General features: G+C 70.6%; 53 protein-coding genes (2 of these 53 cut by a window edge). 28 read left to right on the top strand and 25 right to left on the bottom strand.

Annotation, left to right across the window (positions count from 1 at the left end; genetic code table 11):
- Positions 1-195, bottom strand: partial view of an acyl-CoA carboxylase subunit beta gene (locus tag ACFY0U_RS25285; protein ID WP_388639387.1) — the 5' portion only. It extends 1,410 nt beyond the left edge of the window; 195 of the gene's 1,605 nt are visible here — the first part of the coding sequence; it begins with the start codon at positions 193-195; its stop codon lies off the left edge, out of view.
- 110 nt (positions 196-305) lie between these two features.
- On the opposite strand from ACFY0U_RS25285, the gene ACFY0U_RS25290 reads away from it, so the two are divergent.
- Both ACFY0U_RS25290 and ACFY0U_RS25295 read left to right on the top strand, forming a co-directional pair.
- Complete coding sequence (locus ACFY0U_RS25290) at positions 306-1,175, top strand: biotin--[acetyl-CoA-carboxylase] ligase (RefSeq protein WP_388639389.1); 870 nt, start codon at positions 306-308, stop codon at positions 1,173-1,175.
- 174 nt (positions 1,176-1,349) lie between these two features.
- Positions 1,350-2,465: an adenylate/guanylate cyclase domain-containing protein gene (locus ACFY0U_RS25295; protein ID WP_388639390.1), complete on the top strand. Its 1,116-nt coding sequence runs from the start codon at positions 1,350-1,352 to the stop codon at positions 2,463-2,465.
- A gap of 7 nt (positions 2,466-2,472) precedes the next feature.
- On the opposite strand, the gene ACFY0U_RS25300 is transcribed toward ACFY0U_RS25295, so the two are convergent.
- Complete coding sequence (locus ACFY0U_RS25300) at positions 2,473-3,105, bottom strand: hypothetical protein (protein ID WP_388639392.1); 633 nt, start codon at positions 3,103-3,105, stop codon at positions 2,473-2,475.
- Between the two features lie 218 nt (positions 3,106-3,323).
- Between ACFY0U_RS25300 and ACFY0U_RS25305 the strand changes: the two genes are divergently transcribed.
- From ACFY0U_RS25305 to hutH, 3 genes are all read left to right on the top strand, one after another.
- Positions 3,324-4,118 carry an enoyl-CoA hydratase/isomerase family protein gene (locus tag ACFY0U_RS25305; protein ID WP_388639394.1) on the top strand — a complete coding sequence of 265 codons (795 nt, stop codon included), beginning with the start codon at positions 3,324-3,326 and terminating at the stop codon, positions 4,116-4,118.
- Positions 4,119-4,323: 205 nt separating this feature from the next.
- The gene (locus ACFY0U_RS25310; protein ID WP_388639396.1) at positions 4,324-5,472 is read left to right on the top strand and encodes a diguanylate cyclase domain-containing protein; all 1,149 of its coding nucleotides are present in this window, start codon (positions 4,324-4,326) and stop codon (positions 5,470-5,472) included.
- 79 nt (positions 5,473-5,551) lie between these two features.
- A complete protein-coding gene (gene hutH, locus ACFY0U_RS25315; protein ID WP_388639632.1) occupies positions 5,552-7,090 on the top strand; it encodes a histidine ammonia-lyase in 1,539 nt (512 codons plus the stop codon).
- 49 nt (positions 7,091-7,139) lie between these two features.
- Here hutH and ACFY0U_RS25320 read toward each other — a convergent pair whose 3' ends face one another.
- The 3 genes from ACFY0U_RS25320 to ACFY0U_RS25330 all read right to left on the bottom strand — a co-directional run bounded on the left by ACFY0U_RS25320 (position 7,140) and on the right by ACFY0U_RS25330 (position 9,614).
- The gene (locus tag ACFY0U_RS25320) at positions 7,140-7,937 is read right to left on the bottom strand and encodes a hypothetical protein (RefSeq protein WP_388639398.1); all 798 of its coding nucleotides are present in this window, start codon (positions 7,935-7,937) and stop codon (positions 7,140-7,142) included.
- Positions 7,938-7,979: 42 nt separating this feature from the next.
- On the bottom strand, positions 7,980-8,279 hold the full coding sequence (locus ACFY0U_RS25325) for an LPXTG cell wall anchor domain-containing protein (RefSeq protein ID WP_388639400.1): 300 nt from the start codon (positions 8,277-8,279) through the stop codon (positions 7,980-7,982).
- 93 nt (positions 8,280-8,372) lie between these two features.
- Entirely contained in the window at positions 8,373-9,614 is a 1,242-nt protein-coding gene (locus ACFY0U_RS25330) for an RNA-guided endonuclease InsQ/TnpB family protein (protein WP_388639402.1), read from the bottom strand.
- 125 nt (positions 9,615-9,739) lie between these two features.
- On the opposite strand from ACFY0U_RS25330, the gene ACFY0U_RS25335 reads away from it, so the two are divergent.
- The 6 genes from ACFY0U_RS25335 (at position 9,740) to ACFY0U_RS25360 (ending at position 18,330) form a co-directional block, all read left to right on the top strand.
- A complete protein-coding gene (locus tag ACFY0U_RS25335) occupies positions 9,740-10,093 on the top strand; it encodes a hypothetical protein (RefSeq protein WP_388639404.1) in 354 nt (117 codons plus the stop codon).
- Positions 10,094-10,299: 206 nt separating this feature from the next.
- Positions 10,300-11,565, top strand: a complete 1,266-nt coding sequence (locus tag ACFY0U_RS25340; RefSeq protein WP_388639406.1) for an Ig-like domain-containing protein — start codon at positions 10,300-10,302, stop codon at positions 11,563-11,565.
- Positions 11,566-11,701: 136 nt separating this feature from the next.
- Positions 11,702-13,180: an ABC transporter permease gene (locus ACFY0U_RS25345; RefSeq protein ID WP_388639407.1), complete on the top strand. Its 1,479-nt coding sequence runs from the start codon at positions 11,702-11,704 to the stop codon at positions 13,178-13,180.
- Positions 13,181-13,311: 131 nt separating this feature from the next.
- Positions 13,312-13,995, top strand: coding sequence for an ABC transporter ATP-binding protein (locus tag ACFY0U_RS25350; RefSeq protein WP_388639408.1), 684 nt, complete (start codon positions 13,312-13,314; stop codon positions 13,993-13,995).
- A gap of 238 nt (positions 13,996-14,233) precedes the next feature.
- Positions 14,234-17,482: a S8 family serine peptidase gene (locus ACFY0U_RS25355; RefSeq protein WP_388639634.1), complete on the top strand. Its 3,249-nt coding sequence runs from the start codon at positions 14,234-14,236 to the stop codon at positions 17,480-17,482.
- 77 nt (positions 17,483-17,559) lie between these two features.
- Entirely contained in the window at positions 17,560-18,330 is a 771-nt protein-coding gene (locus ACFY0U_RS25360; protein WP_388639409.1) for a group II truncated hemoglobin, read from the top strand.
- Positions 18,331-18,373: 43 nt separating this feature from the next.
- Here the strand turns inward: ACFY0U_RS25360 and ACFY0U_RS25365 are convergent, their stop codons facing one another.
- Positions 18,374-19,291 (bottom strand): helix-turn-helix domain-containing protein, encoded by a 918-nt coding sequence (locus ACFY0U_RS25365; RefSeq protein WP_388639410.1) that lies wholly within the window; start codon positions 19,289-19,291, stop codon positions 18,374-18,376.
- Positions 19,292-19,459: 168 nt separating this feature from the next.
- Between ACFY0U_RS25365 and ACFY0U_RS25370 the strand changes: the two genes are divergently transcribed.
- Positions 19,460-20,500 carry an NAD(P)-dependent alcohol dehydrogenase gene (locus ACFY0U_RS25370; RefSeq protein ID WP_388639412.1) on the top strand — a complete coding sequence of 347 codons (1,041 nt, stop codon included), beginning with the start codon at positions 19,460-19,462 and terminating at the stop codon, positions 20,498-20,500.
- A gap of 48 nt (positions 20,501-20,548) precedes the next feature.
- Here the strand turns inward: ACFY0U_RS25370 and ACFY0U_RS25375 are convergent, their stop codons facing one another.
- The 5 genes from ACFY0U_RS25375 to ACFY0U_RS25395 form a co-directional block, all read right to left on the bottom strand.
- Positions 20,549-21,568, bottom strand: a complete 1,020-nt coding sequence (locus tag ACFY0U_RS25375) for a FecCD family ABC transporter permease (RefSeq protein WP_388639414.1) — start codon at positions 21,566-21,568, stop codon at positions 20,549-20,551.
- Positions 21,565-22,551: a FecCD family ABC transporter permease gene (locus ACFY0U_RS25380; RefSeq protein WP_388639416.1), complete on the bottom strand. Its 987-nt coding sequence runs from the start codon at positions 22,549-22,551 to the stop codon at positions 21,565-21,567. Before ACFY0U_RS25380 ends, ACFY0U_RS25375 begins: the two co-directional genes overlap by 4 nt.
- Complete coding sequence (locus ACFY0U_RS25385) at positions 22,548-23,600, bottom strand: ABC transporter substrate-binding protein (protein ID WP_388639418.1); 1,053 nt, start codon at positions 23,598-23,600, stop codon at positions 22,548-22,550. Before ACFY0U_RS25385 ends, ACFY0U_RS25380 begins: the two co-directional genes overlap by 4 nt.
- A gap of 175 nt (positions 23,601-23,775) precedes the next feature.
- Positions 23,776-24,327: a hypothetical protein gene (locus ACFY0U_RS25390; protein WP_388639635.1), complete on the bottom strand. Its 552-nt coding sequence runs from the start codon at positions 24,325-24,327 to the stop codon at positions 23,776-23,778.
- 94 nt (positions 24,328-24,421) lie between these two features.
- Complete coding sequence (locus ACFY0U_RS25395; protein ID WP_388639420.1) at positions 24,422-24,889, bottom strand: GNAT family N-acetyltransferase; 468 nt, start codon at positions 24,887-24,889, stop codon at positions 24,422-24,424.
- A 131-nt stretch (positions 24,890-25,020) separates the two neighbouring features.
- Between ACFY0U_RS25395 and ACFY0U_RS25400 the strand changes: the two genes are divergently transcribed.
- A complete protein-coding gene (locus ACFY0U_RS25400) occupies positions 25,021-25,749 on the top strand; it encodes a hypothetical protein (RefSeq protein WP_388639421.1) in 729 nt (242 codons plus the stop codon).
- Positions 25,750-25,758: 9 nt separating this feature from the next.
- Here ACFY0U_RS25400 and ACFY0U_RS25405 read toward each other — a convergent pair whose 3' ends face one another.
- Complete coding sequence (locus ACFY0U_RS25405) at positions 25,759-26,631, bottom strand: DUF3152 domain-containing protein (protein WP_388639423.1); 873 nt, start codon at positions 26,629-26,631, stop codon at positions 25,759-25,761.
- Positions 26,632-26,770: 139 nt separating this feature from the next.
- Between ACFY0U_RS25405 and ACFY0U_RS25410 the strand changes: the two genes are divergently transcribed.
- The 5 genes from ACFY0U_RS25410 to msrA (ACFY0U_RS25430) all read left to right on the top strand — a co-directional run bounded on the left by ACFY0U_RS25410 (position 26,771) and on the right by msrA (ACFY0U_RS25430) (position 31,603).
- Entirely contained in the window at positions 26,771-27,466 is a 696-nt protein-coding gene (locus ACFY0U_RS25410; RefSeq protein WP_388639425.1) for a response regulator, read from the top strand.
- Between the two features lie 161 nt (positions 27,467-27,627).
- Positions 27,628-29,070 (top strand): sensor histidine kinase, encoded by a 1,443-nt coding sequence (locus ACFY0U_RS25415; RefSeq protein WP_388639637.1) that lies wholly within the window; start codon positions 27,628-27,630, stop codon positions 29,068-29,070.
- Positions 29,067-29,606 carry a hypothetical protein gene (locus ACFY0U_RS25420; protein ID WP_388639427.1) on the top strand — a complete coding sequence of 180 codons (540 nt, stop codon included), beginning with the start codon at positions 29,067-29,069 and terminating at the stop codon, positions 29,604-29,606. The genes ACFY0U_RS25415 and ACFY0U_RS25420 overlap by 4 nt, the downstream gene beginning before the upstream one ends.
- 107 nt (positions 29,607-29,713) lie before the next feature.
- Positions 29,714-30,955, top strand: a complete 1,242-nt coding sequence (locus tag ACFY0U_RS25425; RefSeq protein WP_388639429.1) for a hypothetical protein — start codon at positions 29,714-29,716, stop codon at positions 30,953-30,955.
- Positions 30,956-31,090: 135 nt separating this feature from the next.
- The gene (msrA, locus tag ACFY0U_RS25430) at positions 31,091-31,603 is read left to right on the top strand and encodes a peptide-methionine (S)-S-oxide reductase MsrA (RefSeq protein WP_356588556.1); all 513 of its coding nucleotides are present in this window, start codon (positions 31,091-31,093) and stop codon (positions 31,601-31,603) included.
- Positions 31,604-31,639: 36 nt separating this feature from the next.
- Here the strand turns inward: msrA (ACFY0U_RS25430) and ACFY0U_RS25435 are convergent, their stop codons facing one another.
- The 7 genes from ACFY0U_RS25435 to ACFY0U_RS25465 form a co-directional block, all read right to left on the bottom strand.
- A complete protein-coding gene (locus ACFY0U_RS25435; protein WP_388639431.1) occupies positions 31,640-32,638 on the bottom strand; it encodes a MerR family transcriptional regulator in 999 nt (332 codons plus the stop codon).
- Positions 32,639-32,641: 3 nt separating this feature from the next.
- Positions 32,642-33,301, bottom strand: a complete 660-nt coding sequence (locus ACFY0U_RS25440; protein WP_388639433.1) for a HEAT repeat domain-containing protein — start codon at positions 33,299-33,301, stop codon at positions 32,642-32,644.
- Positions 33,302-33,413: 112 nt separating this feature from the next.
- On the bottom strand, positions 33,414-34,007 hold the full coding sequence (locus tag ACFY0U_RS25445; RefSeq protein ID WP_388639435.1) for a DUF4291 domain-containing protein: 594 nt from the start codon (positions 34,005-34,007) through the stop codon (positions 33,414-33,416).
- A gap of 99 nt (positions 34,008-34,106) precedes the next feature.
- Positions 34,107-35,222: an AI-2E family transporter gene (locus ACFY0U_RS25450; protein WP_388639437.1), complete on the bottom strand. Its 1,116-nt coding sequence runs from the start codon at positions 35,220-35,222 to the stop codon at positions 34,107-34,109.
- A 109-nt stretch (positions 35,223-35,331) separates the two neighbouring features.
- Positions 35,332-36,078, bottom strand: a complete 747-nt coding sequence (locus ACFY0U_RS25455) for a hypothetical protein (RefSeq protein ID WP_388639439.1) — start codon at positions 36,076-36,078, stop codon at positions 35,332-35,334.
- Positions 36,079-36,085: 7 nt separating this feature from the next.
- On the bottom strand, positions 36,086-36,751 hold the full coding sequence (gene msrA, locus ACFY0U_RS25460) for a peptide-methionine (S)-S-oxide reductase MsrA (protein ID WP_388639440.1): 666 nt from the start codon (positions 36,749-36,751) through the stop codon (positions 36,086-36,088).
- A 122-nt stretch (positions 36,752-36,873) separates the two neighbouring features.
- Positions 36,874-37,992, bottom strand: coding sequence for a hypothetical protein (locus ACFY0U_RS25465; RefSeq protein WP_388639442.1), 1,119 nt, complete (start codon positions 37,990-37,992; stop codon positions 36,874-36,876).
- A gap of 150 nt (positions 37,993-38,142) precedes the next feature.
- Between ACFY0U_RS25465 and ACFY0U_RS25470 the strand changes: the two genes are divergently transcribed.
- Positions 38,143-39,297: a cystathionine gamma-synthase gene (locus tag ACFY0U_RS25470; RefSeq protein ID WP_388639443.1), complete on the top strand. Its 1,155-nt coding sequence runs from the start codon at positions 38,143-38,145 to the stop codon at positions 39,295-39,297.
- A gap of 11 nt (positions 39,298-39,308) precedes the next feature.
- Here the strand turns inward: ACFY0U_RS25470 and ACFY0U_RS25475 are convergent, their stop codons facing one another.
- From ACFY0U_RS25475 to ACFY0U_RS25485, 3 genes are all read right to left on the bottom strand, one after another.
- A complete protein-coding gene (locus tag ACFY0U_RS25475) occupies positions 39,309-39,557 on the bottom strand; it encodes a hypothetical protein (protein ID WP_388639445.1) in 249 nt (82 codons plus the stop codon).
- Positions 39,554-40,057, bottom strand: coding sequence for a sigma factor-like helix-turn-helix DNA-binding protein (locus tag ACFY0U_RS25480; protein WP_388639446.1), 504 nt, complete (start codon positions 40,055-40,057; stop codon positions 39,554-39,556). Before ACFY0U_RS25480 ends, ACFY0U_RS25475 begins: the two co-directional genes overlap by 4 nt.
- A gap of 232 nt (positions 40,058-40,289) precedes the next feature.
- Complete coding sequence (locus ACFY0U_RS25485) at positions 40,290-40,796, bottom strand: MarR family transcriptional regulator (protein ID WP_365392021.1); 507 nt, start codon at positions 40,794-40,796, stop codon at positions 40,290-40,292.
- Between the two features lie 163 nt (positions 40,797-40,959).
- Here ACFY0U_RS25485 and ilvA point away from each other — a divergent pair, with 163 nt between their 5' ends.
- The 3 genes from ilvA (at position 40,960) to ACFY0U_RS25500 (ending at position 44,263) form a co-directional block, all read left to right on the top strand.
- Positions 40,960-42,198: a threonine ammonia-lyase gene (gene ilvA, locus ACFY0U_RS25490; protein WP_388639448.1), complete on the top strand. Its 1,239-nt coding sequence runs from the start codon at positions 40,960-40,962 to the stop codon at positions 42,196-42,198.
- 194 nt (positions 42,199-42,392) lie between these two features.
- Positions 42,393-43,421 carry an ATP-binding cassette domain-containing protein gene (locus ACFY0U_RS25495; protein WP_388639450.1) on the top strand — a complete coding sequence of 343 codons (1,029 nt, stop codon included), beginning with the start codon at positions 42,393-42,395 and terminating at the stop codon, positions 43,419-43,421.
- Positions 43,418-44,263: an ABC transporter permease gene (locus ACFY0U_RS25500; RefSeq protein ID WP_388639452.1), complete on the top strand. Its 846-nt coding sequence runs from the start codon at positions 43,418-43,420 to the stop codon at positions 44,261-44,263. The genes ACFY0U_RS25495 and ACFY0U_RS25500 overlap by 4 nt, the downstream gene beginning before the upstream one ends.
- Positions 44,264-44,345: 82 nt before the next feature.
- Here the strand turns inward: ACFY0U_RS25500 and greA are convergent, their stop codons facing one another.
- Positions 44,346-44,846: a transcription elongation factor GreA gene (gene greA, locus ACFY0U_RS25505; RefSeq protein WP_388639453.1), complete on the bottom strand. Its 501-nt coding sequence runs from the start codon at positions 44,844-44,846 to the stop codon at positions 44,346-44,348.
- A gap of 168 nt (positions 44,847-45,014) precedes the next feature.
- Positions 45,015-45,413: a DUF4307 domain-containing protein gene (locus ACFY0U_RS25510; RefSeq protein WP_388639455.1), complete on the bottom strand. Its 399-nt coding sequence runs from the start codon at positions 45,411-45,413 to the stop codon at positions 45,015-45,017.
- Between the two features lie 127 nt (positions 45,414-45,540).
- Between ACFY0U_RS25510 and mca the strand changes: the two genes are divergently transcribed.
- A complete protein-coding gene (gene mca, locus ACFY0U_RS25515; protein ID WP_388639638.1) occupies positions 45,541-46,401 on the top strand; it encodes a mycothiol conjugate amidase Mca in 861 nt (286 codons plus the stop codon).
- Complete coding sequence (locus ACFY0U_RS25520) at positions 46,394-46,648, top strand: hypothetical protein (protein ID WP_388639456.1); 255 nt, start codon at positions 46,394-46,396, stop codon at positions 46,646-46,648. The genes mca and ACFY0U_RS25520 overlap by 8 nt, the downstream gene beginning before the upstream one ends.
- A 33-nt stretch (positions 46,649-46,681) precedes the next feature.
- Here ACFY0U_RS25520 and ACFY0U_RS25525 read toward each other — a convergent pair whose 3' ends face one another.
- Positions 46,682-49,885: a tetratricopeptide repeat protein gene (locus tag ACFY0U_RS25525; protein ID WP_388639458.1), complete on the bottom strand. Its 3,204-nt coding sequence runs from the start codon at positions 49,883-49,885 to the stop codon at positions 46,682-46,684.
- 188 nt (positions 49,886-50,073) lie between these two features.
- On the opposite strand from ACFY0U_RS25525, the gene ACFY0U_RS25530 reads away from it, so the two are divergent.
- The 4 genes from ACFY0U_RS25530 to ACFY0U_RS25545 all read left to right on the top strand — a co-directional run.
- Entirely contained in the window at positions 50,074-52,107 is a 2,034-nt protein-coding gene (locus tag ACFY0U_RS25530) for a thioredoxin domain-containing protein (protein WP_388639460.1), read from the top strand.
- Between the two features lie 183 nt (positions 52,108-52,290).
- On the top strand, positions 52,291-53,559 hold the full coding sequence (locus tag ACFY0U_RS25535; protein WP_388639461.1) for a glycosyltransferase: 1,269 nt from the start codon (positions 52,291-52,293) through the stop codon (positions 53,557-53,559).
- A complete protein-coding gene (locus tag ACFY0U_RS25540) occupies positions 53,556-55,172 on the top strand; it encodes an ArnT family glycosyltransferase (protein ID WP_388639463.1) in 1,617 nt (538 codons plus the stop codon). The genes ACFY0U_RS25535 and ACFY0U_RS25540 overlap by 4 nt, the downstream gene beginning before the upstream one ends.
- A protein-coding gene (locus ACFY0U_RS25545; RefSeq protein WP_388639465.1) for a glycosyltransferase crosses the window boundary here: on the top strand, positions 55,169-56,140 show its 5' portion. It continues 192 nt past the right edge of the window; only the first 972 of its 1,164 coding nucleotides appear in the window; its start codon is at positions 55,169-55,171; its stop codon lies off the right edge, out of view. Before ACFY0U_RS25540 ends, ACFY0U_RS25545 begins: the two co-directional genes overlap by 4 nt.

Consider the following 56,140-nt stretch of genomic DNA (forward strand, 5'->3'; position numbering starts at 1 on the left):
GAACTCGTCCAACTCCACGAAGGAGTCCTCGTCGAGCAGCAGCTCGATCCGCTCACGTGCCGTCAACTTGCCCTTGGCATGCTGTTTCTCGACGGCGCGTGCGGAGCCGGCGTGCGTCGCTTCCTCGAAACGGCGCTGGAGATCCGCGAGCTTGCCCGCGGTGGTGTGGATGTCGATCTCTTCCGGCTCGGACATCGGGGGTCGGCTCCCTGCCTGCTCAAAAGGGGGGACGGTTACTCATCCGTAGAGTAGTGGTGGCACTACCAATCAGCAGTGCGGCGTTTCACACACCTAGGGTGGCTTGCATGACGCCGCGAGATGCTTCAGACGACAGTCGTTGGTCCGACCTCGATCGACCGCCCCTCAACGGTGCCGCGCTGCGGCGCGGGCTGGTGCGGGACGGGGGGCACAGGGGCCTGTACTGCGATGTGGACGTCGTGCAGCGCACCGGGTCCACCAACAACGACCTGGTGGGCCTGGCGGTCAAGGGGGACGCCGAGGAGGGGGCGGTTCTCGTCGCCGAGGAGCAGACGGCCGGGCGGGGGCGGCTGGACCGGCAGTGGACGGCGCCGGCGCGCTCCGGGCTGTTCTTCTCCGTTCTGCTGAAGCCGGCCGAGGTGCCGGTGGCGCGCTGGGGCTGGCTGCCGCTGCTCACGGGGGTGGCGGTCGCGACGGGGCTGTCCCGGGCCGCGGGCATCGACACGGCACTCAAGTGGCCCAACGACCTGCTGGTTTCCATCGGCGGCGAGGAACGCAAGGCCGGCGGGATCCTCGCCGAGCGGGCCGGCGAGGACGGGGTCGTCGTCGGGGTCGGCATCAATGTCACGTTGCGTGAGAAGGAGCTCCCCGTCCCCCAGGCGGGCTCGCTGCTGCTGGCCGGGGCGATCACCACGGACCGCGACCCCCTGCTGCGGGCCGTGCTGCGCTCCCTGGAGGAGTGGTACGGGCGCTGGCGCGAGGCGGGCGGCGACCCGGCGGTGAGCGGCCTTCAGGAGACGTACGCGGCGGGCTGCGCGACGCTGGGGCGGACGGTACGGGCGGAGCTGCCGGGCGATCGTTCGATCACCGGGGAGGCGGTGGCGGTGGACGGCGACGGCCGTCTGGTGATCGCGACGGAGGAAGGCGTACAGGAGCCGGTGGGAGCAGGAGACATCGTTCACCTGCGACCTGCGTGACCGCATGTCCTTGAGGGGCGCGGGGAACTGCGCGACCAGCCCCCACGGACCCGCAGCCGGACACGCATCCTCGACACCCCTTCTCTCGGCTCCACGGGAGTGAGCTACGGCACACCTGACGTAAAGTAAAGGCCGGTCGATACCTGACCGCGGCAGATCGGAAGGGCAGCAGGCGTGACCGTCGACGACACGGGTTCCGGCGCGGACACGAACGGCGCCACCCCCGGAGGGGACCCGCACCCGCTCGCCGTGCGTCTGGAGGCACTGATTCTCGGCGCCGAGCGGCGCTACACACCCTTTCAGGCGGCCCGTACCGCCGGAGTCTCGATGGAGCTGGCCACCCGTTTCTGGCGGGCGATGGGCTTCGCGGACGTAGGACAGGCCAAGGCGTTCACGGAAGCCGACGTCCTCGCCCTGCGCCGCCTCGCCGGTCTCGTCGAGGCGGGGCTGCTGAGCGAGGCGATGGCCGTGCAGGTGGCCAGGTCCACCGGGCAGACCACGGCCCGGCTCGCGGAGTGGCAGATCGACTCCTTCCTGGAGGGCCTGACCGAGCCCCCGGAGCCCGGCATGAGCCGCACCGAGGTGACGTACCCGATCATCGAGCTGCTCCTGCCCGAGCTGGAGGAGTTCCTCGTCTACGTCTGGCGCCGCCAGCTCTCCGCCTCGGCCGGCAGGGTCGTGCAGGCCGCCGACGACGAGGAGATGGTCGACCGACGCCTCGCCGTCGGCTTCGCCGACCTCGTCGGCTTCACGCGGCTGACCCGGCGGATGGAGGAGGAGGAACTCGGCGAGCTCGTCGAGGCCTTCGAGACCACCGCCGCCGACCTGGTCGCCGCGAACGGCGGCCGGCTCATCAAGACCCTCGGCGACGAGGTGCTGTACGCCGCCGACGACGCGGGCGTGGCCGCCGAGATCGCGCTGCGGCTCATCGAGACCATGGCGAACGACGAGACCATGCCGGAGCTGCGGGTCGGCATCGCCTTCGGCACGGTGACCACTCGTATGGGCGATGTCTTCGGTACGACGGTGAACCTCGCCTCCCGGTTGACCTCGATAGCTCCCCGGGACGCCGTCCTCGTCGACAGCGCGTTCGCCGAGGAGCTGATCCGCACCACCGAGGCCCCTGCCTCCGAGGCGGAGGCCGCCGAGGCCGCGGCGACCGCCGAGAAGGAGGGCGAGGAGCCTCCGACGTACCGCTTCGCGCTCCAGCCGATGTGGCAGCGGCCGGTGCGAGGTCTCGGCGTGGTCGAGCCCTGGCTGTTGACGCGGCGCTCCGGCGGGCCGGCGTAACCGCTGCTCAGCGGCCCAGCGGGCCCACGCACAGCCCGATGACGGGCACACACACCCCGCCGGGCTGTTCCGGCGCGGGTGCCGGCGTGGTCTGACTCGGTGTCGGAGCGGGCGCCGGCTGCGGGGCCGCGCTGCTCGGTGCGGGTGCCGGGGGTGTGGTCGCGGGTGCCGGGGTGTTCGGGGCGTCGGGGATGGTCGTGGCGACGGCCGCGGGGACCGCGGGGCCCGCCGGTGCGGTGGTCGTCACGGACGGCAGCGGTACGAAGGTGGCGGGCGCCGTCGGTGTCGCGCTCGCCCCGCCCATCGTGGCGGTCGCCGACGGGCTCACCAGCGGCACCGAGCCGACGGTCGCGGCGGCGTTGGTCGCCCGGTCCGTGCCGGTGCCCGGGTCGTCGAAGCGGGGCTCGGCCTCCGTGGTGCCGGTGCCCGGGCCGCCGCCCAGGCCCGGCTCGGACGCCAGTCGTACGAGGCTCAGCGCACCGGCGGCCAGGGCGAGGCCGCCGGCGGCGAGGAGGACCTTGCGAGGGCGGGGGCGGCGGTGCCGGCCGCGGGGGGCCGCGAAGAGGCGGGGCGGCGCGGTCTGCGGAGCCTGGGCGAAGGCCGCGTCCGGCCGTGGTGCGGTGTCCGTCATCGTCGTCATCGCGATACCTCCCCATGCGGTCGCGCCCCCGGTGCGCCGTGGCGGACGCACGCTATGCGCTCCTGTGGGCGGTGGGACCCGAGTTGGGCGGGATGTCACTCGAACGGGGAGTCGGGCGGGGATGCGGGAACCGCCGGTGCGGGCTGCCCTTTCGTCCTGGGGGCGGGGCTGCGATGATCGGGGCGGATGTTGTTAACCCGCGTTAACCGGAGGGTGTCATGAGCGAGGAACGGTACGGGGAGTTCGTGCTGGTGCGGCGGCACGGGCACGTCGCGGAACTCGCCCTCGACCGGCCGAAGGCCATGAACGCCGTGTCGACGGAGATGGCCCGGTCGCTGGGGGCCGCGTGTGCGGCGCTGGGGGACGACAAGGACGTACGCGTGGTCGTGCTGACGTCGACGCACGAGCGGGCGTTCTGTGTCGGGGCGGATCTGAAGGAACGGAACTCCTTCAGCGACGCCGACCTGGTCCGCCAGCGGCCGGTGGCTCGCGGTGCGTACACCGGGGTGCTGGAGCTTCCGGTGCCGACCATCGCCGCGGTGCACGGGTTCGCGCTGGGCGGCGGCTTCGAGTTGGCCCTGTCCTGCGACGTGATCGTGGCGGACCCTACGGCCGTGGTCGGGCTGCCGGAGGTATCGGTCGGGGTGATCCCGGGCGGCGGCGGCACCCAGCTGCTGCCGCGGCGGGTCGGGGCGGCGAGGGCCGCGGAACTGATCTTCACGGCGCGACGGGTGGAGGCCGGGGAGGCCCGGGAGCTGGGGCTCGTGGATCTGCTGGTGGAGGAGGGGCGGGACCGGGAGGAGGCACTGGGGCTGGGGGCACGGATGGCCGCGAACTCCCTGGTGGGCCTGAGAGCCGCGAAGAAGGCGCTGCGGCTCGGGCATGGGCTGGATCTACGGGCGGGCCTCGAGGTCGAGGACGCGGCGTGGCGGTCGGTGGCCTTCTCGGGGGACCGGGCGGAGGGAGTGCGGGCGTTCAACGAGAAGAGGGCGCCGGAGTGGCCGGGGGAGTGAGCGGTGGGTTCACGAGGATCCGAGGGTCGCGCCGAGCAACCCAAGGGGCGCGGGGAACTGCGCGACCAGCCCCCACGCACCCGCACCCCGCCGAACCGCTCAGCCACCCCCACCTCTCCGGCACCCCCCACCTCTCCGGCACCCCCCAACACCTGTTCGGCGCATCAATGTCCCTGTTCGCCCCAAACCTCCCTAGCCTGGAGTGATGGGTGAGGACAAGCGGCTCGCGGCCGTCGTTGCGTTGGCTCAGGGCATGGCCGCAGCCCATGGGTCACGCGAGGCGTGGCGTGCCGCGGCGACCGGTGCGTGCCGTGCCCTCGGTGGGAGTTTCGCCGCGCTGTCCGTGTGGGAGCGCGAGCTCGGCCGACTCAGGGTCCTCGTCAACGTCGGGGAGCGGGCCCCCGACGAACAGGAGTTCCCCGACGGCGAGGCGTACCCCGTCCACCAGTTCCCCGAGATCACCGAGTTCCTGCACGAGCGGTGGGCCGGCGGCGGGGAGCCCAACGCATGGGTGGAGACGGCCGAGGGACCCGCCGCCGGGCGCCGGCCCGGATATGTGCACCAACGCGTCGCCGCCCTCCGCAGGAGAGGCCGCGGCTGCTGCGTCGTCGCACCCATCGTGCTCAACGGCCGCGCCTGGGGCGAGCTCTACGTCGCCCGCCCCGCCGGAGAGCCCGTCTTCGACCGCGCCGACGCCGACTTCGCCACCGTCCTCGCCTCCGTCGTCGCCGCCGGGATCGCCCAGACCGAGCGGCTGGAGGAGGCGAGACGGCTGGCGTTCACCGACGCGCTCACCGGACTCGCCAACCGCCGCGCCGTCGACGTACGCCTCGACGAAGCGGTGGAGCGGCACAAGCGGGAGGGCGTCGTGGTCAGCCTCGTCGTCTGCGACCTGAACGGGCTCAAGCGCGTCAACGACACCCAGGGGCACGCCGTCGGCGACCGGCTCCTGGAGCGCTTCGGGTCCGTCCTCTCCCTCTGCGGCGCCATGCTGCCCGGCGCGCTCGCCGCGCGGCTCGGCGGGGACGAGTTCTGTCTGCTCGTGGTCGGGCCGGGTGCCGACGAGGTGGTGAAGGCCGCCGACGAACTGTGCCGCCGGGCAGCGGAGTTGGAGCTGGGGGACGGGGTGGCCTGCGGGGTCGCGTCGACCGAGGATCCCATCGGGCCCGTCCGCTCCGCCCGCCGGCTGTTCCGGCTCGCCGACGCCGCCCAGTACCGGGCCAAGGCCGAGCACGCCGCCAAGCCGGTCGTGGCGGGTCGGGAGGGGCCCGACGACCCCGTCGTACGACTGGCCGACGCCCCCTCCCGGGAGGGGCACGCGGAGCGCCGCCGGTTCCGTGGGCGCCGGTTGTGACGTACGCGCGGGTAAGGGGCAAACCCCGAACCCACTCGTGACATCCTCGTCTTCAGTGCGTACGCTCCTGAATATGGATATGCACACTGTGGTGGTGGGGACGTCCGGGGTGACCGCGTCCGACGTTCTCGCCGTGGCGCGCGACGGCGCCTGGATCGAGCTCTCCGCCGAGGCGGTCACGGCGCTCGCCGCCGCCCGCGAGATCGTGGACGCGCTGGCCGCCAAGCCCGAACCCGTCTACGGCGTGAGCACCGGCTTCGGGGCCCTCGCGACCCGGCACATCAGCCCCGAGCTCCGCGCCCAGCTACAGCGCAACATCGTTCGCTCGCACGCCGCCGGCATGGGACCGCGCGTGGAGCGGGAGGTCGTACGGGCGCTGATGTTCCTGCGGCTGAAGACCGTCTGCTCGGGGCACACCGGTGTCCGCCCCGAGGTCGCGCAGACCATGGCCGACGTCCTGAACGCCGGGATCACCCCCGTCGTGCACGAGTACGGCTCCCTCGGCTGCTCCGGCGACCTCGCCCCGCTCTCCCACTGCGCGCTGACGCTCATGGGCGAGGGCGACGCCGAGGGGCCCGACGGTGTCGTACGGCCCGCCGGTGAACTGCTCGCCGAGCACGGCATCGCCCCCGTCGAGCTGCGCGAGAAGGAGGGCCTCGCCCTGCTCAACGGCACCGACGGCATGCTCGGCATGCTGGTCATGGCCCTCGCCGACCTCCACATGCTCTACAAGTCGGCCGACATCACCGCCGCCCTGTCGATGGAGGGCCTCCTCGGCACCGACAAGGTCCTCGCCCCCGAACTGCACGCCATCCGCCCGCACCCGGGCCAGGGCGCCAGCGCCGCCAACATGCTGGCCGTGCTGAAGGGTTCGCAGCTCACCGGGCACCACCAGGACGACGCGCCGCGCGTCCAGGACGCCTACTCGGTGCGCTGCGCCCCGCAGGTCGCGGGCGCCGGGCGGGACACGATGGCGCATGCGCGGCTGGTCGCCGAGCGTGAGCTGGCCGCCGCCGTCGACAACCCCGTCGTCCTGCCCGACGGGCGCGTCGAGTCCAACGGCAACTTCCATGGCGCCCCCGTCGCCTACGTCCTGGACTTCCTGGCCATCGCCGCCGCCGACCTCGCCTCCATCGCGGAGCGGCGTACCGACCGGTTGCTCGACAAGAACCGCAGCCACGGTCTGCCGCCGTTCCTCGCGGACGACGCGGGCGTCGACTCGGGGCTGATGATCGCCCAGTACACGCAGGCCGCGCTGGTGAGCGAGATGAAGCGGCTGGCCGTACCGGCGTCGGCGGACTCGATCCCGTCCTCCGCGATGCAGGAGGACCACGTGTCGATGGGCTGGTCGGCGGCGCGCAAGCTGCGCACCGCCGTCGACAACCTCACCCGGGTCGTCGCCGTCGAGCTGTACGCCGCCACGCGCGCGGTGGAGCTGCGCGAGGGGCTGTCCCCGGCGCCGGCCTCGCAGGCGGTCATCGAGGCCGTACGGAAGGCGGGTGTCCAGGGTCCGGGCCCCGACCGGTTCCTCGCGCCCGACCTGGCCGCGGCGGACGCGTTCGTGCGCAGCGGGCAGCTGGTCGCGGCGGCGGAGACGGTGACCGGGCCGCTGCGGTAGCGGAGGCACGAGAAGGGGCCCTGTCGTGCGACAGGGCCCCTTCGGGTGCTTACTTGATCTTCTTCGCCTGCGCGGTGACGACGGTGCCGTCGACCGTGTAGGGCTTCTGGGTCATCAGCGCGCCGATGTTGATCGTGTAGTACGTGGCCAGGGTGTTGCCGTGCCGGACGACCTCGGCGTGCACGGTGCCCGCGCCCATCTCCTCGTCCATCTCGCCCTCGGAGGCGAAGGCGATCGACTCGTCGCCGGTGCCCGAGCCCTTCTCCGCGGTGACCTTCGTGAGCTTCTGCTTCTCGCCGTCCGCGGTGACCGTGAAGCCGCCGGAGCAGCCCTCGACGGCGTCCGAGACCGACTTGAAGGTCTCCTGCGCCGCGTCGCCCTCGTAGGAGGAGAGGCCGACGAGCGTGACACTGACGTTCATCGCGTCGGTGAGGGAGTCCTCGAACTCGCCCTCCTCCAGGTCCTCCAGGGACTTGGAGGCCGTGTCGGTGGGAGCCTTCTCCTGGGTGACGGTGACCGTGGTCTCCGCCTTCGCGTCGCCCGGCGCCTGCGCCGACATGGCGAGGGCGAGCGGCCGGCACTTCTCGTCGGAGGTGGTGACCTCGTCCTTGGTCTCCGGAGCCCCGACGGTCTTGGCGACCTTGTAACCGTCCACCTCGCCCTGGGCGAGGATCAGCTTCTGCAGTTCGGCCACGGTGTACGTCTTCGCGGCCGGGGCCGACGAGGAGGACTCCGACGAACCCTTGGTGTCGTCCGAACCCTCGTCGGAACAGCCCGTGATGAGGGCGAGCGACAACGCGCTCACGGCGAGCGTGGCGCCTATGCGCGCCCCCGATGATCTCTTCATGAGCGGACTATGAGGTTTTGGTCAAACGCGCGTCAAGTCGATTCAAAACCCGAGACGTTCCCGGCGCACCGAATAGACGACGAAGCCGGCGCCCAGTCCGAGGAAGGCCGTGCCGCCGACGACGTACGGCGTGGTGTCGAAGCTTCCGGTGTCGGCGAGCTGAGCGCCGTCCTGCGTGTCCTGGGTCTGGGCGGACTCGGCGGTCGTGGCCCTGGCCTGCTGCGTGACCTGCGCTCTCGCCGGTTCGTCCTGGGACGCGTTGGCGGAGGGGACGAACCACAGGGCGCCCAGGAGGGTGCCCGCGGCGGTGGCGGTCAGCAACGGACGGCGAGCGGATGACACGGAATATCGATCCCCTTGTGGCGCTGGCGAATTGGCCGTGTGAGGCGATGTTATTGAATCCTCCCCTCCCTGCAAAGTGAGGGGATCCCTGGCTCAGGCGGCCACGCGGGGTAGTGACCCGCGTGGTCTTACGCCCTCGGCACCAGCCGGGTCGAGACCAGCCCGGTGGAGCATGACGCGTGCGGAGTTCTTGTCCCGTGGGCTCTCGGCTCCGCAGGCGGTGCAGGTGTAGGTGCGCATCCCCAGCGGCAGTGCGTGCTTGGCTCTCGCCCCGCAGTGTCCGCAGTCCATCGTGGTGTGCGCGGGATGTACCAGGTGCACATTGCGTCCGTGCTTGCGACCCATCGCAATCAGGGACTGTTTGGTGGCGCCGATGGCGGCGTCGGCGGCCTTGCGGGCCATGGTGGTCTTCGCCAGGAACTTTGGCTTGAAGTCCTCAACCGCAATGTGATCGTGGTCGCGGACAACGGCTTTGGCCCACTTGCGGCCGGTGTCCTGGCGCTGGTGCGCGATCTTCCGGAGCGCCTTGGCGCGCAGTCGCTTCGCGTCCCGATAGCCCTTGGAGGCCGCTTGCCCCTTCTTCGGCTTGCGGCGGGCCATCATCCGGTCGTACCGGGTCAGCTTCTTCTCTGCCTTCCTGCCGTGCTCGGCGTGCGGAAGGTCATGGCTGTCGGATGTGGTGGTGGCGGTCTCCGTCACGCCCCAGTCGATGCCGATCACCGCGCCGGTCTCCGGCAATGGCTCGACGGCGGCGGGAATGACGAAACTGGCGTACCAGTGGCCGATGGTGTCCTGGTAGACGCGGACGCTGGACGGGTCGGCAGGCAGTTCCCGCGACCACACAACGGTCAGCGTGATCCCGCCCGCCAGGTGCAGAGTGCCGCCCTTGAGCTGGAAGCCGCGCCGCGTGTAGTTGAGGGTGGGCAGTGCCTTGCGCTTCTCCTTCCAGCAGGGCATCCCGGCCCGGCGCGCCATGGGCAGCCGGTCCTTGATGTCCTTTTGCGCCTTGGCCCGGGACCTGCCGAAGTCCCGGATGATCTGCTGCTGCGGCACCGAACTGCCCGCACGCAGCCACGGAGTCGCGTTACGTGCCTCGGTCAGCATCTTGTCGAGCTGTGCCGGGCCGCACGTCCGGTTGTCCTCGATGGCCTTGTTGAGCAAGTGCACGGCCTTGGATTTGGCCACGCACTCGTTCCACACCCACCGGCACCGGTCCCACTCCGCCGCCAGCGCGGTGCGGGCAGTGGACGACACGCGCAGCCGGAACGTGTACCGGGCATGCCCGACTACGTCGGTCCTCGCCGCTGCCGCCACGCCCTCACCCCTCCCGCACATGTTCGCCGCTGTTGCAAGATGTGATGCCGCCCAGGCGTTGAACGCTGGACTCTCCTCGCAGGAGACCAGGTGAAATCGCGGGTCACGGGAAAGTCGCGGGGGCGAAGGGCCGTACTCTCCGGGGCATGAGCACTTCAGAGACATCACGTTTTGTCCGCCTTCGTGTGGAGCTCGTCGTCGAGATCGACGACGAGGAGTCCGTGACGAGGTCCGCGCTGGAGCGGATCGCCGACGATTCCGAGCTGCCGGCCGACGAGCAGGCCCACGCCGAGAGCGCTGTGACGGAAGACACCGCGGAGGCCCTCGCCTATCTCGTCGATCCGTTCGACCTGGTCAGCGAGGTCCCCGGGGTCGAACTCGTGCAGGCCTCCTGGTCGAGCGAGCGGATCGACTACGACCCGGATTCGCCGGAGTGGGACCTCGACGACGATGATGTGGCCGAGGAAGACGACGAAGAAGCGGCCGTGGCGGCCGGCTGAGCGGTCTTGGGGAAATCGTGACCCCGGACGGCAACCGCCGCCCGGGGTTTCGTCGTCTCAGGGGGCGCACGGACCGAGATCTGCACCACCCGTCACGGCGGACGTGGTGTGCCCCACACCTTCGAGGAATGTGGAACGGGACGAACCGGCCGTAGCGTTGAAGATTGATTAACGGGGACTCTCGGGGTTTTGGGGATTCGGCAACGATGGAGAAGCGTGTGATGACGGTCAGTAAGCGGCGCAGGGGCCTGACGGTCGCGTCCGCACTGCTCGGCGGTGTGCTCGTGCTGTCTGCCTGTTCCAGTGGCGGCGACGACGATGCCTCTGGCAGCAGCAGCGACACCTCGCAGGCGAAGGCCGACGAGGCGGCGGCCAAGAAGACGTCCGAGGCCGACATCAAGATCACGCCCAAGGACGGCTCGGACAACGCCTCCATCAACAACTCCGCCGCCGTCACCGTGAGCAAGGGCACGCTCACGGACGTCTCCATGACGACCGCCGACGGCACCGAGGTCGCGGGCGCCCTGTCCGCCGACAAGACCAGCTGGAAGCCGAGCGCCCAGCTGGAGCGCTCGACCACCTACAAGCTCGCCGCGGAGGCCAAGGACGCCGAGGGCCGCGTGGCCCACGAGAACGCCTCGTTCACCACGGTCTCCCCGACCAACAGCTTCATAGGCAACTTCACGCCGGAGGACGGTTCCACCGTCGGCGTGGGCATGCCGGTGTCGATCAACTTCGACAAGGCGATCACCAACAAGGCGGCCGTCCAGAAGGGCATCACCGTCTCCTCGTCCAGCGGCCAGGAGGTCGTCGGGCACTGGTTCAACGCCAACCGCATCGACTTCCGCCCCGACGACTACTGGACCGAGAACTCCACCGTCACGCTGAAGCTCGCGCTCGACGGCGTCGAGGGCGCGGACGGTGTCTACGGCGTCCAGCAGAAGACGGTCACCTTCAAGATCGGCCGCAACCAGATCACGTACGTCGACGCGAAGACCAAGCAGATGAAGGTCACGCAGGACGGCAAGACGGTCAAGACGATCCCGATCTCGGCCGGCTCCCCGGAGAACAAGACGTACGAAGGCATCATGGTGATGTCGGAGAAGTTCAAGGAGACGCGCATGAACGGCGCGACCGTGGGCTTCACCGACGACGACGGCAAGGGCGAGTACGACATCAAGGACGTGCCGCACGCCATCCGTCTCACCAACTCCGGCACCTTCGTGCACGGCAACTACTGGGCCGCCAAGTCCATCTTCGGCAGCGTGAACACCAGCCACGGCTGTGTCGGCCTCTCGGACACCAAGGGCGCCGACGACAAGGGCACCGCGGGCTACTGGTTCTACAACAGCTCGATCATCGGTGACGTCGTGATCGTCCAGAACACCGGCGACAAGACGGTCGCCCCGGACAACGGCCTCAACGGCTGGAACCTCAGCTGGGCCGACTGGAAGGCCGGCTCGGCCGTCTGACCCAGCGTCCGCTCACAGTTTCCCGATGCCGCCCCCAGGGGCGGCATCGGTGTTTCCGGGGCCCACCACAGCCTTCTCATCCTTCTCTTATTTGAGCCTTATCCAGTCATCACGCGCCGTACCTACTTTTCGGCGCATGTTCTTCACCTACCTGAGGCGCGAACTGCGCCGCCGCAGAAAGGCGGCCCTCGTCGTCGCCTCCGGGCTCGCGCTCGGTATCGCGCTGGTCATCGTGGTCAACTCCGTGTCCTCCGGCATGGGGAAGGCCCAGGACAAGGTCCTGGAGTCGCTCTACGGCCTCGGCACCGACATGACGGTCACCAAGGCCGCCCCGGCACAGTCGGGCGACAATGCCCAACAGCGCCCGCGCTTCGAGTTCGACGCGCAGGACAGCGACTCCGACGAGGAGCAGAGCAGCGACATCGTCATGCCCCAGGGCTTCCAGACGCTGGCCGCCTCCACCGTCACCGAGGTCGGCTCGCAGAACGGCGTCTCGGACGCGGTCGGCGGTCTGAGCCTCCAGGTCATCAAGGTCGACGGCCAGTTCACCCGCGGTCAGTTCCAGCAGAACGACAACGGCGGTCAGCAGCAGGGCGGTCCCGGTGGGAACGGCGGCGGCACCGGCCAGCCGCAGGGCGAAGTACGGGGCGGCGGCGCCGACTTCGACGTCAACAACTACTCCGTCTACGGCACCGACGTCACCCGGTCCGGCGCCGGCCCGCTGACCTCCTCCAAGATCACCAGCGGTCGTACCTTCAAATCGACGGAGACCAACGCCGAGGTCGCCGTCGTCGACTCGGCGTACGCCAAGGAGAAGGAGCTCAAGGTCGGCTCCACGGTCACCGTCAAGAAGGTGAAGTTCAAGGTGATCGGCATCGCGACCGCGGACAGCGGTGACGCGGCGGCCAACCTGTACATCCCGCTCAAGCAGGCGCAGACGATCAGCGACCAGAAGAACAAGGTCACCACGATCTACGTCAAGGCGACCGACTCCCAGCAGATCGACGCCGTCAAGTCGACCATCCAGAAGAACATCTCGGGTACGACCGTGACGACCTCCGCCGACCTCGCCGACACCGTCTCCGGCTCCCTGTCCACCGCCTCCGACCTCGCCACCAGCGTCGGCAAGTGGCTGTCCATCGCCGTCCTCGTCGCCGCGTTCCTGGTCGCCGGTCTGCTGACCTCCTCGGCGGTCTCCCGCCGGGTCCGCGAGTTCGGCACGCTCAAGGCGCTGGGCTGGCGCTCGGGCCGGGTGACCCGGCAGGTCGTCGGCGAGGCGATGGTCAACGGGCTGCTCGGCGGCGCGCTGGGTATCGCGCTGGGCCTGGCGGGCGCGTATGTCGTGACCGCCATCAGCCCCACTCTGCAGGCCCAGTTGGGCGGCGGCGGTGGCGGCACGGGCGGCGGCCCCGGCGGTGGCGGCGGCTTCGGCGGCGGTCCCGGCCGGCAGACCGCGTCCCGGACGCTGGAGGTCGCCCTGACGGCCCCGGTGAGCGTGACGACGGTGGCCATCGCGGTGGGGCTGGCTGTGGCGGGCGGCCTGATCGCGGGTGCCTTCGGTGGTTGGCGTGCGTCGAGGCTGCGCCCGGCGGACGCGCTGAGGCGAGTCGAGTAGCGCGGGGTTCTGCTGGGTCTGGCGGGACTTGACCCACCCAGGGGCGCGGGGAACTGCGCGACCAGCCACGACGCACCCGCAGCCGACAACCGACACGCACCACCCCGAACCCCACCCAGGAGCCACCCGAAATGTACGAACTCAAAAGCGTCACCAAGCGCTACACCCGCGGCAAGGACACCGTGGACGCCCTCGCCGGCATCGACCTCACCATCGCCGACGGCGACCGCCTCGTCATCCAGGGCCCCACCGGCGGCGGCAAATCCACCCTCCTGCAAATGCTCGGCGGCCTCGACCGCCCCACCGGGGGCGAGGTCGTCCTCGACGGCACCGACCTGGCCAAGCTCTCCGAGGCGAAACTCACCAGGGTCCGCAGCGAGAACATCGGCTTCGTCTTCCAGTCCTTCAACCTGATCCCCACGCTCACCGCACAGGAGAACGTGGAGACCGCCCTCGTCCCCCTCGGCACCAAGGTGAAGGAACGCCGCGAACGGGCCGCCGAGGCACTGAAGTCCGTAGGCCTCGGAGAACGCCTCGGACACCTGCCCAGCGAGATGTCCGGAGGACAGCAGCAGCGCGTCGCGATCGCCCGCGCCCTCGTCAAGAACCCCAAGGTGCTGCTCGCCGACGAACCCACCGGCAACCTCGACGAGTCGATGCGCGACGAGATCATGGACGTACTCGAACGCATGTGGAAGGAGCTGGGGCTCACTTTCATCATGGTCACGCACGATTCGTCCATCGCGAAGAAGGCCCCGAGGATCGCGACCATCCGCAAGGGCAAGATCACGGTGAAGGAGAACGCGGGCGCTTGATTATGAGCAACGCGTAACAGTGCCCCCCTGTGGGGTTCCTGTCTATTGAGGTGCCTGATCACCCCCCGGCATACTGCGTATTCCGGGGGGTGCACGCGCATGCGTACGGGACCACCCCCGGCCGGGTGAACGGGGAATTCGCCCGGTCCTTCAGCAAGGGGGAAACTTGCGCAGACAAGTGAAAAGAGTTTGTGCTGCCACCGTGGCAACGGGAGCAGCGGTCGCCCTCGCGGCGGGCATGACCAGCCCCGCGGCGGCGAAGCCGGAGCAGCGGGCGGCAGCCTCACCGGCAGCCTCCTCCTCACTCAAGGCACACCATCGCATCACCCTGATCACGGGTGACCGGGTCGCCGTCGACGCCAAGGGACAGGTCGTCAGCGTCGAGCGGGCCAAGGGGCGGGAGCGCATACCGTTCCAGGTCCGCAAGGCGGACGGGCACACCCTGGTGATACCCGCCGACGCGGCCCGGCTGGTCGCCGCCGGCAAGCTGGACCAGCGGCTCTTCGACATCACCGAGCTCAACAAGTCCACGACCCGCAAGTCGCAGGCCAAGGGCCTGAAGGTGATCGTCGGCTACAAGGGCGCCGCGACCGCGGCGAAGGACGACGTCCGGGACGCGGGCACCCTCCGCGTGGCCCTGAAGTCGCTGAACGCGGACGCGGTGCAGACCCCGACCGCCGACGCGCCCGAGCTGTGGGACGCGGTCACCAACGGCGACAAGACGGCCTCCGGCATCGCGCACGTCTGGCTCGACGGCGTCCGCAAGGCCAGCCTCGACAAGTCCGTGCCGCAGATCGGCGCCCCGAAGGCGTGGGCCGCCGGTTACGACGGCAAGGGCGTCAAGATCGCCGTCCTGGACACCGGTGTCGACGCCACTCACCCGGACCTCAAGGACCAGGTGATCGACGCCAAGAACTTCACCCCGGCCGCCGACGCCACCGACCACTTCGGCCACGGCACGCACGTCGCGTCCATCGCGGCGGGCACCGGCGCCAAGTCGGGCGGCAAGTACAAGGGTGTGGCGCCCGGCGCCAAGATCCTCAACGGCAAGGTCCTCGACGACACCGGCTCGGGCGACGACTCCGGAATCCTCGCCGGCATGGAGTGGGCGGTCGCGCAGGGCGCCGACGTCGTCAACCTCAGCCTCGGCGGCATGGACACCCCGGAGATCGACCCGCTGGAGGCGGCGGTCAACAAGTTCTCCGCCGAGAAGGGCACGCTCTTCGCCATCGCGGCGGGCAACTCCGGTCCGCAGACGGTCGGCTCGCCGGGCAGCGCGGACGCCGCGCTCACCGTCGGCGCCGTCGACGACAAGGATGTCCTGGCCCCCTGGTCCTCGACCGGCCCGCGGGTCGGCGACGGGGCCATCAAGCCGGACGTGACCGCGCCGGGCGTGGACATCACGGCCGCCTCGGCCAAGGGCAGCGTCATCGAGCAGGAGGTCGGCGAGAAGCCGGCCGGCTACCTGACCATCTCCGGTACGTCGATGGCGACCCCGCATGTCGCGGGTGCCGCGGCGATCCTGAAGCAGGAGCACCCGGACTGGACGTACGCCGAACTCAAGGGTGCGCTGACCGCCTCCACCAAGGGCGGCAAGTACAACCCGTTCGAGCAGGGTTCGGGCCGGATCCAGGTCGACAAGGCCATCAAGCAGACCGTGATCGCCGACCCGGTGTCGGTGAGCTTCGGTACGCAGCTGTGGCCGCACACCGACGACAAGCCGGTCGCCAAGAAGCTGACGTACCGCAACCTCGGTGACAAGGACGTCACGCTGACGCTGTCGTCGAAGGCCACCAATCCCAAGGGCGCGGCGGCCCCGGCGGGCTTCTTCAAGCTCGCCAAGACGAAGGTGACGGTCCCGGCGGGCGGCACGGCCGCCGTCGACTTCACCGTCAACACCAAGCTGGGCGGCACCCTCGACGGCGCGTACTCCGCGTACGTGACCGCGACGGGCGGCGGCCAGACGGTCCGTACGGCCGCCGCGGTGGAGCGTGAGGTGGAGTCGTACGACCTCACCGTCAAGCACATCGGCAAGGACGGCCAGCCGACCAAGGACTACAACACCGTCCTGCTCGGCTACACCGGTCTGGCCGCGGACCGCGGCTACCAGGTGACGATCGACGAGTCCGGCACCACCAAGATGCGCCTGCCCAAGGGCACGTACCTGCTGGACGCCTGGATCGCCAAGGACTGGGTGAACCTGGAGGGCGGCCTGGACTGGGTGGTCCAGCCGAAGCTGAGCGTCACCAAGAACACCGCGGTGACGATCGACGCCCGTACCACCAAGTCGGCCGACATCACGGTGCCGGACGCCGGGGCCAAGCAGCTCTTCGGCATGATCAGCTACCTGTACGAGCCGGCGGGCATCGGCATCGGTGTGGGGCTCTCGTCCTTCGCCGACCTGCGGATGGCGCACCTCGGCGGGCAGGTCGCGACGGGTCTGAGCCAGACCTGGAGCGGTCAGTGGACCAAGGGTGACGACGCCGAGTACGACGTGGCCACCACCGCCCAGGTGAAGAAGATCCAGGGCGACAAGGTCCGCCACTTCAAGGCGTCCGAGCTCGCCACGGTGAAGAACAACCTCGGCGCGGCCGCGGCCGGCAAGACCGGTGGGCTCACCGCCTGGGGCTTCTTCCCCACGGACATCGTCATCGGCTCCCCCGTGGAGCAGACGCTGCCGGGCACCCGCACGGTGTACTTCTCGACGTCCGACAAGATCCAGTGGACGCTGGACTTCGAGCAGTACAACGGCAAGGACGCGGACGGCTTCCCGATCACGGAGGCCTACTACACGCTGGGCGACCCGCAGACCTTCAAGGCGGGCCAGAAGTACACGAAGACCTTCAACACCGCGGTCTTCGGTCCGCACCTGAACAAGGACTACGGCGTGTTCCGTGAGGGCAACAACCTCTACGGCTACCTGCCGCTGTTCGCGGACGGTGCCACCCACGCGGGCTCGTCCGTCTTCTCCTCGGTGAAGACGGAGCTGTACCGCAACGGCACCAAGGTCGGCTCCAACAAGGACCCGTTCTTCGGCGAGGAGGCCTTCAAGGTTCCCGCCGCCGACGCCGAGTACAAGCTGACGACGTCCGTGAAGCGGAGCGTCAAGGTGGCGGCGGCTTCGACGCGGATCGACGCGAGCTTCACGTTCCGCTCGAAGAAGTCCTCCGCGGACCTGGTCTCGCTGCCGGTCTCCACGGCTCGCTTCAACGCCAAGACGGGGCTCGACAGCCGCGTCAAGGCCGGCGAGACGGTGAAGATCCCGGTCGTCGTCGAGGGCGCGGCCAAGGGTGCCAACCTGAAGTCGCTGTCGGTGTACGTGTCCTACGACTACGGCAAGACCTGGAAGAAGGTCACCGTCTCGGGCGGCAAGATCACCGTGAAGAACCCGGAGAAGGGCAAGGGCATCTCCTTCCACGCCAAGATCGCCGACAAGAAGGGCAACAAGTCGACGATCTCGATCTACAACGCGTACTACGGCAAGTAGTCCGCCGCAGTAGGCCATGAGCGAAAGCCCCACCGGAGGAGCAGCCTCCGGTGGGGCTTCCGTGTTTGTGTGGGGCCATGACCGCCCACACCGTGGAATACGTCCGGTACCACATCCCGGAAGACAGTTCGGCGGAGTTCCTGGCCGCCTACACCCGCGCCGCGGCCCAGCTGGCGGCGGCGCCGCAGTGCGTGGACTACGAACTGGCGCGCTGCGAGGAGGACTTCACCCACTTCGTCCTGCGCATCACCTGGACCTCGACGGAGGACCACCTGGAGGGCTTCCGCAAGTCGGAGCTCTTCCCCGACTTCCTCGCCGAGATCCGGCCGTACATCGCCGACATCGAGGAGATGCGGCACTACAAACCGACGACGGTACGCGGCGCGGGCTCGGCCGTGCCCACGCTGTACGAGTGGGCGGGCGGCGAGGAGGCCTTCGCCCGGCTGACATCGGTCTTCTACGGCAAGGTCCTCAAGGACGACCTGCTGGCCCCGGTGTTCGACGGCCTGGCCCCCGAGCACGCCGAGCATGTGTCCCTCTGGCTCGTGGAGGTCTTCGGCGGCCCGCCCGGGTACTCCGACTCCCAGGGCGGCCACGGCCACATGGTCGCCAAGCACCTGGGCCGGGGCATCACCGAGCCCCAGCGCCGCCGCTGGGTCAACCTCATCCAGGACGCCGCCGACGAGGCCGGCCTGCCGACCGACGCGGAGTTCCGCTCGGCCTTCCTCGCCTACGTCGAGTGGGGCACCCGGCTCGCGGTGTACTTCTCCGGCCCGGACGCCAAGCCCCCGGCGGAGCAGCCGGTGCCGAAGTGGGGGTGGGGGGTGGCGCCGCCCTACCAGGGGTGACGCAGGGTCCGCGCATGCACGGGCGGCACTCCGAGGCACCCGGTCAGCTCTGCGGCGCCGTCGAGTCCTTGCCCGCCCGGGTCGCGTCCGTGCCCCAGCTGGCCAGCAGGCGCAGGGCCTCCGCCGAGGGCGAGCCGGGTTCGGCGTGGTAGGTGATCAGCATCTGTTCGCTGTCGTCGGAGAGACGGAAGGACTCGAAGGAGAGGGAGAGGTCGCCCACCAGCGGGTGGCGGAAGTGCTTGACGCCGTAGCCCTTCTCCTTGACGTCATGAGTGGCCCACAGACGTCTGAACTCCTCGCTCTTGACCGAGAGTTCACCCACCAGGGCGGACAGGCGCGGGTCGTCGGGGTGGCAGCCGGCGTCCATGCGCAGATAGCTGACGACATCGGTCGCCTTCGACTCCCACTCCACGAACAGATCGCGGTACTCGGGCCGCAGGAACACCATCCGGGCCCAGTTGCGGTCCTGCGGCGGCAGCTCGGACCAGTCGCCGAAGACCGCCGCGGCCATCCGGTTCCAGGCGAGGATGTCGGAGCGCCGGCCCGAGATGTAGGCGGGGACCCCGTCGATCGAGTCGAGCAGCTGCAGCAGCGTTCCGCGCACCTGCTGGGTCCGCCCGGCCTGCTTCTTCTTGTGCTGCTTCGGCTTCGCGAGGTGGGTGAGGTGGGCGTGCTCGGCGTCGGTCAGCCGCAGGGCCCGGGAGATCGCGTCCAGGACCTCCCCCGACACGTTCCGTCCGTTGCCCTGCTCCAGACGCGTGTAGTACGCCACCGACACCCCGGCCAGCTGCGCCAGCTCCTCGCGCCGCAGCCCCGGCACCCGCCGGTGCCGTCCGAAGTCCGGCAGACCGACGTCCTCCGGCTTCAGCCGGGCCCGCCGGGTGCGCAGGAACTCGCTCAGCTCGGCACGCCGGTCCAGCGCGCCGGATGGCTCCTGTACGGGTTCGGGGCGTTCGTCCATGCCTCAAGTATTCACGGTCGTACGCTCACCATCCTGACCCCGCCAGTAGTAGGAACGGTGGACGTAGGCAGAGCGGGGATCTGGGTGGACATCCTCCGCTGGGGCAGGCTGGTCGCGTACCCGGTCAGAAGGCGGCCGGGTGCGACACCACGCTAGGAGAACCCCGGCATGACCACCGTTGCTGCGTACGCCGCCCCCGCCGCGAAGGCTCCGCTGGAGCGGACCACCATCGAACGGCGCGCGGTCCGCGAGTTCGACGTCCTGATCGACATCAAGTTCGCCGGCATCTGCCACTCCGACATCCACCAGGCCCGTGAGGGCTGGGGCGAGGCCATCTTCCCGATGGTCCCCGGCCATGAGATCGCCGGCGTCGTGTCCGAGGTGGGACCCGGCGTCACCAAGTTCGCCGTCGGCGACCGGGTGGGCGTCGGCTGTCTCGTCGACTCCTGCCGGGAGTGCGAGAGCTGCAAGGCCGGTGAGGAGCAGTACTGCACCGGCGGCAACGTCGGCACCTACAACGCGGTCGGCAAGGACGGCGAGCCCACCTACGGCGGCTACTCCGAGAAGGTCGTCGTCGACGAGAACTTCGTCGTCCGCATCCCCGAGGGCATCGCCCTCGACGAGGCCGCGCCGCTGCTGTGCGCCGGCATCACCCTGTACTCCCCGCTCAAGCACTGGAACGCCGGTCCCGGCAAGAAGGTCGCGATCGTCGGCCTGGGCGGCCTCGGCCACATGGGCGTCAAGATCGCCCACGCGCTCGGCGCCGAGGTCACGGTCCTCTCCCAGTCGCTGCGCAAGCAGGAGGACGGCCTCAAGCTGGGCGCCGACCACTACTACGCCACCAGCGACCCGAAGACCTTCGAGGAGCTGGCCGGCACCTTCGACCTGATCGTCTCCACGGTCTCGGCCCCGCTCGACTTCAGCGCGTACCTCTCCCTGCTCAAGCGGGACGGCGCCCTGGTGAACGTCGGCGCCCCCGAGGAGCCGATCTCCCTCAACCTCTTCTCCGTGATCGGCGGCCGCAAGACCCTCGCCGGCTCCATGATCGGCGGCATCGCCGAGACCCAGGAGATGCTGGACTTCTGCGCCGAGCACGGCTTCGGCGCCGAGATCGAGCTGATCCGCGCCGACGAGATCAACGAGGCGTACGAGCGGGTGCTGGCGAGCGACGTCAGGTACCGCTTCGTGATCGACACGGCGACCATCTGACGCCACCCCCCTGACCGAGGGCCCCGGAGCCGCACTGCTCCGGGGCCCTCACCGCTTCCCCAGCAGCCACAGCAGATACGGCCCGCCGACCAGCGCGGTGAGCGCGCCCACCGGGATCTCCAGCGGGGGTACGAGGGTGCGGGCCGCGAGATCGGCGGCGACGAGGATCACGGCGCCCGTCAGCGCGGCGTTGAGCAGCGGGAGTTGAGGTGTGCGGGTGAGGCGGCGGGCCAGCTGGGGTGCGGTGAGGGCGACGAAGCCGATGGGCCCGGCCGCCCCGGTCGCCGTCGCGGCGAGCACGACCCCGAGGACGGTGAGCCCGAGCCGTGCCCGGTCCACCCGTACCCCCAGCGCGGACGCCGTGTCGGGGTCCAGCCCGAGCGGCAGCGACGCCCGGCCCGCCCACCCGAGCGCGGGCAGCGAGAGCAGCAGTACGGCGGCCAGCGGGCCCGCCTGCTCGTACCCCCGGCCGTTGAGGCTCCCGGTCAGCCACAGCTTGATCTGCTCGGCGGCCTCCAGCTCGCTGTCCGTGAGGTACAGCTGTACGACGGCGGAGAGCGCGACCCCGATCCCGACCCCGGTGAGCACGAACCGGCTCGGCTGCATTCCGTGCCGCCAGGCGAGGACGTAGACGAGCGCGGCGGCCGCGAGCCCGCCGGCGACGGAGACGAGGGGCAGGGCGCCGGGGGAGCTGATGACCCCGGTGGTCAGCGCGAGCACGGTGGCGGCCGCGGCGCCGTGCCCTACGCCGATGACGTCCGGGCTGGCGAGCGGATTCCGGGTGACGGTCTGTACGAGGGCCCCGGACAGCCCGAGGGCGGCACCGACGAGGGCTCCGAGCACGATCCGGGGGACGCGGAGCTCCCCGACGACGAGCTGGTCGGGGCCGGTGCCGGTGCGCAGGGTGTGCCAGACCTCGGCGGGGGAGACGTACGTCTGGCCGAGGCAGGCGGAGGCCAGCATGACGGCGGTCAGGAGGGCGAGGAGGCCGAGGGCCACGACGGCGGACCGCCGGTGGAGGAGGAGCGAGACGGTGGGGGTCGGTCGCAGGACGGTGCGTGCCTTCACTGGGCCGCACCTCTGCGCCGTACGAGAACCACCAGCACGGGCACGCCGACCAGCGCGGTCATGACCCCCGCCGGCACCTCCGCCGGAGCCCGTACCACCCGGCCCGCCACATCGGCGCCGAGCAGCAACGCGGCCCCCAGCAGCGCCGACAGCGGCAGCACCGCCCGATGCCCGCCGCGCACCAGCCGCCGGGCCAGATGGGGCACCGCGAGCCCCACGAACGCGATGGGTCCGGCCGCGGCCACCGCGGCGGCGGTCAGCAGTGTCGCGCCGAGCGCCGCGGAACCCCGTACGAGATGCACCCGGTGCCCCAGCGCCCGAGCCGTCTCGTCGCCGAGCGCCAGCGCGTCCAGGCCCCGCGCACAGGCCAGCACCAGCACGGCCCCGGCACACAGGAACGGCAGCATCCGTACGACCGTCCCGGCGTCCCGGCCGCTGAGCGCGCCGACCTGCCAGAACCGGAACTGGTCGAGCGTCGCCGAACTCGACGTCAGGACCACCGTCGTGCCGCCGGCCGTCATCGCCGAGAACGCCGTCCCCGCCAGCGCCAGCTTCACCGGCGAGGCCCCGCCCCGGCCGCGTGTGGCGATGGCGTACACCAGACACGCGGCGGCGACGGCCCCGGCGAAGGCGTACCAGACGTAGCCGGTGAAGCCGTTCGCGAGGCCGAGGGCGATGGCCAGCACGACGCCCGCCGCCGCGCCCTGGCTGAGCCCGAGGATGCCCGGGTCGGCGAGCGGGTTGCGGGTGACGCCCTGGAGCGCGGCGCCCGCGAGCCCGAGCGCGGCCCCGGCGGTGAGCCCGACCTCGGTGCGGGGCAGGCGCAGGGACCGTACGACGAGCGCGTCCGCCGAACCACCGCCGTGCAGCAGCGCGTCGAGGACGGCCGAGGGCGGGACGGGACGGGTGCCGACGGCCAGGCTGAGCAGCGCTGCGGCGGCCACCGCGAGGACGGCCGCCGGCCAGGCGAGACGTGCGGTCACTTTCCGATGTGCTCGGCGAGCTGTCGTACGACCAGACGCGCGGCGGTGGGACCGGCGTTCAGGTACCAGGGGTCGTCGTCGACCTTCACCGCGTGCCCGGCCTCGACGGCCTTCATGGACTTCCACAGCGGTCCGGCGAGGACGCTCGCGGCGTCGGTCTTCGATGCGTCGCCCTGTACGGAGTAGAAGATCCAGTCCCCGTCGGCGGTGTCGACGCTCTCCGGCCCGATGTCCTCCGAGATGGCGTTGAACCGCTGGGACTCGGGGCGCTCCAGGCCCATGTCCACGGCGATGGAGCCGGTGAAGGAGGAGACGCCGAACATCCGGGTGCGGTCGGGGGTGAAGCGGACCATGGAGACGGTGGGGTCGGTGTCGAGCGCCGGGCCCTTCTCCTTGGCGTCGGCAACGATGTCATCGAGCAGTTCCCGGGCCTGCTGCCCCTTGCCGACGGCCGCGCCGACGAGCAGGAGGTCGCGCTTCCAGTTGATGCCGTTGCCGGCGGTGATCACGGTGGGCGCGATCTTCGACAGCTTGGGGTAGAGGTCGCCGAGGGAGTCGTTGGCGAGGATCAGGTCCGGCTTTGCGGCGGCGAGCGATTCGAGGTTGGGGGCCTGGCGGGTGCCCGCGTCGGTCATGTCGGCGAGCTCGGCCTTGTCCTTGGGGAAGGCGTCGGCGAGGTAGCCGGGGACGAGACCGGCGTTGTCGGCGCGGGTCGTCGCGGTGGGGACGAGGCCCAGGGACAGCAGGTCGTCGAGCTGGCCGGTGCTCAGCACGGCTATCTTCTCCGGCTCGGTCTTCAGGGTCGTCTCACCCTTGAAGTGGGTGACCGTGCGCGGGAAGGCGCCGTCGGTGTCCTGGTCGGAGCCCATGCCGTCGGCGAGGGTGCTGGGGGCGGCGGAGGGGCCTTCGGTGGCGCCCTCGGAGGCACCGAGGACGTTGCTGCGGGAGCCCTCGCCCTTCTTCGTGCCCTCGTCCGTCGACGAACAGCCGACGAGCAGCCCTCCGATGGCGATCGTGGCCAGGACGGCCTTCATTCTCACTGCGCGCACGACTTGCTCCGGCGATCTTCTGGGGGGACTTGATTAGGCAAGCCTTACCTTAAAGGGTGTCGCTGTGTGTTCCTTGCGCGGGCTGAGTGAGCAGTGAAGGCGGTCAGGTGGTTCCGCTGCTGCGGGCGGCGGGGCACGAGGGGCTTCTGAGCCGCGGGCCCGCGAGGGCGGTGACTCAGTCGGCGGGGGCGCGGGTCCACAGGGTCACGTCGCTGCTGGTCGCCACAGCGAGAGTGCGGCCGGAGGGGGAGAAGCCGACGGCTCGCAGCTCGGAGTAGTACGAGTGGAAGATGTGCCACCACCCCTCTCCGTGCGGTTCCCGGTGCGGCATGCTGCTGCTGGAGGAGAGCAGAACCCGGTCGTGCGGCCAGTCGGGGCTCACGACCTCCAGGAACCAGCCGTCTCCGGAGCCGGTGCGCAGACCGCCGCCGAAGAGCCCGGCGATGTGCACCCGGCGGTCGGCGATCGGCCCGAGCCCGGGGCACGACAGGTCGGGCGCCGTGTCGGGGGTGCTCTCCTCGGGGTCGGGGTCGCGGTCCCGCGCGATCCTCTCTCCCGTGACGGCGTCGAAGAGGCCGTGGCCGTCACCGGAGACCACCATCACCAGGTCATGGCCGTTCTCCGGGTGCGTGGCGAACCCGATGCCGAGCAGCCCGCCGACGGGGGCGCAGCTCTCGAAGACCGGCCGCCAGGGCGCGGGGGCGGGCACGACCGGGGCGGCGAGCATATGGTCCCGCAACTCCGCCTGATACGCGGTCAGTCCACCGTGGCCACCGGCCCGTTCCACGTTCCTCACCCCACCATGATCCACGCGCCCCGCTTCACCTGCCCCGGGGGGTCGGACCGGAGGCCACGCCGTCCAGCGGGAAGCGGTAGACCGTGGACTCCCGGGCCTGGAAGCCGAGCCGTTCGTAGAGCCGGTTCGCCGGGCCACGGTCCGGGCGGGAGGTCAGGTCGACCGTGCGGGCTCCGGCCTCGTGGGCGATGCGCAGGGCCTCCTCGATGAGCAGACCGGCGACTCCCCCACCGCGGGCGGCGGTGTCCACGACGACGTCCTCGACGCGAGCCCGCAGACCGGACGGCAGGGGGAGCGTCACGAGCGTCAGTGTGCCGACGATCCCGGCCGGGGTGCGGGCGACGAGGACGGTGTTCGCGTCGTGCGTCAGCATGCGCGCGACGGCCTCGTGGTCGAGGGGCTTCGCCGTCGACGACAGCTGGGGCAGCAAGCGGCCGAAGGCGTCGACGAGTTCCTGACTTGCCGCACGGGCGATCTCCACACGGACGTTCATGGCGGGAGCTTCGGCCATGGGCCGGGGGTTCCGCAAATTCCTTGGGGATCGAGGGACTGGCTTGGTCAACTGCCCGGTCCGGAAAGGGGCTGACGATCTACTCTGCTGACCGGTACTTCGGCGGGGGACGGGTGGGGACGACAGTGGTCGGACAGTCACGGGTCGGTGTTTCGCTGATCGCGTTCATGGCCTGCGTGGCGCTCTGCGCATGCGAGTCCGAAGGGGACTCCGGGCCGCGGGCGAGCGAGTCGGCCGGCGTGGGGGCCACGTCGTTGAGCGCGGCGGAGCTCGCGCGGGCGGCGGTCACCGCGACGGATCTCGACGGCTACGAGATCAACAAGACGCTGACCGCCACGTCGGCGTCACGGCGTACGGCCGAACCCGCCGCATGCGACCCCGTCGTCCAGGCGCTGGGCGGCAGCAGCGCGGTCACCGCCGTCGCGCGTGTGGGCCGGACGATCTCCTCGGAGAAGGACAGCGCAACCGGCGCGACCATGATCCTGTCGTCGCACAGCGGAGAGGACGCCGTGCGGGTGATCCGCGCGCTCCGCACCGCCGCCGAGCGGTGCGAGACCTTCAAGGACGTGGCGGTGGGCTTCCGTTACGACGACGTGGAGGTGCGGCCCGATCCGCACTACGGCGACGAGTCCGTGTCCCTGCGGCTCACCCAGCTCGCCGCGCTCAGCGAGGACGAGGAGGCCATCCGGGTCCCCTCCGCGGTGCTGGCCGTCCGGCAGGGGGCGACGGTGGCCGTGTTCCACCAGTTCAACCGCCCCGAGAAGAACGGCGAGACGGACCCGGCCGTCATCCCGGAGGCGATCGTCAGGGCCCAGCTGGAGAAGCTGACGGCGACCCGGTGAGCGCGGCGCTCAGGGCACGGCCGGTCCGGTAACGAGGCGCCCCTCGGCGTCGTAGGGCCAGACATTGGGGACACAGCCCTTCAGGCCCTTGATCTGCTGCATCATCGCCGGGGCGGGTTTGCCGGGGCCGGGGCAGGTGACATGGCCGTGGTGGAGGAAGTGGCCGACCTCGTGGTTGATGATCAGGGCCCGGTAGGACCGTACGTCGTCGGCGTAGTACTGGGTGGCCAGCTCCCAGCGCTTGAGGTTGACCATGACGTTCTGGTTCACGCTGCAGTTGTACTCACCCCCGGTGTCCAGGCCCTGCGTCGCGCAGATCGTGTCGACGGTGCCCGGGGTCGCGACCTTGACGACGAAGTCGGCGGCCCCGGACGAGATCCGCTGGAACGCGGAGCTGCCGTCCGCCGTCCAGCCCCGGGGGTCGGCCAGGACGCGGTCCACCTGCTCGGCCACGTCCGCGGGGGAGAGGTCGAGGCCCGTCTCGACCTCGACGCGGTAGCGCAGGGTCTTCCCGTCGCCGGCCTTGGGGCTGCCGCCGGGTGCGGTGACGAAGGTGCCGGGGCCGGTCGCGGGGATGGTCGGGGTGGAGGTGGGGGTGCGCGACGGGGCGGGGGCGGGTTTGGCCCGCTGGGTGGAGCGCGCGTCGGTCGTCGGCGTCGGTGTCGCGCTGCGGTCCGGGGTCGCCTTGCGCCCGGCGTCCGTCCCGGCCTTCCCGTCGGCGGGCGGCACCCACTCGGCGGCCGCGAACCCGGCGGCGCCGAGGACGGCCAGGGCGACCGCACCCGCCCACACGCGTCCCGTTCCGCGCCGCCGTCCGGAGGCGTGCGTGGCGCCGCGCCGGCGTCGTCGGGAACGGGAGGGTGTGGTGGTGTGGGCGGTCATGGTTGGCCAGGTTGTGACCTCAATGTGATCGGATCTGGCCCGAATGGTCACGAAGCGATAACGAACAACGCGTCGCGAGCTGTGTGATCATCCGGTAACAGAGTCCGGGTGCGCGCCCGCCGGTCCCGATACTGAGCCCATGCCACGAGTTCTGCTGATCGAAGACGACCGCGCCGTCCGCGAAGGGGTCGCCCTGGCACTGCGCCGCCAGGGACACGACGTCGCCGCCGCCGCGACCGGCGAGGACGGCATGGCGCACCTCACGTCCTTCCGGCCCGACGTCGTGGTCCTCGATCTGATGCTGCCCGGCATGACCGGCCTGGACGTGTGCCGTGGCATCCGTTCCGTGGATCAGACCCTGCCGATCGTCATGGCGACCGCGCGAGGCGACGACGTGGACATCGTCGTGGGCCTGGAGGCGGGCGCCGACGACTACGTCGTCAAACCGGTGCAGGCCGGTGTGCTGAACGCCCGTATCCGCGCGGTACTTCGCCGGGCGGGCGGCACCGCGTCCGACGGCGGCGGCCTGCCGCGGATCGACACCCACGGCGACCTGGCCATCGACCGGGCCGGACTGACCGTCACCGTCGCGGGCACCCCGGTCGCCCTCGCCCCCTCCGAACTCCGCCTCCTCCTGACCCTCTCCGCCTCGCCCGGCCAGGTCTTCAGCAGACAGCAGCTCCTGGAGGCGGTCTGGGAGCACAGCTACCACGGCGACGCCCGCCTGGTGGACGCCTGCGTGAAGCGGCTGCGCGCCAAGATGGGGGATCCGCCGCGGGATCCGCGTTACATACAGACGGTGCGGGGCTTCGGCTATCGGTTCGCGGCCAAGTGAGACGTCGCGCGGGGGTGGGGGGTTCTGCGGGGGTGGGGGGTCCTACGGGTTCGGGTGGCCGTACGGGGTCGCGCAGTCGTACGGGTGTGAGTGGGCGTACGCCTTCGCGTGGTCGTACGGCCGTGCGGTTCCCGGTGTGGATCGCGCGCGGCGGGCTGCGGATGCGGCTGGTCGTGGCGTTCGGGCTCGTCGCCGCCCTGGCGACCATGACGACCGGCGCCCTGGCCTTCCGGGAGGCGCGCAACGGGGTCCTGAAGCAGAGCCAGGACACGGTGATCGCCCAACTGCGTGCCCAGGTCGGGCGCCTGGCACCGGAGTTGACGTATCCGCCCTCCCGGCCGGCACTGCGGAAGTTCGCCATGGACGTGGCCCGCGCCGAACCGGCGGCTACATGGCGGGTGCTGGTCCGCTACGAGGGGATCTCCGAGACCTCGGTCCCGGGCGACCCCTTCGGTGAACTGACGCCGGCCGTGCGCGAGGCCGTCGACTCGAGCCGGGCCACGGTGTTCCAGCGGGTGCGCGAGGGTGGACGTACCTCGCTGGTCGTCGGCATGTCGGTCGTGTTCGGCGGTCCGACCGGGGGCGTTCCGGTGCTGACCGGCGTCCAGGTCTTCCTCACCGTGCCCCAGACCGGCGAACAGGCGTCCGTCGACGCTCTGGTCACCGCGGTGGAGCGGGCGATGGTGCCGGCCCTCGGCGCCGCCGTACTCCTCGCCCTGTTCGCCGCGCGCGGCGTCCTGCGTCCGGTCCGCGCCCTCCGCCGCGCCACCCGCAGCATCGCCGAGGGCCACCTCGACACCCGTCTCGACGTCAACGGCTCCGACGAACTCGCCGATCTGTCCCACACGTTCAACGAGACCGCGGCGGCCCTGGAGCAGTCCGTCGCCGAACTGCGCGCCATGGAGGCGCGGGCCCGCCGCTTCGTGGCGGACGTCTCCCATGAGCTGCGCACCCCGCTGGCCGCGATGTCGGCGGTCACCGACCTCCTCGACGAGGAGGCCGGCCACCTCGATCCCGACACGGCCACCGCGGTACGGCTGATCAGCGAGGAGACGGTCAAACTCGCCCGTCTCGTCGAGGACTTGATGGAGGTCTCCCGCTTCGACGCGGGCGCGGCGGTCCTCCACCTGGACGAGATCGACCTCGCCGAGTCGATCCGCCGCACGCTCGCCTCCCGCGGCTGGTCGGACGAGGTGGAGACGGCACTGCCGGGCCCCGACGAACTGCGCGGAAGGGTCGACCCGCGGCGACTGGACGTGGTCGTGGCCAACCTGGTCGGCAACGCGCTGCGGCACGGGGAACGGCCGGTGCGGATCGCCTTGTCGGCGGACGCGCCGGCGGCCACCTCCGTGATCATCGAGGTGACGGACAGCGGCCCCGGGATCCCGGCCGACGTATTGCCGTACGTCTTCGAACGCTTCTACAAGTCGGACAGCGCGCGCACCCGTACGGAGGGCAGCGGGCTGGGCCTGTCGATCACGGAGGAGAACGTACGGATGCACGGCGGCACGATCCGCGCGGCCAACCGTCCCGAGGGCGGCGCGGTCTTCACCGTGGAACTCCCGCTACGGCGGGACGAGTCGGAGGGAGGAGGTTCCTCATGAAGCCGGCCCAGGCCACCGCGCTGCTGGTCGCGGCGTCGGCCCTGCTGCTCTCCGCCTGCGACATCCCCGCGACCGGTGTGGTGGAAGCGGGCGGGCCGGCGAGCGGAATCCCCCCGGTCGTACCGATCTACCTGATCCAGGACGACGCCCTGGTCGCGGTGCCCCGCGCGATCTCCGACGCCGGTGAACCCGTGAGGGCCGTCGAGGCGCTCCTGCGGGGCCCGACCGCACAGGAACGACGTAAACGACTCACCACCGCGCTGGCCTTCCCACCCGCCACCGTCCGCCCCACCCCCTCACCGGCCGAGGACCTCCCGGACGAGGCGGTACGGCTGACCGCGCGGGACGACAGCGTCTACGTCGAACTTCCCTCCTACGCCGGTGACTTGACCCGCCTCGCGGCGGACCAGGTCATCTGCACCGCCGCCCGGGCATATCTCCTGACCCGCGAGGATCTGGAGTCGACGACGGTGACGGTGACGGATGCGACGGGGGAGGTCGTGGTGGGGGACGTGGAACGTTGTCCTGATCGGTAGCGGAGGACGGACCGCAACTGTTCGGGGCCGGCGGGAGTCTAGTGACCGAAGCGTTGTTCTCCCGGGGAACACCGTCCGTTCGCCCGTGCTCCCACGGAGGTCTCTCCATGCCGATGACCCCGCACAACCGTCGCGCCTCCCGTGCCGCTGTCGCCGCCCTCGGCGCTGCCGGACTGATCGCGCTGGCCGCGGCTCCCGCAGCCTTCGCCGAGGAGGCCGAACCCGACCTGGTCGTGGGAGGGATCGGGCCGATCGACGGCCTGAAACCGGGGGACACCTTCGATGTGTCGGTCACCGTGGCGAACAAGGGCGCCCGAGCCGAGAAGGTGTGGGTGACCTACGCCGTCACCCGGGGACTCGACTTCGCGGAGGTTCCCTCCAACTGTCGCGCACAGTACATCCGGCCCTACGACGAGATGCCCGAGAGATGGACCGCGGTGTGCGGGTTCGACCAGGCGGTGGAGCCGGGCGCCGTCTACACGACCGACAGGCCTCTCCGCGTCAAGGCGCTGGACCGCGCGCTCAACGACGAGCTGCGCCTGCGGGTCGGGGAAAACGACCCGGGGGCGGACGACAACGGCACTGAGCCGGTGGCGGGAACCGCGCCGGCGCTGAAACTGGTCGAAGGACCGGCCGGGGGCGAGGGGTCCGCGGGAGTCGTCGATGTGCCCGTCACCACCGTCAACACGGCCGACTTCCAGGTGACGGGCGCCGCGTTGAAGGGGAGCGTCGGCGAAACGGTGCCGATGAAGGTGGAGTTCACCAACGCCGGGCCCGCCTGGGTCATGGCCAGGCTGGGGGAACCGACCGTCAGGGTCGTGGTCACGCCGCCCGCCGGAACGTCGGTCGTCAAGACCGCCGCGTTCTGCAAGGCCAAGGGCGAGGCGTACGAATGCGGCACGAGCCAGCCGGCTCTCAACGAGGGCGGTCGACTGACCTACGCCTTCAAGCTGAAGATCGACAAGCGGGTGGCGGACGCCGAGGGTTCGGTGGTGCTGGGCCGTGAGGCGCGGCCGTCCGACCCCGACACGGGCAATGACAAGGCCGAGATCACGCTGGAGGTCACGGGTGGGGGGCCGTCCGGGTCGCCGGGGGGTTCGGGGGGTTCGGGGGGTGGCTCGACGAGTGGGTCGGGCGGTGGTTCGGGTGACGGTTCGACGGGTGGCTCTGGCGGATCGGTCGGCGGGGCGTCGTCGACCGGTGGTGGCGGGACGGCGGTGAACGGCGGCAACCTGGCGGAGACCGGGTCCTCGGCGCTGCCGGTCGCGGCCGTGGCGGCCGCGGCGGTGGTCACGGGTGCGGGGATGCTCGTCGTCGTGCGCCGCCGCCGGGCCGAGAACCCGAGCTGACGATCGTCGGACGCGATCGGCGGGCATGGAATCGCCGGAAGCCCTCGCGCGTTGAGGGGGGTGGGTCTGGGATGCCGACGTCGTGCGAGCCGAGCGGCCCGAGTGACCGAGACGGCAGAATTGGGAGGAGCGGTAATGGCTGCGCAGACGCAGAGGGCCGTGTTGGCGGGCGGATGCTTCTGGGGGATGGAGGAGCTGATCCGCCGGCTTCCGGGCGTCACGGCGACCCGGGTGGGATACACCGGGGGTGACGTGCCGAACGCGACGTACCGTAACCACGGCACGCACGCGGAGGCCATCGAGATCCTCTACGACCCCGAGAAGACCGACTACCGCGCGCTCCTGGAGTTCTTCTTCCAGATCCACGACCCGAGCACCAAGAACCGCCAGGGCAACGACATCGGCCTCAGCTACCGCTCGGCGATCTACTACGTGGACGACGAGCAGAAGCGGATCGCCGAGGACACGATCGCGGACGTGGACGCCTCCGGCCTGTGGCCGGGCAAGGTCGTCACCGAGGTGGAGCCGGTGGGCCCCTTCTGGGAGGCCGAGCCGGAGCACCAGGACTACCTCCAGCGGTACCCGGACGGTTACACCTGCCACTTCCCGCGCCCGGGATGGCGGCTGCCCGCCCGCACCGAGGGCTGACCGCGGGGCGGCCGGGCCACTCCGCCGGAGAGGCCGTCACCCCGCGTCGCGCAGCCGAAGAAGGTACGCGGCGGTCAGCGCGACGGCACGGTCCGCGTCACCGGACAGCTCCACGAGGGCGCCGGAAGCCGTGTTCCCCGGGATGTCCGCCAGCGCCTGCGTCAGCCGTACGCGCGCGGGGGCGTCGGTGGTGTCGTGGGTGAGGCGGTCGACGAGCCGGGTGGCGATCCGGTCCGCCGTGGCGGTGTCGGTCGCGAGCGTGCTCAGCGCGTCGGCGGCGTCGGTGTCGTTCCGGCCCGCCACGATCAGGTCGACGAGCGCCGGGACCGCGTCGGCCACTCCCCGCGTCCCGAGCGCCAGGGCCGCATGGCCGCGGACCACGGCGTCGGGGTCCGTGAGGGCCTCCCGCAGCCGGGCGGTCGCCTCGTCGCCGGGCAGCTCGGCCAGGGCCCGGACCGCGCGTTCCCGCACCGCGGCCACCGGTGAGCCCAGGCCCTGGGCCAGCAGTGCCGTGCCGGCGTCGCCCGATCGCGCCAGCGCCCAGCGGAGGGCTCCGGCGACGTTCGGCTCCGTCTCCCTCAGCACCGCCTCGACCAGGGCCTCCACCGGGATCTCGGCGGCCGAGGAGAGGACCGCGCGCTGGCGGGCGGCGGCGCTCTTCGAGCCCAGCGCCTGGAGGCGTACGACGATCTGGAGGACGTCCTCCCAGCCGGCGGGCTCGGCGGCATCGATCCGGCGGAGCCGCGTCAGCAGCTCGGTCTCGGCCGCGATGCGTTCACGCGTCTGACGGATGAGGTCGTCGACGAGCGCGGAGGGCGTGAAGCCGGGATCGTCCAGCGCGCGCCCGATCTCCCGCAGCGACAGCCCCAGCGACCGCAGGCTCTCGATGTGGAAGATCCGCCGGATGTCGTCGCCGGAGTACTCCCGGTAGCCGGAGCCCGTACGGCCCGAGGGCCGCAACAGGCCGAGCGACTCGTAGTGCCTGAGCATGCGGGCACTGACCCCGGACCGTCGCGCCACCTCACCGATCAGCACGCCCTATTGTCCCGCCTGGCCGGACCCGCCGAGGGCCACCACACGCTTCGCCTCCTCGATCGCGAACTCGAAACCGGTGTCCGGGTCGCGCAGCAGCCGTTCCGTGGCGAGCGCATGCGTGCGCACCCGCGGATCAGCGGCCGAGGTCGCGTCCCGCAGAGCCGGCAGCACCACGTCCTCACCCAGCGCGACCAGCGCCCGGCTGAGACTCAGCTGCGTCTCCCGCTCACCGCGCCCGAGCTGCGTCACCAGCACCGCGGCCAGCCCGGACTCCTCGCCGTCCGGCACCAGCACGACCGCGGCCCGCCAGGCGCTCCGCGCCACCTCGTCGTCGGCGTCGCACAGCAGCGCCCGCGTGATCGCCGGCCATGCCCGCCGGTCCCCGATCTTGGACAGCGTGTGCAACGCCTGACTCCGCGCCTGCGCCCGCTCCGAACGCACCTCCCGCAGCAGCCCGGGAAGCGTCACGGACACCGGGTGACGGGCGAGCGCCCACGTCAGCATGTCGCGGACGAAGAACTCCGGCTCGACCGCACACCGCTCGATGAGCCTCTCCACGAAACGCGCCTCCGGCACCGTCCCCACCACCAGAGCCGCCCGCAGCCGCACCTCCGCACGCCCGTCCGCCAGATACGGCAACGCACCCTCACCCTGCCCCGCCATGGCCACCGAGACCACCTCCTCGACAACCAGCGAAGCCCTTACCACCGTGTCAAGGTCAAAGCCGACTCACGGACCCGCCCAAGTGGCCATGTGACCGTGGACCGGAGGGCTGTCATCCGCGTAGGTGCGCGAGAACCTCGTCTCCAACGGCGTAGGGGCGTTCCTGGGGCAACAGCCGGGCAGCGGCGTCCAGATCACCGCTGCTGACGTGTGCGTGTATCTCGTGGGCGAGCGGGGTCACGTCACGGATGGCGAGCGTCCACTCGTCCGCGTATCGCCGTACGGCCTCGCCGGAAAGGCCGAGTTGCAAGGAGCGGTACGGCAAGGGCTGAAGGCGCAGGTCCCGTTCGGGATCCCACTGCACACGAGCGGGCGCCCGCTTCAACTCGCGTTGCCAGGTGGCTCGGCCGGGGTGCAGGCCGCGGACGTAGCCGGACAGGCATGCGTGACGCAGCGCCCACTCGAAGCCGTCACGGGTGATCTCGACGGCCAGCACGGTCTCCTGGCCCTCCTTCGTGGCCCAGCCGCAGCGGTACATCATCCACAGAAAGCTGGGCTTGATCCACGTCATCCTGTCCCGCTTCCACGCGGCGGGGAAACGGCCGTCGCGGGCGGCCGGCAGGCCGATCTCCGGGGAGTAGGCCTGGTAGACGGTGATCGTGGATTCCGAGTGGGCCGCACGGATCCTGCGTTGCGGTTCTTGCATGGCGTACAGCGTGGAGTCGGCCGGTTCGGGCGGCCACTGATTTTCGAGCGGGTGGCACGTAGAGGCGGCTGAGGCGTGCACGTGCACACCTGTGTGTGTCTAGGACGGGACGGGGGAGCCGGTGTCCGGTTCGTCGGGTCCTGGGCCCTCGGACGGTTCGCTGAGCTGTTCACGCGCGTAGTCCCAGCCCACCGCGATCAGTGCGGTGACGGGTACCGCGAGCAGACTTCCCACGATGCCGGTGAGACTGCCGCCCAGTGTCACCGCCAGCAGGATCACGCCCGCGTGGAGGCCGAGGCCACGGCTTTGGATCATGGGCTGGAACACGTTGCCTTCGAGCTGCTGCACCACCACGATGATCGCCAGCACGATCAGCGCGTCCGTCAGGCCGTTGGAGACCAGCGCGATGAGAACCGCGACGAGACCGGCGAACAGGGCACCGATGATCGGCACGAACGCGGAGACGAAGGTCAGTACCGCCAGGGGCAGCACCAGGGGTACGTCCAGGATCCACAGACCCAGGCCGATGAGGACGGCGTCGAGCAGACCGACGGCAGCCTGGGAACGTACGAACGCGCCCAGGGTGTCCCAGCCGCGCGCCGCCAGGGTCGGGACGTCGGTGGCGAGGCGACCGGGCAGCTGACGGGCCAGCCACGGCAGGAACCGCGGGCCGTCCTTGAGGAAGAAGAACATCAGGAAGAGGGCGAGCACGGCGGAGACCAGGCCGTTCACCACGGTGCTCACTCCCGTGACGACAGCGCCCGCCAGGTTGCCCAGGCTGTCCTGTGCGCGCGAGACCGCGGAGTCGAAGGCCTTGTTGATCTGCGCGTCATCGATGTTCAACGGCGGTCCGGCGGCCCACTCGCGCAACTCCTGGACGCCCTTGAACACACCGTCGCTCAGTTCCCCGGACTGCGATGCCACCGGCACCGCGATCAACGCCACGACACCCATGGCGACCAGGAGGAACACCACCGTCACGACCGACGCGGCGAGGGCGGGCTTCCACCCGTGACGCCGCAGGAAACGAGTCGGTGGCCAGGTCAGCGTGGTCAGCAGCAGACCGATCAGGAGCGGCCAGACGACCGACCACATCCGGCCCAGGATCCACAGAGTCACCGCGAGCATCAGGAGTACGAGCAGCAACTCCCCGGAGACCCGCGCCGATGTGCGGAGCGCGGCCCGGGCTCTCGTGGAACTCAATGTGGCAGTCACGGAGGCACCCTATGGGTACTCCCCACGCATAGGCACCACTGCTGACACCTCGTATGCCTGGCCACACGAGGTGCGCGAGCTCAGGACGAGCCCTGACCTGTTGGCGCTGTCATTCCGATGCGATCTGGTAGCACGCCATGAGGTTGAAGAGCAGTTCGATACGGCTTCGGGCTCGGCTGTCCACGCTCCCCTCAGCGCTCACCGACACCTCACTGCCGTCCAGGGATTGCGCTACGTGGAGATCGACCTGGTGACGTCCGACGAGGGGGTAGGTGTACCAGGCCTCGCGCGGCTGATCGTGGTCGGTGTCCGGGAGGGCGGTGTCGATCGCCAGCCAGTCGCTGTCGTCGAAGTCGTAGGCGATTTCCGCTGCGAGAGATTCGCAGAACGGTCGAAGGTTGCTCCTCCAGATCCAGCCCTCCACGATGGTTCCGCTCGGAGACGCCTTGGCCGCGGGCGCAACGGTGTCGAGGTCTTCGTGCAAGCCGTTCAAGACCCGGCCCGTCAGCTCACCGGCCGGTGTTGTCTCCATGAGGGCCCAGCCGGGCACCTGCCCATGAAGATCAACGGGAAGGTCGTCGAGGCCCGGGTCCGCCAGTCGGTACAGCACGTTGAAGGTGGTCTCTCGTGCGATGGCACGAGCGAGGTCTTCGACATCTGCCGTCGCGGTGGATTCGTCGCGAAGGGAAGCGATCGAAGAGGCGTCCCAGGCTTGGATGTCCTGCGACAGCGCCCGCAGGAGCCGGTACCGAGCCAGTTGGGGAAGGTTCTCCTCCACCTCCGACTCCGCCCAGCCGCGCGCGTCGTCGGTGCCGAGAGCGGCGAACAGGCGGCTGAGCTTCTCGGTGTCGGTCACGGTCCGATCAGCCTTCGGTCGTGGTGACACCGATGGGGCAGGACACCCCGGTCCCACCGATCCCGCAGTAACCCGCCGGGTTCTTGTCCAGGTACTGCTGGTGGTACCCCTCGGCCGCGTAGAAGGTGCGGCCCGCCGCCGGCAGGAGCTCGGTGGTGATCGTGCCGTGGCCCGTGGCGGTGAGGCGTTTCTGGTAGGTCTCGCGGGAGGCTTCGGCGGTGGTGGTCTGGGCGGGGGTGTGGGTGTAGATCGCGGAGCGGTACTGGGTGCCGACGTCATTGCCCTGGCGGAAGCCCTGGGTGGGGTCGTGGGATTCCCAGAAGGTCTTCAGGAGGCGCTCGTAGGAGAGGAGCGAGGGGTCGTAGACCACGCGGACGACCTCGGTGTGGCCGGTCAGGCCGGAGCAGACCTCTTCGTAGGTCGGGTTCTCCGTGTGGCCGCCCTGGTAGCCGACGAGGGTGGTCCAGACGCCGGCCGGGAGCTGCCAGAACTTGCGCTCGGCACCCCAGAAGCAGCCCAGGCCGAAGTCGGCGATCTCATGGCCCTCGGGATAGGGGCCCAGCAGCGGGGTGCCGAGGACGGTGTGGCGGTCGGGGACCGTGAACACCGGGGCGGGGCGGCCCTCCAGCGCTTGCTCGGGGGTGGGCAGGACGGGCGTACGGCCGAACAGCATGGGTGCGGGCTCCTTCTCGTCTCCGCCGGTCCCTCCGGTCGTGGCCGGAAGCGGCATGACGCACAACGGCCCTGCGCCGCCCCGCATTCCGTCGAGGCAGGGCGGCGCCGGCCGGAGTGCTCTCAGTGCGGCAGCGTCGCCGGGCTGCCGCCGTTCGCCTCGTAGCCCGCCACCGCCAGCGCCCGGTAGACCGCGAACTCGGCCGCAGGATCGGGCGACAGGGTCCACGGCAGGGCACCCACATGGCCGTCGATGTGTATGAGCTGGTTCATGGCCTCCTGCCAGCGCTCACCGCGGACCAGGAAGAAGACCAGCATGTGCCGCACATGCGCCAGCATCGGGTCGTCCGCGCGGGCCGAGTGCACCGCGTGCAGCGCCCCGTGCATCGCCTTGGTGACGGTCTCGCTCTGGTAGAAGCCACTGACCAGGTTCACCTCGGGCAGGTGCTCGAAGACCGCGAACAGGGGCATGGCGGCGAGGAGGGAGCCCCGCGGGGCGCGGGCCGCGGCCGCCTCCGCGAAGGACATCGCCAGCTCACGCGAGCCGTGCCACTTCTCGCACCAGTAGTGGAGCGCCGCCAGATGCGCGCCCATGTGCGACGGGGCACGGTCCAGGATCTTCAGCCACAGCTGCTCGAACTCCGCCCGCGGATACGCGAGGCCACGGGCCACCGACAGCTCGACGATGTACGGGATCGGGTCACCCGGCGCCAGCAGCGCCGCCTCGCCGCACGCCGCCTTCGCCTCCTCCATGATGATCCGGAACGAGTCCGTGCCCGGCGTCGCCGTCCGCCACGCCTGCTGCACCAGGAACTCCGCGTGGACGGCCGCACCACCCGCGTCCTTGGGCTGCTCGGCCCGCCACACCCGCAGCCACTGGCCGCCCGGCGCATCGCTCACTCCGCCCGGCCGCTGCGCCAGCTCCAGGGAGGCCGCGCCCGCGAAGGCCTGCACACGCTGCCAGCGCAGCTCACCCGCCGCCTCGGTGCCCGCAAGCAACTGGGAGGCCGCCCGGTAGTCCTGGGTGCGCTGCACCAGGTCAAGGACGTCCAGCAGGTCCTGGTCGGGGCCGGGCATGCGGACGTCCAGCTCCTCCTGCCGTACGAAGCCGTAGTCCGCGGGGTCCGCGGCGTCCGGGTGGCCCGGCGGGACCTGCTCGATCATGCCCCGACGGCGCCGCAGGACCGGCAGCAGCACGAAGCCGAGCATGACCACCGCCATCAGGACCCAGAGAATTTCCATGCCTCAAGCGTTCCAGACACCGCCGACAATTGGCCAACCCGGTCCCGGACCTGTGGAAAACTTCCCGTCCCGACTCCGAGGCCTGGGGAAAACCCTTCTCCAGCCTCGCTGTGCGACGCCCGCCCCGCGAGCGGACTACGCTCGGTGCCCATGAGCGACAGGCACATCAGTCAGCACTTCGAGACGCTTGCCATCCACGCGGGCAACACGGCGGACCCCCTCACCGGTGCGGTCGTCCCGCCGATCTACCAGGTCTCGACCTACAAGCAGGACGGCGTCGGCGGTCTGCGCGGCGGCTACGAGTACAGCCGCAGCGCCAACCCGACGCGTACCGCCCTGGAGGAGAACCTCGCCGCCCTCGAAGGCGGCCGACGGGGCCTCGCGTTCGCGTCCGGACTGGCGGCCGAGGACTGCCTGCTGCGTACGCTGCTCAGCCCCGGCGACCACGTGGTCATCCCCAACGACGCGTACGGCGGCACGTTCCGGCTCTTCGCGAAGGTCGTCGCCCGCTGGGGCGTCGAGTGGTCGGTCGCCGACACCGGCGACCCGGCCGCCGTACGGGCCGCCATCACCCCGAAGACCAAGGCCGTGTGGGTGGAGACCCCCTCCAACCCGCTGCTCGGCATCACCGACATCGCCGCCGTCGCGCAGATCGCCCGGGACGCCGGCGCGAAGCTCGTCGTCGACAACACCTTCGCCACGCCCTACCTTCAGCAGCCGCTGTCGCTCGGCGCCGACGTCGTCGTGCACTCCCTGACCAAGTACATGGGCGGCCACTCGGACGTCGTCGGCGGTGCGCTGATCACCGGTGACGAGGCGCTCGGTGAGGAACTGGCGTACCACCAGAACGCGATGGGCGCGGTCGCCGGGCCCTTCGACTCCTGGCTGGTGCTGCGCGGCGCCAAGACGCTGTCGGTGCGGATGGACCGGCACAGCGAGAACGCGACCAAGGTCGCCGACATGCTGACCCGGCACGCGCGCGTGACGAAGGTGCTCTACCCCGGTCTGGAGGACCACCCCGGTCACGAGGTCGCCGCCAAGCAGATGCGGTCCTTCGGCGGCATGGTCTCCTTCCAGGTCGCGGGCGGCGAGGAGGCGGCTGTCGAGGTCTGCAACCGCGCCAAGGTGTTCACGCTGGGTGAGTCCCTGGGCGGTGTGGAGTCCCTGATCGAGCACCCCGGCCGGATGACGCACGCGTCGGTCGCCGGCTCGGCCCTGGAGGTCCCCGCCGACCTGGTACGCCTCTCGGTGGGTATCGAGAACGTCGACGACCTGCTGGAGGACCTGCAGCAGGCCCTGGGCTAGATCCCGAAGGCTCACCAGCCGGTCAGAGGTGGAGTCGTCTCCGACGGCGGCTCCACCCAGGGGCGGGCCGTCGCCGCCCACACCACGAACGCCACACCGGCCGCGAACATCAGGAACCACATCAGCCGCAGGGCCGCCCGCCTGCGGCGCAGCATGCGGCCGCCGCGGCGGACCACCTCGTCGTGGAGCTCCGGTGGTACGGAGGACGGCGCCTGATCCATGATCCGCCGTACGGCGGCCTCGCGCTCGGGTCGGTTCACGACGGCGCCACCTTCGCGCCTCCCACCGCCGGAGCGGGCCCCCGGGGCGGGTGCAGCAGCGTCGCCGTCGCCCGGTCGCAGATCGTGCGGACGCGTTCCGTGGCGAGTCCGAGCAGCGCGGCCGTCTGCTCCTCGGCGACCCCCTCGTAGAGCCGCAGGACGAGGACGAGGCGCTCCTGCGGGGCCAGCGCGGCCAAGGGGCTCGAGGGGTGCGGACGGGCGCCGCCCAGTCCGCCGTACTGGTGCCAGGCGCCGCGGGCGAAGCGGGTGGCCAGGTACTGGCGGGTGCGGTCGTACGGGTCCTCGCCGCGCAGTCCGTCCCAGCACGCGTACGTGTGGGCGAGCGCCAGCGTCAGCAGACGCCGCGCGCGCGGGTTGTCGTCCGGCGCCTCGGCCGTCAGCAGCGTCGCGGCATGCAGCAGCCGCCCGGCGGCGCCCGCGACGAACGCCTTGAACTCCCGGGCCCGGCGGGCGTCTTGGGACGCATGCCGTTGTCGCACCGCGCCTCCCGCCTGAGGGCGACCTATGAGGGAACCGGGGGCCCGCACCGCGTACGGATACGGAACCGTGTGCGAGTTATGGACCCGGTCTCATATGAGGCCAGGGGTGGCCTTTCGGTCAAGAGCCGCGCACCGGTCGAGAGTCGTGCACCCGTCGAGAGCAGCGCACCCGTTTAACAGCCGCCCCCGTCAACAGCCGCGCTCCCGGAGCGCACGTGCGCGTGAAGGACGCTCAGGACGCCGACGGTCCGTCCGCGCCCGGCAGGCCCTGGGCCGCCATCCGGGAGGAGAGCGCGGTGTTGAAGCGCGTGAGGAGCGTGCAGAACGCCTCACGCTCCTCCGGTGCCCAGTCGTGTGTCAGCTCGGCCATCAACTGACGCCGCGAGGAGCGCACTTCCTCCAGCCGCGACAGCCCGCGCGGGGACAGCTGGAGCACCACCGCGCGGCCGTCCTCGGGGTGCGAGGTGCGCTTGACGAGCCCGGTGTCCACGAGCGGCGCCACCTGACGGGTGACCGTCGACGAGTCGATGCCCATGCTCGCGGCGAGCGCCTTGACGCCCATCGGGCCTTCCTTGTCGAGGCGGTTGAGCAGCAGATATGCGGCGCGGTCCATGGAGTTGCGCACCTGCCCGACCCCGCCGAGCCGGGTCTGTTCGGCACGACGGGCGAAGACCGCCACTTCGTGCTGCAGCGTGTCGAGGAGACCGGTGTCACCGACGGTCGTCATGTCCATCGACATTTCAGGTGTTGTGGGCATGGCCGGGGGCTCACTTCAGATAAGGGGTGCTGGGTTGGGGGACAGGGTACGCGGCCGGAAGGCGGGCCGTACCGGCGCTGCGGAAACCGGTCTCGGAGGTTGGTCACAGCGGCCGCTTGCGCCTGTGAACTGCGATGCTTGTGTCATGAGCTATGGCACGGCTGACTCCTTGCACTCCCTGCGGCCCGTCACTCTCGACGACGTGCGCGGCGCCCAGAAGATGCTCATGGGTGTGGCGCGGGTGACCGCCATGGAGGGCAGCCGGCATCTGTCCCAGCTGGTGGGCTCGCCGGTGCACTTCAAGTGCGAGAACCTCCAGCGCACGGGCTCGTTCAAGCTGCGCGGCGCCTACGTCCGGATCGCCGGACTGCTGCCCGAGGAGCGCGCCGCCGGGGTCGTCGCCGCGAGCGCCGGCAACCACGCGCAGGGCGTCGCGCTGGCGTCGTCCCTGCTGGGCGTGCGTTCCACGGTGTTCATGCCGAACGGCGCCCCACTGCCGAAGATCAGCGCCACCCGGGAGTACGGCGCCGAGGTCCGGCTGCACGGTCAGGTGGTCGACGAGACGCTGGGCGCCGCGCAGGAGTACGCGGAGCGGACCGGCGCGGTGTTCATCCACCCCTTCGACCATCCCGACATCATCGCCGGGCAGGGCACGGTCGGCCTGGAGATCCTGGAGCAGTGCCCGGAGGTGCGCACGATCGTGCTCGGCATCGGCGGCGGCGGCCTCGCGGCCGGTGTCGCGATCGCGGTGAAGTCGCTGCGGCCCGATGTGCGGATCGTCGGCGTCCAGGCGGCGGGCGCGGCCGCGTACCCGCCCTCGTTGGCGGCCGGGCGTCCGGTGTCGATCGAGAACCCGGCGACGATGGCCGACGGCATGAAGGTCGGTCGGCCCGGCGATGTGCCGTTCGAAATCATCGGCGAACTGGTCGACGACGTGCGTACGGTGTCGGAGGACGAGCTGTCCGCCGCGCTGCTGCTGAGTCTGGAGCGGGCCAAGCTGGTCGTCGAGCCCGCCGGGGCGAGCCCGGTCGCGGCGCTGCTGAGCGACCCGCGTGCCTTCGAGGGACCGGTCGTGGCGGTGCTGTCCGGCGGCAACGTCGACCCGGTGCTCCTGCAACGCGTACTGCGCCACGGTATGTCCGCGCAGGGCCGCTATCTGGCCGTACGGCTCCGGCTGACGGACCGGCCGGGCGCCCTCGCGACGCTTCTCGGGGTGTTGTCAGTGGTGGACGCTAACGTCCTCGATGTGAGTCACGTACGGACCGACCCACGGCTCGGGCTCACGGAGGCGGAGGTGGAGCTGCACCTGGAGACGAAGGGTCCGGAGCACTGCGTCGAGGTCGGCCAGGCCCTGCGGAACGCGGGCTACACGGTCATCGACTGAGCCGCCGGAGCACCGAACTCCCAGCTCAGGAGCTTCTCCATCACTCGTTCGAGTAAGTCCATTGAGAGACGCGATACATCGCGTTATGGTGTGTCTCGTGGCCGGATCGCCGCCACCATCCCGCCACCCATCAGGCGGAGCAAAAAGCACAAACCTAGGCTTTTCGAAGAATCCCCGACGACGTGGAGACTCATATGCCAGGCGCCATCTATGCCGAAGGCCTGGTGAAGACCTTCGGTGACGTAAGGGCTCTGGACGGCGTCGACCTCGACGTGCCGGAGGGCACCGTCCTGGGCCTGCTCGGGCCGAACGGCGCGGGCAAGACGACGACCGTCCGCTGTCTGACGACCCTGCTGCGACCCGACAGCGGCAAGGCGGTCGTCGCGGGCCTCGACGTGCTCAAGCATCCCAACGAGGTGCGGCGCTCGATCGGTCTGTCCGGCCAGTTCGCCGCGGTCGACGAGTACCTGACCGGCCGCGAGAACCTCCAGATGGTCGGCCAGCTCTACCAGATGAAGGCCAAGGACGCGAAGGTCCGGGCCGGCGAGCTGCTCGACCAGTTCAACCTCGCGGACGCCGCCGACCGCCCCGCGAAGACCTACTCCGGCGGTATGCGCCGCCGCCTCGACCTCGCGGCCGCCCTGGTCGTCTCCCCGCCCGTGATGTTCATGGACGAACCGACGACCGGCCTCGACCCGCGCAACCGCCAGCAGCTGTGGGAGGTCATCAAGCAGCTCGTCTCCGGCGGTACGACCCTGCTGCTCACCACGCAGTACCTGGAAGAGGCCGACCACCTCGCGCACGACATCGCGGTCGTCGACCACGGCCGCGTCATCGCCCGCGGCACCTCCGACCAGCTCAAGGCCCGCACCGGCGGCGAGCGCGTCGAGGTCGTCGTGCACGAGCGCGAACACATCCCGACCGCCCGGGAGGTGCTCGCCGGTTTCGGCAAGGGCGACACCACCGTCGAGGATCACACCCGCAAGCTCACCGTGCCCGTCACCGGCGGCGCGAAGCTCCTCGCCGAGGTCATCCGCGAACTCGACGTGCGCGGCATCGAGATAGACGACATCGGCCTGCGCCGCCCCACCCTCGACGACGTCTTCCTCTCCCTGACCGGCCACCACGCCGAGGCCGAGGCGGAGGAGAACGGCGCGAGCGGGGCCGCCAAGGACGCCAAAGACGCCAAGGACCGCCGCCAGAAGAAGGAGGCCGGCAAGTGAGCGCCGTCACCGACGCCGTACGCGTCACGCCCGCCACGAACCCGGTCGGCCAGTCGATCCGGGACTCGCTGGTCGTCGCGAAACGCAACCTGATCCGCATGTCCCGGATCCCGGAGATGGTCATCTTCGGGCTCATCCAGCCGATCATGTTCGTGGTGCTGTTCAGCTATGTGTTCGGCGGCTCCATGAACATCGGCGGCACCACCGACCCCTCGGTCTACCGCGAGTTCCTGATGGCCGGCATCTTCGCCCAGACCGTCACCTTCGCCACCGCGGGCGCGGGCGCCGGGATCGCCGACGACATGCACAAGGGGCTCATCGACCGCTTCCGCTCGCTGCCCATGGCGCGCGGCGCGGTGCTGACCGGGCGGACCCTCGCCGACCTGGTGCAGACGGCACTCACGCTGTTCGTGCTGGCGATGGTCGCCCTGCTGGTCGGCTGGCGCACCCACACCAGCGTCGGCGAGGTGCTCGGCGCCTTCGGTCTGCTGCTTCTGCTCGGATACGCCTTCACCTGGGTCGGCGCCCTGATCGGACTCTCGGTGCGGACCCCGGAGGCGGCCACCTCGGGCGGGCTGATCTGGCTCTTCCCGGTCACCTTCGTCTCGAACGCGTTCGTGGACTCCAGCCAGATGACGCCCTGGCTGCGCCATGTCGCCGACTGGAACCCCTTCAGCGCCACGGTCCAGGCCTCCCGGGAGCTCTTCGGCAACCCGGGGGTCTCACAGTCCGACGCCTGGCCCATGCAGCATCCGGTGTGGGCGTCGCTGATCTACTCGATCCTGATCGTCGTCCTGTTCAGAACGCTGGCGGTGCGGAAGTACCGGTCCGCCACCGCATGAGGAGACGCCGGGCGGCATGACGAAACCCCCGGCGTCGAACAGGACGCCGGGGGTCTGTCGGGGCAATGCGGGGAAAGGGGGATCAGGCGCTGTACGGCTCGGCCTTGAGGATCTTCACGGAGGCCTTCCTGCCGTTCGGCAGCTCGTACTCCGCGTCCTCGCCGACCTTGTGGCCGATCACGCCGGAGCCCAGCGGGGACTGCGGCGAGTAGGTCTCGATGTCGGAGCTGGCGTATTCGCGGGAGGCGAGCAGGAAGGTCGTGGTGTCGTCCTCGTCGCCGTCGAAGGCGATCGTCACGACCATGCCGGGCGCCACCGCCCCGTCCGTGGACGTCGGGGCCTCGCCGACCTTGGCCTTCTCCAGGAGCTGGGTCAGCTGGCGGATGCGGAGCTCCTGCTTGCCCTGCTCTTCCTTGGCCGCGTGGTACCCGCCGTTCTCGCGCAGGTCGCCCTCCTCGCGCGCGGCCGCGATCTTCGCGGTGACTTCCTCGCGCGCGGGACCAGACAGGTACGCCAGCTCTTCCTTGAGCTTGGTGTACGCCTCCTGCGTAAGCCAGGTGACGTCTTCGCTGGTCTGGGTCACAGGTGCTCCTCGTAGGTACTGGGAATACAAAGCATCGCCCTACCCAGAAGAATGTTCCTTCACGGATGGGCGAAACCACGAGCCTAACAATTCAGCGGCCCAAGGGGGAGGACATAAGCCATCAGAATCACGTCAACGCAGGTCAGCGAGTACGTAATGGGGGCGATGTCAGTCGGCGTGACAGCCCAGCAGCTCCGCGGTCGTGCCCGGTGACGTCGTGCGCAGGGTGACGACCTTGTCGATACGGGTGGCGTCCCCGTCGAAGCGGAAGTCGGCCCGGCCGACCTCGGCACCGCTCTCCGCCTGGGAACGCACCGTGCAGTAGCCGCTCGCGCCGGCGTCCTTGCGGACCTCCAGATGCACCTTCACGGCGTCCTGCTCCTGCTCGAAGCTGATCACCTCGGCGCTGATCTTGTTCTGGCCGACGTAGTAGTAGGCGAAATAACCCATCAGCGCGAGCAGCAGCGCCCCGAGCACGACAGCGGCGATCTTGAGCTTGTGGTCGGCGCGCTTGTCCGAGGAACGGCCGTAACGGCCCTCGGGCAGTCGCGTGCTCGCCGTACTCATGATCGTCCTCCGGACGCCGGAATTATTCGCCCCCCGATTCGGTCACTATAGAAGCGCCGATCGCCCCGCCTCACACCAGGGGCGCCGACTTACCAAGGATTGAGTCTTGACTGACCAGCTGCGACTGATGGCCGTCCACGCCCACCCCGACGACGAGTCGAGCAAGGGCGCGGCGACCATGGCGAAGTACGTGTCCGAGGGGGTGGACGTGCTGGTCGTGACCTGCACGGGCGGGGAGCGCGGCTCCATCCTCAATCCGAAGCTGCAGGGCGACAAGTACATCGAGGAGCACATCCACGAGGTACGCAAGAAGGAGATGGACGAGGCCCGCGAGATCCTCGGCGTCAAGCAGGAGTGGCTCGGCTTCGTCGACTCCGGCCTGCCCGAGGGCGACCCGCTGCCCCCGCTCCCCGAGGGCTGCTTCGCCCTGGAGGACGTCGACAAGGCGGCCGGCGAGCTGGTGCGCAAGATCCGCTCGTTCCGCCCGCAGGTGATCACCACGTACGACGAGAACGGCGGCTACCCGCACCCCGACCACATCATGACCCACAAGATCTCGATGGTGGCGTTCGAGGGTGCGGCGGACACCGAGAAGTACCCCGAGGGGGAGTTCGGCCCGGCGTACCAGCCGCGGAAGCTCTACTACAACCAGGGCTTCAACCGGCAGCGCACCGAGGCGCTGCACAACGCGATGCTGGAGCGCGGACTGGAGTCGCCCTACGAGGAGTGGCTCAAGCGCTGGAACGAGATCGAGCGCACCGAGCGCACGCTGACCACGCACATCCCGTGCGCCGACTTCTATGAGATCCGTGACAAGGCGCTGATCGCGCACGCCACGCAGATCGACCCCGACGGCGGCTGGTTCCGGGTCCCGATGGAGGTCCAGAAGGAGGTCTGGCCGACCGAGGAGTACGAGCTCGCCAAGTCCCTCGTCGATACCTCCCTCCCCGAGGACGACCTCTTCGCGGGCATCCGGGACAATGCCTGACATGAGCGCAAGCGTGAGCCTGGCAATGACCCACTTCGCGACCTTCGCCAAGGAGGTCGACGAGGACAAGGTCACCCCCGGCGTCCTCGGTTTCATCGTCTTCGCGGCGATGGCCCTGGCCGTGTGGGCCCTGATGAAGTCGATGAACAAGCACATGGGCAAGGTCGACTTCAAGGAGCCCTCGGACACGGAGGCCGCCGCAGCCGACCCGAAGACCGCCGGCCGGGCCGAACCGCAGAAGGGCTGAGCCACATCACTCCCGGTGACTCACCGGGAGTGATCAGCCCCGCACCGAAGCCACCGGCACCCCCATCACCTCCCGGGCGTGGCGGTTGGGGACCATGCCCAGGCGCCAGGCCTGCCAGCCCGCCTCCAGGTTCACGCCGCGTTCCAGGAGCAGCTGGTACGCCTCGACGTAGTCGTCGAGTTTCTCGTCGCGGAGGGGGTGGCCGGTGCGGCCCAGTTGGGACAGGTCCTCCTGGGCCACCGCGGTGCCGACCTCGACGCCGCCCGGGGCCGCGTAGGGCAGCAGGGTGCAGCGCAGGAAGCGGGCCCAGTCCTCGCCGCGGCGGTCGCCGTACGAGGTGAAGAGGCCGATCGCCTCGTCGCACAGGGTCAGTGCCTGCTGGGTGCGGGCGTTGCCCGCGTCGACCACGGCCAGTTCCAGGCAGGTCCATGCCTCGCCGTGGGCGACGCCGATGCGCTGGAAGTCCGCGCGCGCGTCGACCAGGAGCTGGCGGGCGAAGCCCGAGTTCCGCAGCGAGCCGGTCTGTGAGGCCCGTTGGTCGCGTGTGACCCGGGCCGAGTGGTGGCGGGCGCAGGCCAGGCCGTACACGTCCCGCATGCGGGAGAACATGGTCCTCGACCTCTCCAGCTCCCGTACCGCCAGGTCCAGGTTGCCCGTCTCCTCCAGCGCCTGGCCCAGGTAGTACACCGTCCACGCCTCACCGCGCGCGTCCTCGTTGTCGCGATGCCGGGACGCCGCCTGGCGCAGACCGTCCACCGCGGGGGAGGGGTCGCCGGCGACCAGGCGGGCGCGGGCCAGCTGGGTCAGGGCCCAGGCCTCGCCACGGGCGTCGCGGGTACGGCCGTACAGGTCCAGGGCCGTGCGGAGCTCGGTCTCCGCGCGCGGGACGTCACCCATGCGCAGTGCCAGCTGCCCGAGCTGGAAATGGGCCCAGGCCTCGCCGTGCACGGACTCACCCGCGCGGTGCAGGACCAGGGACCGGGTGAGCAGGTCCATGGCCTCCGCCACCCTCGCCCGGTCGCGTTCCACCGCCGCCAGCGCGTGCATGGTCCAGGCGCGGTCGGTGGCCAGTTCGGGGGCCGCCTGGAGGTCCAGGGCCTCATGGAGCTTGGTCGCGGCCTCCGTCAGATTGCCCTGGTGGTGGAGGGTGATGCCGAGGGAGCACAGCGCGCGGGCCGCGCCGGCGTCGTGATGGGCCTCCATGTAGAGGTCGACCACCGAGGTGAGGGTCGTACGGGCCTTGTCCAGCTCGCCGAGCTGACGGGCCGCGATGCCCGTGCGCCACTGGACCGACCGCAGCAGCAGACCCTGGTCCACCGCCTGCGCCAGTTCGCTGATCTCGCCCAGGCGGTAGAGGTCGCCGCGCAGGAGGCAGTAGTCGCACAGGGCGCCCAGGAGGTTGAGGACCGCGCCCTGGTTCACGCCCTCCGCGTGACGCAGGGTCGAGGTGATGAAGCTCGACTCGTCGTCCAGCCAGCGCAGCGCCTCGTCCAGGGAGGTGAAGCCGTGCGGGCTGAAGCGGTCCGAGCGGGTCGACATGTTGCCGTCGACCAGGCGCAGGACCGAGTCGGCGAGCTCGGCGTAGTTCACGATGAGACGTTCCTGCGCCGAGTTGCGCTCCGCCGGTTCCTCCTCGTCCAGGAGACGCGCCTGGGAGAAGGCGCGGACCAGGTCGTGCAGGCGGTAGCGGTCCCCGCGGACGTGGTCGATCAACCCCGCCCGGGACAGCGCGACCAACTGACGGGTCGCCTCCGCCTGGTCGGTGGCCAGCAGCGCCGCGGCCGCCGCCGCGCCCAGGGACGCCCGGCCGGCGAGGGCCAGGCGCCGCAGCAGACGGCGAGCCGTGTCCGACTGGTCGGTGTAGCGCAGCCACAGCACCCGCTCGACCGGTTCCACCGGACCGTACGCCCCCAGATCCGAGGCGAGCGCGCGAGGTGAGCGCGGGCCGAGGGAGGACCCCGCGACGCGCAGCGCCAGCGGCAGACCACCGCACAACTCCCGTATCCGCTCCGACGCATCGGCGTCGTACGGACCCGAGGCGTCCTGCGCCGCCGCCCCCAGCAACTCCTCCGCGCCCGCCGCGTCCAGCGCCTCGACCGGCAACTGGTGCACCCAGGCCGGCAGATCGGCGGGCAGGTCCAGGGAGGTGCGGGCGGTGACCAGGACCAGGCTGTCGGAGCGCTCGGGGACGAGGGTGCGGACCTGTTCGGGGTCCGAGGCGTCGTCCAGGACGATCGTCACCGGCAGCCCCGTCAGATGCTGGTGGTACAGCTCGCCCAGCCGCTTGACCTGCTGGTCCGGTGAGGAACGCTCACGGAAGAGGAGTTGCTCGCGGGGCGCGCCCAGCCGGTTCAGCAGATGCAGCAGGGCGTCCCGCGTCGACAGCGGCGGCTCCTCCGGGCTGTCGCCGCGCAGGTCCACGACGCAGGCGCCGCGGAAGTAGTCCTTCAGGTCGTGGGCCGCCCGCAGCGCGAGAGCCGTGCGGCCGCTGCCGGACGAGCCGTACAGCACGACCACCGTCGGCCGGGTCTCCGTGCTGGCCCGGGCCGCCTGCACCCACTGCCGGATCCGGCCCAGCTCCTGCCGCCGACCCGCGAACGCGGCCACCGGCTCCGGGAGTTGACCGAAGGACTGCTGGAGCAGATTCCGGCCGCGCGCCGCCGCGCTCTTGTCGGCGCCCTTCAGCCGCGGCCCCGTCTTCTTCGGCCCCGTCGAGGCGCTCAGCACCCGCTGCTGGTCGAGGAACGGCCGGATGCCCCGCACCTCCAGCGCCGTCAGCCACGCCAGCCGCAACTGCTCGGGTCCGCCGGGCTGTCCCACCGCACCCGCCTGATGATGCGCGGCGGGCAGATGCGCACCGGCGACCTTCACCACGGTCGCCGCGGCGCCCACCACGCCGACGGCCGCACCGGCACCGAGCGCCGTGCCCGCGCCGGTACCGAGCGCCAGGTCGGTGACGACGGCCGCGAGGGCGGCGACGCCCGCCACCATCAGCGGGGTGCCGCCGCCTTCCTTCGCGTACCGCTGTCCGAACGTGAGCTGGCCGGCCGCCGCCTCGTCCAACGCGCGCGTGTAGGCCTCGTACTCCTCCGCGGCGCTCTGCGCGATGGCGTCCAGCGCTCCACGTCCTCGCGCCATCAGCACCGGCCCGTCGGTACGCCCGCCGGAGCGCCGCACCTCCTCCTCCACGGCCCGTGCCAACAGCCGCTCGGCATCCACCCGATGGCTGTCCCGCATGTCACGTCCCCCTCCGGTGACAACTCCTTTGGCTATGAGTGTCCTTCGGGGGAGCCGTCAATGCGAGAGGGCCGACGATCACCGAGGGCGAGAAACCCGCAGGCGTCGGCGAGCGTGGACGCCCCGCGAGGGGGGCGCGCCGGTCGCCGTGTGCTTCTACGCCGTACCGGAGGGCGTGGGAGAGTGGAATGGTGAACCGACTGGCGCATGAGACCTCCCCGTACCTCCTTCAGCACGCCGACAACCCGGTCGACTGGTGGCCCTGGTCGGCTGAGGCCTTCGAGGAGGCGCGCAAACGGGGCGTCCCGGTCCTGCTCAGCGTCGGCTACAGCAGCTGCCACTGGTGTCACGTCATGGCGCACGAGTCCTTCGAGGACCAGGCGACCGCCGACTACCTCAACGCCCACTTCGTGAGCGTCAAGGTCGACCGCGAGGAACGCCCCGACGTAGACGCCGTCTACATGGAAGCCGTCCAGGCCGCCACCGGCCAGGGCGGCTGGCCCATGACCGTGTTCCTCACCCCGGACGCCGAACCGTTCTACTTCGGCACGTACTTCCCGCCGGCGCCCCGGCACGGCATGCCGGCCTTCCGGCAGGTGCTGGAGGGGGTGCGGAGTGCGTGGAGCGACAAGCGGGACGAGGTCGCCGAGGTGGCCGGGAAGATCGTGCGGGATCTCGCCGGGCGGGAGATCAGTTACGGCGACACCCAGGCACCCGGTGAGGAGGAGCTCGCCAAGGCGCTGCTCGGGCTGACCCGGGAGTACGACCCGCAGCGCGGCGGGTTCGGCGGGGCGCCGAAGTTCCCGCCGTCCATGGTCCTCGAGTTCCTGTTGCGGCATCACGCGCGGACCGGATCCGAGGGTGCGCTCCAGATGGCGCAGGACACCTGCGAGCGGATGGCCCGCGGGGGCATCTACGACCAGCTTGCCGGCGGCTTCGCGCGGTACTCCGTCGACCGTGAGTGGGTCGTGCCGCATTTCGAGAAGATGCTCTACGACAACGCCCTGCTCTGCCGCGTCTACGCCCACCTGTGGCGCGCCACCGGCTCCGAGCTCGCCCGCCGGGTCGCCCTGGAGACCGCCGACTTCATGGTGCGCGAACTGCGGACCGCGGAGGGCGGGTTCGCCTCCGCGCTCGACGCCGACAGTGATGACGGCAGCGGGAAGCATGTCGAGGGGGCCTATTACGTCTGGACGCCCGGGCAGCTCACCGAGGTCCTCGGAGCGAAGGACGCCGGACTCGCCGCCCACTACTTCGGGGTGACCGAGGAGGGGACGTTCGAGGAAGGCGCATCCGTCCTCCAACTCCCGCAGCACGAGGGTGTGTTCGACGCCGAGCAGATCGACTCCGTCAAGAGCCGGCTGCTCGACGCGCGGGCCCGGCGCCCCGCTCCCGGCCGGGACGACAAGGTCGTGGCCGCCTGGAACGGGCTCGCGATCGCCGCGCTCGCCGAGACCGGCGCCTACTTCGACCGGCCCGACCTGGTCGACGCCGCGGTGGGGGCCGCCGACCTTCTCGTACGGCTGCATCTCGACGAGCAGGCGCGGCTCGCGCGTACCAGCAAGGACGGCCATGTCGGCGCCAACGCGGGGGTGTTGGAGGACTATGCCGATGTCTCGGAAGGGTTCCTCGCACTGGCCTCCGTCACCGGTGAGGGCGTGTGGCTGGAGTTCGCCGGGTTCCTGCTCGACCACGTCCTGGCACGGTTCGTGGACGAGGAGTCGGGCGCGTTGTTCGACACCGCCTCCGATGCCGAACGGCTCATCCGGCGGCCTCAGGACCCCACCGACAACGCGGCTCCTTCGGGGTGGACCGCTGCCGCGGGTGCCCTGTTGAGCTACGCCGCCCAGACGGGTGCCGAGCCCCATCGCGCCGCCGCCGAGCGGGCCCTTGGGGTCGTCAAGGCGCTCGGGCCGCGGGTGCCGCGGTTCATCGGGTGGGGGCTCGCCGTCGCCGAGGCGATGCTCGACGGGCCGCGGGAGGTCGCGATCGTGGGGCCCGCGCTCGACGATCCGGGCACAAAGGCCTTGCACCGTACGGCACTTCTGGGCACCGCCCCCGGTGCCGTCGTCGCGGTCGGGGCGACGGGGAGTGACGAACTGCCGCTGCTCGCCGACCGACCTCTCGTCGGCGGTGAACCAACCGCGTATGTCTGCCGTAACTTCACATGTGACGCTCCGACGACCGATCCGGACCGGTTGCGCGCGGCGCTGAGCGGCTGAAATACCGTTACCCGGGTGTCATCCGGTGTTCGGTTTCGCCCCTAAGTCACCACACTCCTCCGAAACATACTATTTATTGGAACAGATCCCGCTGTTCACAGATCACCCATAACCTCTCCACAGTGATCGCGACGGATGTGACTGACCGTCGCGGCAGGGGGTTTCGGGATCTGGGGGGATCTGTTGCTGACGTCTGTCTTCATCGCTGCCGTCTCGCTCGCCTTGTTCTGGATGGCGGCGTTCACCCTGTGGTGGCAGATGCACGCGTGGCGCACGCCCGAGGTGCTCGCCTCCACCCGGTTCAGCAGACCGGACGGGGACGAGCATGTGTCGTTCTCGCTGCTGCTGCCCGCGCGGCACGAACAGGCCGTGCTGGACCACACCATCCAGCGGCTGCTGGAGTCCAGCCACACCGACTTCGAGATCATCGTCATCGTCGGGCACGACGACCCGGAGACCACGGAGGTGGCCGAGCGGGCCGCGGCGCGTGACTCCCGGGTCCGTGTCGTCGTCGACACCCACGAGAAGAAGAACAAACCGAAGGCCATGAACACGGCGCTGCCGCACTGCCGCGGCGATGTCGTCGGGGTCTTCGACGCCGAGGACCAGGTCCACCCCGAGCTCCTCGCCCATGTCGACCACGCCTTCCGGACCACCGGGGCCGACGTCGTCCAGGGCGGAGTGCAGCTCATCAACTTCCACTCCAGCTGGTACAGCCTGCGCAACTGCCTGGAGTACTTCTTCTGGTTCCGCTCCCGGCTGCACCTGCACGCGCAGAAGGGGTTCATCCCGCTCGGCGGCAACACCGTCTTCGTGCGGACCGACACCCTCAGGGAAGCCGGGGGCTGGGATCCCGAGTGCCTCGCCGAGGACTGCGACCTGGGTGTACGGCTCTCCAGCGTCGGCAAGAAGGTCGTCGTCGCCTACGACTCCGACATGGTGACCCGGGAGGAGACCCCCGGCTCGCTCATGTCGCTGCTCAAGCAGCGCACCCGCTGGAACCAGGGCTTCCTCCAGGTCTACCGGAAGGGCGACTGGAGGCAACTCCCCGGTCTGGGACAGCGGTTGCTCGCCCGCTACACCCTCATGACGCCGTTCCTCCAGGCCTTCTCCGGCGTCGTCATCCCGCTCAACGTCGCGATCGCGCTCTTCCTCGACGTGCCTGTCAGCGTCGCCTTCATCACCTTCCTGCCGGCCGTCACCGCACTGGTCACCTTCGTCTTCGAGGTGGTCGGACTGCATGACTTCGGCAAGCAGTACGGCCTGCGCGTCCGCTCCGTCCACTACCTCAAGCTCGTCGTGGGCGGCCCCTTCTACCAGGTGCTCCTCGCCGGGGCCGCCGTCCGCGCCGTATGGCGTGAGCAACGCGGCCGGAACGACTGGGAGTTGACCACTCATGTCGGTGCGCATCTGACCCAGACACCGGCGATCCGAGAGGACGTCCCTGCGTGACCTCCACCCTCCCCGCGGTGACCGCTCCCCAGGTCCCCGCGCAGCGGCAGCCTGCGCCTGAAGAGCGTTCGACCAGTCGAACGACACCGTCCATACGCCCCGACCTCCTCCTCTGCGGTGCGCTTCTCGTCGCGATCCTCACCGTCCAGGGCTGGAACATCGCCGACTACCCGACCCTCAGCGACGACGAGGGCACCTACCTCGCCCAGGCCTGGGCCGTCCAGGAGGGCAAGGGCCTGGCCCACTACACCTACTGGTACGACCACCCGCCGCTCGGCTGGATCCAGATAGCCCTGCTCACCTGGATACCGAAGATGCTGAGCCCCGAGTCGATGACCGTCGGCTCGATGCGCGCCGCCATGCTGCTGATCAGCGCGATCAGCGCGGTGCTCGTGTACGTCCTGGGGCGCCGGCTCTCCCTGCCGCGCTGGGCCGCCGGGCTCGGCATGGCCCTGTTCGGGCTCTCCCCGCTCTCCGTCGTCCTCCAGCGGGAGATCTTCCTCGACAACCTCGCGGTGATGTGGACGCTCCTCGCGTTCACCCTCGCCGCCTCCCCGAGCCGCCACCTCTGGCACCACTTCGGGGCGGGCATCGCCGCCGCGACGGCCGTCCTCACCAAGGAGACGATGCTCGTCGTCCTGCCGGCGCTGCTGCTCACCATGTGGCGCCACAGCCACAAGGACACCCGGAAGTTCGCCCTCACCGGCGCGATCACGGCCTGCGCGCTGATCGGCCTCGCGTACCCCCTGTTCGCCCTCCTCAAGGGCGAGTTGCTGCCGGGCGGCGGGCATGTGTCCCTGTGGGACGGGGTCAAGTACCAGATGACCAGGCCCGGTTCGGGCTTCATCCTCGACCCGGGGTCCGGTTCCCACGGAGTGCTCCAGTCGTGGCTCTACTACGACCGTGTCCTGCCCCTCGCCGGACTCGCCGGCGCGCTGCTGCTGCTGGCCACCTGGCGCTGGTCGGTCACCGCCCGCGCACTGGCCGGACCCGCCCTCACCGTCGCGATCCTCGCCGCGCTCGCCCTGCGCCCCAACGGCTATCTGCCCGCGATGTACGTCATCCAGGCGCTGCCGTTCCTGGCGCTGGTCATCGCCGGCGGCACCGCCTCCGTCGCACACGCCGTGCTCCGCAGGAACAGGCTTCCGCAGAGCGGCCGGTACGCCCTCGCCGCCGTCCTCGCGATCGCCGCCGGCGCCTACGTCGTACCGCGCTGGTACGACGGCGACCGCACCGCCGTCACCGCCGAGGCCAACGCCCCCTACCGGGCCGCCTCCACGTGGCTGGCGACCGAGGTGGAGCGGCCGGAGAAGACGCGGGTCCTCGTGGACGACGCGCTCTGGCTGGACCTGGTGCACGCCGGGTACCGGCCCGGGCTCGGCGCCATCTGGTTCTACAAGGCCGACCTCGACCCCGCGGTGACCAAGACGATGCCGCGCGGCTGGAAGGACCTCGACTACGTCGTGGCCTCCCCGACCGTGCGGCGCGACGCGGCCGACCTGCCCAACGTCAAGGCCGCCATCCAGCACTCGACGCCGGTCGCCGTCTTCGGCACCGGTGCGGACCGGATCGAGATCCGGCAGATCCAGACCGTCTCCGGAGGCGTTCGATGACTCACGAGTACACCGCTCCCGTCCCGGACGTACGGGCGACCGAGATCCCCGAACCCGGTGCCGTCACGATCGTCGTGCCGACGTACAACGAGTCCGCGAACATCCGCCAACTGCTCCACCAGATCACCGAGTCGGTGCCGTCCAGGCTGCCCTGCGAGGTCGTCTTCGTGGACGACTCCACCGACGACACCCCCGAAGTGATCTACGAGGCGGCCAAGGACTGCCCGTTCCCGGTGACCGTGCTGCACCGCGACGAGCCGGTCGGCGGGCTCGGCGGGGCGGTCGTGGAGGGGATGAGGGCGGCCGGCTCGGACTGGATCGTCGTGATGGACGGTGACTGCCAGCATCCGCCCTCCCTGGTCCCGGAGCTGGTCGCGACGGGGGAGCGGGCGAACGCCGGGCTCGTCGTCGCCTCCCGGTACATCAAGGGCGGCAGCCGCGCCGGGCTCGCGGGCAGTTACCGCGTCGCCGTGTCCAGAGCGGCGACCTGGCTGACCAAGTCCCTCTTCCCGCGCCGGCTGCACGGCATCAGCGACCCGATGAGCGGCTTCTTCGCGATCCGCCGCAGCGACATCACGGCGGATGTCCTGAGGCCCCTCGGCTACAAGATCCTCCTCGAACTCGCCGTCCGCAGCCGCCCCCGCGCGGTCACCGAGGTGCCCTTCGTCTTCCAGGACCGGTACGCGGGCGAGTCCAAGTCCAGCGCCCAGGAGGGCCTGCGCTTCCTGCGCCACCTGGTCGGACTGCGCACCGCCTCGCCGGTCGCCCGCATGGTCGGCTTCGGCCTGATCGGCGCGACCGGCTTCGTGCCCAACCTGCTCGGGCTGTACGTCCTGACCGTCCTCGGCATGCACTACGTACCGGCCGAGATCCTCGCCAACCAGCTCGGCGTCGCCTGGAACTTCCTGCTCATCGAGCATCTGCTGTTCCGCGACCGCCGCCGGCACCGGCGCTGGTGGGACCGCGCC

It is taken from the genome of Streptomyces sp. NPDC001536, from assembly GCF_042894505.1.
Lineage (GTDB): Bacteria > Actinomycetota > Actinomycetes > Streptomycetales > Streptomycetaceae > Streptomyces.

Excerpts from the sequence above, each read along its gene's own strand:
- ACFY0U_RS25290 (WP_388639389.1), top strand. The coding sequence starts at position 306 with ATGACGCCGCGAGATGCTTCAGACGACAGTCGTTGGTCCGACCTCGAT.
- ACFY0U_RS25300 (WP_388639392.1), bottom strand. The coding sequence starts at position 3,105 with ATGACGACGATGACGGACACCGCACCACGGCCGGACGCGGCCTTCGCC.
- ACFY0U_RS25305 (WP_388639394.1), top strand. The coding sequence starts at position 3,324 with ATGAGCGAGGAACGGTACGGGGAGTTCGTGCTGGTGCGGCGGCACGGG.
- ACFY0U_RS25310 (WP_388639396.1), top strand. The coding sequence starts at position 4,324 with ATGGGTGAGGACAAGCGGCTCGCGGCCGTCGTTGCGTTGGCTCAGGGC.
- hutH (WP_388639632.1), top strand. The coding sequence starts at position 5,552 with ATGCACACTGTGGTGGTGGGGACGTCCGGGGTGACCGCGTCCGACGTT.
- ACFY0U_RS25320 (WP_388639398.1), bottom strand. The coding sequence starts at position 7,937 with ATGAAGAGATCATCGGGGGCGCGCATAGGCGCCACGCTCGCCGTGAGC.
- ACFY0U_RS25330 (WP_388639402.1), bottom strand. The coding sequence starts at position 9,614 with ATGTGCGGGAGGGGTGAGGGCGTGGCGGCAGCGGCGAGGACCGACGTA.
- ACFY0U_RS25335 (WP_388639404.1), top strand. The coding sequence starts at position 9,740 with ATGAGCACTTCAGAGACATCACGTTTTGTCCGCCTTCGTGTGGAGCTC.
- ACFY0U_RS25340 (WP_388639406.1), top strand. The coding sequence starts at position 10,300 with ATGGAGAAGCGTGTGATGACGGTCAGTAAGCGGCGCAGGGGCCTGACG.
- ACFY0U_RS25345 (WP_388639407.1), top strand. The coding sequence starts at position 11,702 with ATGTTCTTCACCTACCTGAGGCGCGAACTGCGCCGCCGCAGAAAGGCG.
- ACFY0U_RS25350 (WP_388639408.1), top strand. The coding sequence starts at position 13,312 with ATGTACGAACTCAAAAGCGTCACCAAGCGCTACACCCGCGGCAAGGAC.
- ACFY0U_RS25355 (WP_388639634.1), top strand. The coding sequence starts at position 14,234 with ATGACCAGCCCCGCGGCGGCGAAGCCGGAGCAGCGGGCGGCAGCCTCA.
- ACFY0U_RS25360 (WP_388639409.1), top strand. The coding sequence starts at position 17,560 with ATGACCGCCCACACCGTGGAATACGTCCGGTACCACATCCCGGAAGAC.
- ACFY0U_RS25365 (WP_388639410.1), bottom strand. The coding sequence starts at position 19,291 with ATGGACGAACGCCCCGAACCCGTACAGGAGCCATCCGGCGCGCTGGAC.
- ACFY0U_RS25370 (WP_388639412.1), top strand. The coding sequence starts at position 19,460 with ATGACCACCGTTGCTGCGTACGCCGCCCCCGCCGCGAAGGCTCCGCTG.
- ACFY0U_RS25390 (WP_388639635.1), bottom strand. The coding sequence starts at position 24,327 with ATGCTCGCCGCCCCGGTCGTGCCCGCCCCCGCGCCCTGGCGGCCGGTC.
- ACFY0U_RS25395 (WP_388639420.1), bottom strand. The coding sequence starts at position 24,889 with ATGAACGTCCGTGTGGAGATCGCCCGTGCGGCAAGTCAGGAACTCGTC.
- ACFY0U_RS25405 (WP_388639423.1), bottom strand. The coding sequence starts at position 26,631 with ATGACCGCCCACACCACCACACCCTCCCGTTCCCGACGACGCCGGCGC.
- ACFY0U_RS25410 (WP_388639425.1), top strand. The coding sequence starts at position 26,771 with ATGCCACGAGTTCTGCTGATCGAAGACGACCGCGCCGTCCGCGAAGGG.
- ACFY0U_RS25415 (WP_388639637.1), top strand. The coding sequence starts at position 27,628 with ATGCGGCTGGTCGTGGCGTTCGGGCTCGTCGCCGCCCTGGCGACCATG.
- ACFY0U_RS25420 (WP_388639427.1), top strand. The coding sequence starts at position 29,067 with ATGAAGCCGGCCCAGGCCACCGCGCTGCTGGTCGCGGCGTCGGCCCTG.
- ACFY0U_RS25425 (WP_388639429.1), top strand. The coding sequence starts at position 29,714 with ATGCCGATGACCCCGCACAACCGTCGCGCCTCCCGTGCCGCTGTCGCC.
- msrA (WP_356588556.1), top strand. The coding sequence starts at position 31,091 with ATGGCTGCGCAGACGCAGAGGGCCGTGTTGGCGGGCGGATGCTTCTGG.
- ACFY0U_RS25440 (WP_388639433.1), bottom strand. The coding sequence starts at position 33,301 with ATGGCGGGGCAGGGTGAGGGTGCGTTGCCGTATCTGGCGGACGGGCGT.
- ACFY0U_RS25445 (WP_388639435.1), bottom strand. The coding sequence starts at position 34,007 with ATGCAAGAACCGCAACGCAGGATCCGTGCGGCCCACTCGGAATCCACG.
- msrA (WP_388639440.1), bottom strand. The coding sequence starts at position 36,751 with ATGCTGTTCGGCCGTACGCCCGTCCTGCCCACCCCCGAGCAAGCGCTG.
- ACFY0U_RS25465 (WP_388639442.1), bottom strand. The coding sequence starts at position 37,992 with ATGGAAATTCTCTGGGTCCTGATGGCGGTGGTCATGCTCGGCTTCGTG.
- ACFY0U_RS25470 (WP_388639443.1), top strand. The coding sequence starts at position 38,143 with ATGAGCGACAGGCACATCAGTCAGCACTTCGAGACGCTTGCCATCCAC.
- ACFY0U_RS25485 (WP_365392021.1), bottom strand. The coding sequence starts at position 40,796 with ATGTCGATGGACATGACGACCGTCGGTGACACCGGTCTCCTCGACACG.
- ilvA (WP_388639448.1), top strand. The coding sequence starts at position 40,960 with ATGAGCTATGGCACGGCTGACTCCTTGCACTCCCTGCGGCCCGTCACT.
- ACFY0U_RS25495 (WP_388639450.1), top strand. The coding sequence starts at position 42,393 with ATGCCAGGCGCCATCTATGCCGAAGGCCTGGTGAAGACCTTCGGTGAC.
- ACFY0U_RS25510 (WP_388639455.1), bottom strand. The coding sequence starts at position 45,413 with ATGAGTACGGCGAGCACGCGACTGCCCGAGGGCCGTTACGGCCGTTCC.
- mca (WP_388639638.1), top strand. The coding sequence starts at position 45,541 with ATGGCCGTCCACGCCCACCCCGACGACGAGTCGAGCAAGGGCGCGGCG.
- ACFY0U_RS25520 (WP_388639456.1), top strand. The coding sequence starts at position 46,394 with ATGCCTGACATGAGCGCAAGCGTGAGCCTGGCAATGACCCACTTCGCG.
- ACFY0U_RS25525 (WP_388639458.1), bottom strand. The coding sequence starts at position 49,885 with ATGCGGGACAGCCATCGGGTGGATGCCGAGCGGCTGTTGGCACGGGCC.
- ACFY0U_RS25530 (WP_388639460.1), top strand. The coding sequence starts at position 50,074 with ATGGTGAACCGACTGGCGCATGAGACCTCCCCGTACCTCCTTCAGCAC.